We start from the raw sequence: 57,671 nt of genomic DNA on the forward strand, positions 1-57,671 counted from the left end.
AGAGGGGCGGCAGGTCTATATCGACACGCTCAATCAGTTCTTCGATGCTCTGGCGGCTCCGTTCAACCGCAATGGCGGCGAGATCCTCAGTTTCATCGGCGACGGCTTTCTGGCCGTTTATCCGTGTGGCCGCCACCGTGAACCTTCGGTTGTTGCCTGTCAGGCGGCGCTGTCGGCACTGGCTCAGGCGCAAGCCAATGTGGCCAGTCTGAACCGGGAGCGCCGAAAGAACGGCAAGTCTGCCATCCGATACGGCGTCGGGCTGCATGTGGGCAATGTGATGTTCGGAAATGTCGGCCTGCGAGACCGGTTGACCTTCTCGGCATTCGGTTCCGCCGTCAATGAGGCGCAGCGCCTGCAAGCCTTGACGAAGCGATTTTCGTCGGAAATTATCGCCAGCGGAAATTTCGTGAATTATAGCGGCGGGGACTGGGTAAAGCTTGGGGACGAAAAGTTGCGCGGTGTGGGACAGAAAGTGACGGTCTATCGTCCAAACTCGCTGACATGTTGTAATGCGGACGAACTGGCGGACGGCTTCAACGCAGGCGGGTTGTCCGAAGCGGAACAGATCATGCTGCTCTATCGCGACGCGGATTCAAAGGTCTCCCAAACGGGGGAGAAAGCCACAAAATGAAGCGTGTCGTCCTCTCTCTGGCTGCGCTCCTGTTCATCTCGATTCCGGCGGCGGTAGCAATGGAGGCCTGGAATACACCTCGCGGCGATGATTTCGAGGGCACCGATTTTTCTCCGTCAGGCGGTCTTTATTATCGTCGCAATTTCGAGCAAAGCGCAGGCACTGTCGAGTTTCAGTCAGACGTCACCTTCAAGGGCAACAAGGCGCTGAAACTGAGCGTCAAACCCCTTTGCCCTCAAACCAAGAAAAATTGCAGCGAACGCGCGGAAATATGGGAGAAGACCGATCAACGCGTGCCTTACGATCAGGGTATCTGGTACGGATTTGCCGTCCGGTTCGCCGACCCCATTCCCAGTGGCGACCACCGCTATCTGATAGCGCAGTGGAAACGTGAGATCGTACCGGGCGCGGAGGGTGATTTCAGCCCGTTTCTGGCGCTTCGGCTGAACAACGGCAAACTTTTCGCGACGGTCGAGACCAATTATATCACGCCCGCCGAAGTAAACGCCAAACCTTCCGAGCCTGAAGGCACGCCGGTCTGGTTTCGCCCGGATGTCAACCAGATGCGTGCTCTGGTCGCCAGTCAGGAGGGCTGGACCACGCAGGACGATCCGCGTTTCGATAGCCGGACGAGCGCGATGACCGTCATCGATCGCGGCAATAAACTGCCGTCGCCGCACTCCGGCTGGATCGACTTTGCGATCTATACGAAACCCGGTCCTGACGGGTCCGGGCACATCGAGATATTCGCCAACAACAAATGGGTTGTCACGGTGAAGGGCCGCATCGGTCACAATGATCCGGGACTGGGCGCCAACCAGTATTTCAAGTTCGGGCCTTACCGGGCTGCCGACAAGACGGACTGGACGCTTTACTACGATCATTTTCGTCGTTCCTCCCGCTGCGAGGACGTGATGGAGGCAAAATTCTGCCCGGTTTTTTGATCGGGCCGCAGGGGACGGTGGACTGCTCTGGACACGTCGTTGACGCTGCGCTAGGCTCAATTCGTGGCCGCGAAAGACGCTTTGGGGATCGGTAATTTCGCATGAAGTCGAGTACGGATCTGTTACGCGTCGAGGGTCTGGATATTTCCTTTTCCACGCTGGGCAACAAGTGGAGCGTCGTCAACGATGCCAATCTGCGCATTCTGCCCGGCAAGGTGACAGCGCTCGTTGGCGAATCCGGCTCCGGTAAATCCGTTATCAGCCAGTCGATCATGGGAATTCTGCCTCGCAACGGCCAGGCCGAAGGGAAGATTCTGTTCACCGATCCGGTGAATGGCGAGACGACAGATATTCTCAAGCTGGTGAATGACGGGCCTGAAATTCGCGCCCTGCGCGGCAGCCGTATCGCCAAGATATTCCAGGAACCGATGACGTCGCTGTCACCGCTCCATACGGTTGGCAACCAGATCAGCGAAGTGCTGACGATCCATGCCGAGATGACGAAGGCCGAGCGGCGCGCCCGCACGGAGGAAATGCTGGGGCTGGTTGGCTTCTCCAACCCGTCGCGGACGTTCGACATGTATCCCTTCGAGCTTTCCGGCGGAATGCGCCAGCGCGCCATGATCGCCATGGCGTTGATCTGCCGCCCGGCGCTTCTGATCGCCGATGAGCCGACGACGGCGCTGGACGTGACGATTCAGGCGCAGATTCTCGAATTGCTTCGCGATTTGCAGCATAAGCTCAACATGGCGATGCTGTTGATCACACATGATCTTGGCGTGGTGGCCAATCTGGCCAATGAAGTGGTGGTCATCTATCACGGACGAATTCTGGAAGCCGGGCCGGTGGAGGAAATTTTCCGCAATCCGCAGCATCCCTATCTGAAAGGTCTGATGGCTGCTGTTCCGCATTTCAACATGCGCCCCGGCGAGCGCCTGAAGGCCCTGCGCGAAGTTCCGGTTCAGGCCGAAACGCTATGGAAGAAGAAGCCGCCTAAGGGCGACGCGCCGGAAATCTTGCTGTCCGTGCGCAATCTCACCAAGGAATACACCATTCGCAAGGCGGGCCTGTTCGGCGATGACAAGGCAGCTTCGGTGCGCGCCGTCGATGGTGTCAGTTTCGATATAAAGCGCGGCGAATGTCTGGGCCTCGTCGGCGAAAGCGGCTCGGGAAAAACGACAGTCAGCAAAATTTTGATGCGGGCCGTCACGCCCGATCAGGGTTCGGTTACCTTCGATGATGGCGACGGACCGGTGGATGTGCTTGCCGCTGAGGGCGCGCAGCTGATGGATCTGCGCACAAAAATCCAGATGATATTTCAGGATCCGGTCTCGTCGCTTTCGCCGCGCATGACTGTCGGCAGCATCCTGAGCGAGCCGCTTGAAATCCACAAGCGTGGCGACAAAGCCTATTGTCAGCAGAAAGTGCGGGCGCTGATACAGGCGATCGGCCTCGATGAGCGCTATCTCAGCCGTTATCCGCACAGCTTTTCCGGCGGTCAGCGCCAGCGGATCGGCATTGCGCGCGCGCTGGCGCTTGGACCGCAGCTTGTGGTCTGCGATGAGCCGGTGTCGGCGCTCGACGTTTCGGTGCAGGCCCAGATTCTCAATCTTCTGAAGGACCTTCAGAAGGAACTCGGCCTGACCTATCTTTTCATCTCGCACAATCTGGCGGTGGTCGATTACATGGCCGACCGGATCGCCGTCATGTGCGGCGGACGGATTGTCGAACTGGCGCCAAGCGAAATCATTCTGCGCAGGCCGGTTCATCCCTATACGCAGGCCCTGCTTGCCGCCATACCTTTCCCGGACCTCGACAGGCCGCTGGATTTCGATACCCTGCGTGGCAGCGGGGCGTCGGATCGGCGTGGCTGGGGGCCGCTTTTTTCCGGGGAGACGGGCGATCTGGCGTCGGTCGATCTTGGCAACGGCCATCTGGTTCTGGCGAGCAGCTCAGCGACGATCGGGGAGTTGAGAAATTGATCACCCGCAGAACATTGCTGGGCGGCGCAGCCGCCTCTCTTCTCCCGCTTCCAGCTCTTGCCGACTGGGACCTTGAGCCGGATTTTTTTGACGCGCATCTGCTCGCCCGCAGCCTGCCGCCGATTGGCGAACGGATTCCCGCGCAGCCGCGTGTCGTTCGCATGAAAGACATGGGGCGCCAGCCGGGCCGTTATGGCGGAGAGCTGCGCACGATCATCGGCAGCCAGAAAGATATCCGCTACATGACCATCAACGGTTATGCGCGTCTGGTGGGCTATAATGAGCGGCTTGAATTGCAGGCCGACATTCTGGATTCCTGGGAGGCGCAGGACGACCGGATTTTCACCTTTCATCTGCGCGCAGGGCATCGATGGTCGGATGGCCAACCGTTTACAGCCCTGGATTTTGCCTATTGGTGGAATGATGTCATTCTCAACCCGGATCTGACGCCGGATGGCGGTGCGCTCGAACTGCGCATCGATGGCAAGCTGCCGCAATTTGAGCTGATTGATGAGCGGACTGTCCGTTATAGCTGGCAATCGCCGAACCCGGATTTTTTACCCAGTCTGGCGGCCACACAGCCCATAGTCCTTGCCGGGCCGTTTCATTATCTGCGCCAGTTCCATCCGAAATATCAGGATCCGTTCCGCCTCTCGTCGCTCATGAATCTGTATCGCGTCAAGAAATGGACCGAGCTTCACACGAAGGTTTCACGCCAGTATCGACCGGAAAATCCTGAACTGCCGGTTCTCGATCCATGGCGCAACATGACCGCGCCGCCAGCCGAACAATTCGTGTTCGAGCGCAATCCCTATTTCCATCGCATTGATGAGAACGGGCGGCAGTTGCCCTATATCGACCGGGTTATCCTCAATGTCAGTTCATCCTCCATCATTCCGGCCAAGGCCGGTGCCGGAGAGAGTGATCTTCAGGCAACGAATATCGATTTTACGGACTATGCCTTTCTGAAGGATGCCGAAAAACGCTATCCCGTGAAAGTCCATTTATGGAAGCTGATACGCGGATCACGTCTCGCGATCCTGCCCAATCTCAACTGCGCGGACGATGTGTGGCGCGGTCTTTTCAGGGATGTTCGCGTCAGGCGGGCTCTTTCGCTTGGCATTGACCGGCATGAGATCAACATGGCGGTGTTTTATGGACTGGGTACGCCCAGCGCCGACACCTTGCTGCCGGAAAGCCCACTCTATAAGCCTGAATATGCCAATGCGTGGATTCAACACGATCCCGATCAGGCCAATGCGCTGCTCGATGAAGCCGGTCTGCAAAGGCGCGATGCGAACGGCATCCGCCTGTTGCCGGACGGACGGCTCGCGCAGATCACGATTGAATCGGCAGGTGAAAGCACGCTGGATACGGACGTGCTGGAACTGGTCACGGATCATTGGCGCAAGATCGGCATAGCGCTGTTCACCCGCACCAGCCAGCGTGATATTTTCCGGTCCCGCGCCATGGGCGGGCGGATCATGATGTCCATATGGTTCGGGCTTGAGAACGCCGTTGCCACCGCAGATATGAATCCTGCCCAACTGGCGCCAAGCTCCGACGATCAGCTGCAATGGCCGCTCTGGGGCATGTATCAGCTGTCGCTCGGCGCAAAGGGCAAGGCACCTGATCTGCCCGAAGCGGTCGAGCTTTGTACGCTACAGAAGCAATGGCGCTCCTCCGCGCATATGAGCGAGCGCTCCGAAATCTGGCACAAGATGCTTTCGATCTTCACCGATCAGGTGTTCTCGATCGGTCTGGTCAATGGCACGCCGCAGCCGATCCTGCATACATCCTATCTGCGCAATGTCCCGGAAAAAGGATTATGGGGCTTCAATCCGACTTCGTTTCTGGGCGTTTATATGCCGGATACGTTCTGGTTGGCCGACACGCCCGAGGGCCCGAAGCAAAAACTGGCGGGAGAGGGCTGAGATGCTGCGCTATATTCTCTGGCGCATCGCCGCCATGGTCCCGACCTTGCTGATTATCTCGGCGCTTATCTTCACGATCATCGAGCTGCCGCCGGGAAATTTCTTCGAAAGCCAGATTGCCGAGCTTCAGGCACAGGGCGAAACGGTCAATCTTCAGGAAATCGAGGCGATGCGCCGCCAGTACGGTTTCGACAAGCCACCGGTCGTGCGCTATTTTTATTGGCTGGGCGGAATGCTCCAGGGGGACTTCGGCTATTCGTTCGAATATCAGCTGCCGGTCAGCGAGGTGGTCGGCGACAGGCTGTGGCTTACGATCCTCGTCTCATTCTGTACCATTGTCCTGACCTGGCTGATCGCCTTTCCCATCGGCATGTATTCGGCGACGCATCAATATAGCTGGGGCGATTACGGGTTTTCGCTGTTCGGGCTGCTCGGCATCGCCATTCCGAACTTCATGCTGGCGCTGATCCTGATGTATTTCGCCAATATCTGGTTCGGGACGTCCATCGGTCACCTGATGGATCAGAAATATATTGCCGAACCCATGAGCTGGGCGAAGGCGAAATCCATTCTGGAGCATCTGTGGATTCCGGTGATCATCGTCGGAACCGCCGGAACTGCGGGCATGATCCGGCGGTTGCGCGCCAATCTTCTGGACGAGTTGCAGAAGCAATATGTCATGACGGCGCGGGCCAAGGGCCTGCATCCGTTCCGCGCTCTGGTTAAATATCCGCTGCGCATGGCGCTCAATTTCTTTGTGGCCGACATCGGCTCCATCTTGCCGACGATCATATCGGGCGCCGAAATCACGGCAATCGTGCTGTCGCTGGAAACCACGGGGCCGATGCTGATCAAGGCGCTGCAAAGCCAGGACATGTATCTGGCCGGGTCTTTCCTGATGTTCCTTGCGTTTCTGACGGTTATCGGAATGCTCATATCCGACATCGCCCTGGCGATCCTGGATCCACGCATCCGGCTGCAAGGGGGGCACAGAAAATGAGCACCATGCTTCCGCCGCCGGGCGCGCCGCTTCCGCATTTCGTGTCAGACGCGCCGTTCGATCCATATTCCGTCGAGAAGATGACGGATGCGCAGGCGAAAATCCATCTCGCGTCCAACCGCCAGTTGATGTGGTGGAAGTTCAGGCGTCACAAGCTTGCGCTTGTATCCGGCATTTTCCTGATCCTGCTCTATGGCGCCATCGTCATCGCGGAATTTCTGGCGCCGTATAATCTGCATACGCGCAACGTCGATTTCATCCATGCCCCTCCGCAAAGGGTGCATCTGTTTCACGAAGGAAAATTCGTCGGGCCATTCGTTTATGGTCGCCAGATGACCCTCAATATCGATACGCTGCGGCGCGTCTACACTGAAAACAGAGCGGATGTGCAGCGGCTGCGTTTCTTCTGCCGGGGCGACAATTACCGGTTCTGGGGGCTGTTGAGCAGCAATTTTCATCTGGTCTGTCCGGCACCGGATGGGCAGATGTTTCTTTTTGGCACTGATCGCCTTGGCCGCGACGTGCTGTCCCGTATCATTTATGGCGCGAGGATTTCGCTGACCATCGGCCTTTTGGGCGTCACTATCAGCTTCGTGCTCGGCATTATCATCGGCGGCATTGCGGGTTATCGCGGCGGCTGGTTCGATCTGATCGTCCAGCGGATCATCGAGGTCTTGCAGGCCTTGCCGAGCCTGCCATTGTGGATGGCGCTTTCAGCGGTGATGCCGATTTCATGGAGCCCGATCCTGATCTATTTCGGCATTACCATCATTCTGGGCATGCTGGACTGGACCGGACTTGCGCGCGCCGTTCGCTCGAAAATCCTTGCGCTGCGCGAGGAGGACTACGTTCTGGCTGCCCAACTGATGGGGGCAAGCAGCCCGCGCATCATCGGTCGGCATCTCGTGCCCGGCTTCATGTCGCATCTGATTGCGGCGGCCACCATATCGATCCCCGGAATGATTCTTGGGGAAACAGCGTTGAGTTTTCTAGGACTTGGGCTTAGACCTCCTATAACGAGCTGGGGAATCCTTTTAACCGAGGCCCGCAACGTCAGTGTCATCGCGTTCTATCCTTGGCTGCTTCTGCCCATGGTTCCCGTCATTCTAGTCATTCTCGCGTTCAATTTTTTGGGAGATGGCTTGCGCGATGCAGCTGATCCTTACAGATAAACGCAATCATGAGGCCACACCGCGTGCATTTTCCCAGCATCGCCGTCTTTACCGGTTCTGAATATTTCACCTTGAATGAGCTGCAAGCATGTCCTGCACCGGAAAGGTTTTGAACATGATGCGCCGTTTTGAGGATGCGCGTATTCTCATGTACAGTCACGATACGTTCGGGCTGGGGCATTTAAGACGTTGCAGAACCATCGCGCATGCGTTGGTCGAGGATTATCGTGGACTGAACGTTCTGATCATGTCGGGCGCCACGATCGCGGGCGCTTTCGATTATCGCGCCCGTGTCGATTTCGTGAAAGTGCCGAGCGTCATCAAGCTGCGCAATGGCGAATATACGTCGATGGCCCGCCATATCGACCTCCATGAAACGCTCAAGATGCGCCAGTCGATCATTCGCCATACGGCGGAGACCTTCCAGCCCGATATCTTCATCGTCGACAAGGAGCCGATGGGGCTGAAGGGCGAAGTGGAGGAAACGCTGGCCTATCTCAAGGCCCGCGGCACCAAGCTTGTTCTGGGTCTGCGCGAGGTGATGGATGCGCCGCATCTTCTGGAAGCGGAGTGGAAGAAGAACGACGTTATCGAGAAGATCGACCGGTATTACGACAATATCTGGGTTTACGGGCCGCCGGATTTCTACGATCCGCTGGTCGACATGGACGTGCCGGAGAGCGTTCGCCGCAAGATGAATTTCGTTGGTTTTCTCCAGCGCAGCCTCGCACAGGACAAGACATCGTCGCCACATGTCCCGGAGGGAGACTATATTCTTGTCACGACCGGGGGTGGCGGCGATGGCGCAGATCTGGTGCGCAATGTCATCAATGCCTATCGACAAGTGCCGGAACTCAACCATCGCGCCTTCATCGTTCTCGGCCCCTATATGCCTGCAAAGGAACGGACGAGGCTGCGTAAAAGCGCCCAGAATATTCCCCATCTCGAAGTGATCGAGTTCGATAACCGCATGGAAGACCTGATCGCCGGTGCAAAAGCCGTGGTCGCCATGGGCGGCTACAACACCTATTGCGAGATCTTGTCGTTCGACAAGCCGGCGCTGATCGTTCCGCGCACTGAGCCGCGGGAGGAACAATTGATCCGCGCCAGCCGGGCGGCCGAGCTCAATCTGATCGAAATGCTGCTTCCGGAGGAGGCCGCCAATCCGCAACGTCTGGCAGATGTTCTGCAACGTCTGCCCGACCGGGTGCCGCCATCGGAGGGCAATAGTGATATGCGTCTGGAAGGGCTATCGCATATTTCCCAAATTGTCGGGAAATGGCTGGATGAGAGCGAGCAGAAGGCGGCTGCGGAGATACTCATTGCTGCAAAATAATCCGGCATCCATGCCTGTTCGTCGAAAATTGCTTGTGGTGTTGAAGGGCTATCCGCGCCTTTCGGAAACTTTTATCGCGCAGGAACTTCTGGGGCTGGAGCGTGCCGGCTTCGACCTGACGCTCATTTCGATGCGCCGTCCGACCGACAAGAAACGGCACCCGATCCATGACGAGATCAAGGCCCGCGTCGTCTATCTGCCGGAATATCTTTATGAGGAGCCGTTGCGGGTCTGGCGTGGATTTCTGGCGGCTTGGCGTCGCCCCGGCTTTCGTCCGCTTTTGCGCCAGTTCTGGAAGGATTTGCGGCGGGATTTAACGCCCAACCGCGTGCGGCGGCTGGGACAGGCGATGGTGCTTGCCCATGAATGGCCGGACGGGGGCGAATGGTTGCATGCGCATTTCATCCACACACCGGCCTCGGTGACGGCCTATGCAAGCCTTCTGACCGGCGTGCCATGGACATGTTCTGCGCACGCCAAGGATATCTGGACTTCGCCGGACTGGGAGCTGGCGGAAAAGCTCGGGCGCGCCCGCTGGAGCGTCACCTGCACGCGTACCGGCTATGAGCATATGCGTGGCCTCACCCCGCGCAAGGAAGCGGTCCATCTGAGCTATCACGGGCTTGATCTCGACCGCTTTGGCCTCTTCGAGAGGCCGCGCTCGTCGCGAGACGGAACCGACGCCCGCGATCCGCTGCGTATCCTCAGCGTCGGGCGGGCGGTGCCCAAGAAGGGCTATGACGTGCTTTTGCATGCTCTGTCGTTGTTGCCGCCCGGTCTACACTGGCGCTTCACGCATATTGGCGGCGGCGATGAACTGGCTCGTTTGAAGCCACTGGCTGAAACCCTTGGCCTCGCCGACCGGATCGAATGGAAAGGCGCGCTGGCGCAGGAAGAAGTGCTGCAGCATTACCGTCAATCGGACATCTTCGCGCTCGCATGCCGGATCACGGCCGATGGCGACCGCGACGGGCTGCCGAATGTGATTGTCGAAGCCTCAAGCCAGAATCTTGTCTGTGTCTCGACCAACATATCTGGTGTCCCGGAACTGTTGAGCGACGGCGAAAACGGCCTTCTGGTGCCTTCCGAAGACGCGCAAGCTTTTGCTGCCGCGCTGGCCCGGCTTGCGGCAGACCCACAATTGCGCCATCGGCTGGGGGCGGCGGCAGAGCATCGTGTTCGCCACCATTTCGATCACCACGCCAGCATCCGGCAGCTAACGGATCTGTTTGAGCGGGAATGGATGAAAGCATGAGCGGCAGCCCTGAAACGCCCGGTCCGAAAGTCCTGTTTTATGTGCAGCACCTTCTGGGGATCGGGCACATTGCGCGGGCAAGCCGCATTGCGTCGGCAATGAAGGATGACGGTTTCGACGTGACCGTGGTGACAGGCGGCCTTCCCGTTCCGGGGTTTCCGGCGGATGGTATTGCGGCAATTGCGCTGCCTCCGGTCGTTGCCAGCAATGCCGGTTTTTCCGGTCTTGCCGATGAAAATGGCCAGCATGCGGACGAAGCTTTTCTGGCGCGGCGGCGGGATGAGCTGCTGGAGATATTTCACCGGTTGAAGCCGGATATAGTCATTATCGAGGCCTTTCCGTTCGGACGGCGGCAGATGCGGTTTGAGCTTATTCCGCTGATCGAGGCCATCGAAAATTCCACGCCGCGCCCGAAGCTCATCACGTCCGTGCGCGACATTGTTCAGCAGCGGACAAAACCGGGCCGCAACGAGGAAACGGTTGCTCTCATCAAGGCCCACTTTGACCGTGTTCTGGTGCATGGCGATGAGAATTTCGTGCCTTTGTCCTATAGTTTTCCGCTGGCGGAAGAGATTGCCGACCGCATCGTTCATACGGGTCTGGTTGCGGCTCCACCCGCGCCTGCCAGCGCAGAAAAATTCGATATTGTCGTCTCCGCGGGCGGCGGCGCGGTGGGGGCCGCATTGGTGAACGCCGCGATTGGCGCTGCCCGACAGCACACGCAGCGCAGCTGGTGTGTCATCGCTGGCCCCAACCTGCCGGAAGCCGATTTCCAGAAGCTCCTGCAAGACAGCCCGTCCAATGTGCAGGTCGTGCGCTTCCGCAAGGATTTTCCATCGCTATTGCAGGGAGCCGAGGTTTCGGTATCGCAAGCCGGATATAACACGGTCTGCGATCTGTTGCAGGCGGGATGCCGGGCCATTCTGGTGCCGTTCACGCAAGGCGGGGAAACGGAGCAGGCGGTAAGGGCTGAGCGCCTTGAGGAAATGGGGCTTGCCATTGCCATTTCCGAAGATCGTCTCGATGTTCAGGTTTTAAGCGATGCCATTACTGAAGCGCTTGAAAATCCGCCGCCGCCCGCCGCCGCGCTGGATCTCGACGGAGCCCGAAAAACGGCCCGCTACCTTCGTTCTCTCCAATAAGATATACGCGAATGCGGATTCCCCGTTGGTCAGACATGCTATAAGATGACTGCCAATATGCGCGGCCTACCAGAAACCGGTTCAAAGCCTGAATGACAGCACCGACAAAAGCCCGTTTTCCATCCGAGCGTCTGTTGCGAAAAGCTCGGCTGGCATCCGGCCTTGTCATGGTAACGTTCCTCGCGCTGCACATGAGCAATCACGCGCTGAATCTGATTTCGCTGAATGCGGCGGAAAAAGGCAGGCTGCTCTTTCTGCTTGTTTGGCGCAATCCGGTTGGAACAACGCTGCTCTACGGCGCTATTTTCATCCATCTGAGCCTTGTGCTTCGCTCGCTCTACAAGCGGCGCTCGCTGAAATTGCCATTCGGCGAAACCATGCAGATTCTCTTGGGCCTGCTGATCCCGCTTCTGATCATGGAACATGTGATCGGCACCCGCATCCGGCATGAGCTGGTGGGCTATAGCGATACCTATCGAAGTGTCATTCATACGCTGTGGGTGGCGTCGCCTTTCAACGGTATGAAGCAGAGCGTCGCTCTTCTCGTCGCGTGGACGCACGGATGTATCGGCATCTATTTCTGGCTTCGCCCGCGCCGCTGGTTTCAACGCACCGCGCCGCTTTTGTTGAGCATGGCCATTCTGTTGCCTGTCCTTGCTTTGCTCGGATTTGCAAATTCCGGGCGGTTGCTGGCCAGTATTCCGGTGGAAGCGGCCTCCTTGTCCGGCGGCGAGACCACACGGCTTTCGCGCGCCATTGACGCGGCAAGCCAGTTTCAAATCAGGCTGGCGCTTTACGGCCTGTTCGGCGCGGCTTTGGCGCTGCTGTTTATGTGCCGCGCCATGCGCAGCCGGCGGGAATGGGCAAACCAGATCAGGGTCACTTATCCCAGCGGCGAAATCGTAGCTGTTCCACGCGGCTTCAGCATTCTTGAAGCCAGCCGGTCTGCGGGGATTCCGCATTACTCGATATGCGGCGGCAAAGGCCGTTGCTCCACCTGCCGCGTCAGGGTGGTCAAGGGCGGCGACGAATTGCCGGAACCCGGTTCCATCGAACAGGAAACGCTGCATCGTATCGGTGCCGACGGCGATGTTCGCCTCGGTTGCCAATTGCGCCCGGAAAAAGATGTCAGCGTCGTGCCCCTGCTCATGCCGGACCCCGACATCGCTTCGGAGGGCGCGGCGCAATTGACCGTCGCCGGGCAGGAGCGGGACATTACGGTTCTGTTTTGCGACTTGCGCAGCTTCACACAGCTGGCAGAAACCAAGCTGCCTTACGATGTCGTTTTCCTTCTGAACCGATATTTTGCAATTGTCGGGCAGGCGGTTCAGCAAGTCGATGGCAGGCTGGATAAATTCATCGGGGATGGCGCCATGGCGCTGTTCGGGTTGCGCGGATCAAGCGAGGATGGTTGCCGGAATGCCCTTGCCGCCGCAGCGCAGATCGTGCGGGATATAGAGCGCCTCAACGAGGAAATGGCGGATGAACTTTCGCTGCCATTGCGGGTCGCCATCGGCATCCATACCGGCCCTGCCATTGTCGGAACCATGGGCTACGACAAGGTGAAGGGGCTGACGGCGGTGGGCGATACCGTCAACGTTGCCAGCAGGCTGGAAAGCGTCGCCAAGGAACAACAGGCGGCAATCGTCCTGTCGGAACCCGTCGCAACCCGCGCCGGCATGACGGTCGAAGATCTGGAGGCGGAAGATATTGCAATTCGCGGGCGATCAAATCCACTTCGGGTCTATGTGGTTTCAGCCGAACAGGCGGCCTTGCTGGCTTGACGCCAGCTGGTGTTTAACCCGGTGAAAATCGCGTGCTTGTTTGCCGTATACTGTGCCAAGCGAACGATTTTACCGGTATAAACAAAAAGATAGAGTAGTTTTCATTAATCGCATATAGGAAGAAAAAGCATCCTGTTGATCTGACGTCTGGTGCCCCATGGAAAAAAGCCTCGCCCGCTATATCTGGTCCTCGACACGTCTTCAGCAGGCATGGATTCTTTTGGTCGTCGCACTGTCGATGATCCCCTATTTCCTGTCGTTCGACCTGCCCAAGCAGATTATTAACGGGCCCATTCAGGGCAGCGGGTTCGAGACGCCGGGTGCGACGCAGACCTTCATGCGCATCGCCTATAACATCCCCTATTTCGGAGAGGTGGTGTTCTTCGGCGGCTTGCAGCTCAACCGCATCGAGATGCTGGTGGGCCTCAGCCTGGTCTTCCTGCTTCTTGTCGTCGTCAATGGCCTCTTCAAGCTCTATATCAACACCTATAAAGGTCGCCTTGGCGAGCGCATGCTGCGACGCATTCGCTTCGAGTTGATCGACCGAGTTCTGCGTTTTCCGCCCCATCATTTCAAGCGGGTCCGCTCGGCGGAAATCGCGACGATGATCAAGGACGAAGTGGAGCCGATGGGCGGTTTCACCGGCGATGCGTTCGTGCAGCCCGCTCTTCTGGGCGGGCAGGCGCTGACGGCGCTGATCTTCATCGTGATGCAGAATTTCTGGCTCGGTATGATCGCAGCCGCCATCGTCGCGGTGCAGGGCATCATCATCCCCAGAATGCGCAAGCGCCTGCTGGAGCTGGGACGCCAGCGCCAGCTTACGGCCCGTCAGCTTTCGGGGCGGGTGGGTGAGATTGTCGATGGCATCAGCACCATTCACAGCAATGATACGTCCAATTTCGAGCGCGCCGATATCGCCGAGCGGCTGGGGCGCATCTTCAAGATCCGCTATGATCTTTACCAGTGGAAGTTTCTGGTCAAGTTCATCAATAACTTCCTGGCGCAGGTCACGCCGTTCCTTTTCTACATGCTCGGTGGCATCTTTGCCCTGCAAGGCCGTCTCGATATCGGTCAGCTTGTGGCAGTGATCAATGCCTACAAGGACCTTCCGGGACCTTTGAAGGAACTGATCGACTGGGACCAGTCGCGGCAGGACGTGCAGGTTAAATATGCGCAGGTCGTCGAGCAGTTCAGCGTCGATAATCTGATCGATCCGAAAATCCATGCGGTCGAGTACCAGACAACCCCGCCGCTGAACCATTCAATCGTTGCATCCAATGTAACGGTTCTGGATGATAGTGGCGGACGCCTGCTCGAAAATCTCAATATCGAAATCCGCCCGACCGAGACGGTTGCCGTCATCGGACCGGCTGGCAGCGGCACCGAGGTTTTCGCCGAGCTTCTGGCGCGGCTTGTCTGGCCCGATTCAGGACGGCTGACCATTGACGGGCACGATATTTTTGCCCTGCCGGAATCGGTCACGGGTCGCCGCATCGCCTATGCCTCGTCAGATGCCTATTTCTTCAGCGGGTCGCTGCGCGACAATCTGCTCTACGGCCTCAAGCACGCGCCATTGACCGAAGTCCAGTACGACGGGGCTGCGGCGATGGAGCGACACTGGCAGGTCCAAGAGGCGAAGAGAGCGAAGAATCCCGCCTTCGACCTGAACAGCGATTGGGTCGATTACGGGTCGATGGGCATATCGGACGCATCCGAGCTCTACAAGGTCGTGCGCCCCGTGCTGGAGGCCGTGATGATCAAGCAGGACATCATCGATCTGGCGCTGCGCTCACAGGTCGATACGATTGCGCATCCGGCGCTGGTGGATCGTATCGTGGAATTCCGGCAGGCCTTGCGCGACAGGCTTGAACAGGAAGAGCTTGCCGATCTTGTCGTTCCATTCGAGCCGGATATTTATAATCCGCAGGCAACTGTCGGCGAAAATATGCTTTTCGGCGTGCTCGACCGTTCGTCCATGACGATCCGGCAACTGGCGGCGCATCCTTTCTTCAAAAAGGTCATGAGCGAAAACGATCTCCATGTGGATCTTTATCATATGGGTCGCGAAATTGCGGAGAACGCGATCGAACTTTTCCGGGATCTGCCGCCCGACCACCCGTTTTTTCAACAGCTGACATTCATGCGTCCGGAGGATATTCCGGACTACCAGCTGCTGCTGCAGAAATTGAAAGATGTCGAGGTGGGAGCCGTTTCACCGGAGGACTGGGGCAGCATCGCTCGCCTGAGCTTCGCCTATATCGAACCGCGCCATCGCTTCGGCTTGCTGACCGATGCCCTGAAAGCCAAGATCGTTGCGGCAAGAAAACAGGTGGCGCAGGACATGCCGCCCGACCTGCAAGCCGTGATCGAGACCTATCATCCGGACAGGTTTATTTCGAGCGCTAGCCTGCTCGACAATCTGCTTTTCGGCAAGGTGAGTTACGGGCAGGCGGATGCCATGGGACGCATCCGGGCGATCCTGATCGACCTTTTCGAGGATCTGGGCCAGTCCGAGGCGATCCTTTCGATAGGGCTTGATTTCGACGTCGGCTCAGGCGGAAAACGCCTGACAAGCGTCCAGCGCCAGAAGATCAATGTGGCGCGCGCCCTGCTCAAGCATGCGGATTACGTGATCTTCAGCAGACCCTTGCCGGCGCTGGACCAGCGGATACAAATTCAGATCGCGGAAAATATTATGCAAAATCTCCATAAAGAGGGACATACGCCCGCTATAATATGGGCTTTGAGTAATTTTCCTCTCGCCAGTAATTTTGATCGCGTTATCGTATTCAAAGGCGGTCGTCTGGTTCAGGATGGCACCTACGAGGCGCTGCTCGCGGAGGGTGGCGTGTTCAAGGAACTGGTGGCGCAATAGACCTGTCCGGCGGTTGCCGTGGGATCGATCTGGAGAGCAGGGGGAAGGAAATGGTGGGTTCATGCTTCTAAAAGACGAAGTGGAGATGTTGCGACGCATTCCGCTTTTTGCCGGTGTAGCGCCGGCGAAGCTGAAGCTTCTCGCCTTTACCTCCGACCGGGTCAGCTACAAGGCCAATCAGTCGCTCTTTCAACAGGGTGATGTGGCGGACGCAGCCTATGTCATTCTTTCGGGCAATGCCGATATTCTCGTCGACACGCCGGACGGAGCGATCAAGATCGCGGAAGCGCAGCATGATTCAATCGTGGGCGAGATCGGCATTTTGTGCGACGTATCGCGCACCGCAACGGTGACGGCGTCCACGGCGCTTGAGGCTCTGCGCATCAACAAGGAAAACTTCCTGAAGCTGCTGGCCGATTATCCCGAAATGACGATCGAAATCATGCGGGTTCTGGCCAACAGGCTGAGCCAGACCACAGCAGAACTGACGCAGGAGCGCAGTCGGCATTAGAGCGCCGATCTGATTGGATCAGATCGGCGCTCTAACTATTTATTTTACCGCGCATTTTTTCCGAAAACCGTTTCACACTTTTCGGAATGCGCTCTAGGCAGACTGGATGGAGCCGTCGCTGAGATCGATCCGAAAATTACGTGAAGGCAGGTCGCCCAGATAAGCCGCCATCATGCGCAACAGAATACCGATTTTTTCCTGCAAGCTGCCCGGCTCGTCGGTTCTCAACGCAAAAAGCGCGATGAATGTCTTGTAGATGCGCAGCCGGTGCGGACATATCCACCCAAGCGCCAGTTCGCTTGCCTTGCGCAGGCGGTACCAGTCGCCCAGCAAATCCACAAACGATAAGCTTTGAAGTGTCTCGTCATGCAGGGCATGTTCGGCACAGAAAGCCCTGATTTCGTCCTCTGAAACACGATCTTTCCATATAGCGATGAATATGCCGGTCGCCTCGTCCATGCCCATGGATGAAGTCTGCCCTACCAGAGGCAGCAGATCGGTCAGCATCAGAAATTTGGCGACCATAGCCAGATCTTTCGGCCATTCCTTGCGCAGATAGCGGTGAATGACGAGCTGCTGCACATGTTCGGATAAAAACGAACCATAGTCCGGCGTATCGAGAATGGCGCCGACGTCCTTGCGGGTAACCGCCAGTTCCGTTCGGTATTGTTTGTCGAGATTAACGTCCCGGGCAAGCCCGTCGAGCATGACCGTTTCGATATGGATGTCGCTGCCGATTGCCTTGACGATCTTGAAGGCGGGCGGAAAGGCCACAAGCGACGGCACGCCGACATTGATCAGCCAATCCTGGCCGACTTTTGCCTTTGCCGTATCGTTGATATGCAGGTGGCCGCTGAAATGGACGCCAATTCCGGTCTTCGCAACAGCTTCCACCGTTGCCGGTGCGGGCGTTCTTTTGACAGCTCCGGTCGGGCCAAGGAGCGAAAACTCATCCGCACTCGTGCCGTTCAGCATGTCGATGGCCGGATAGTGCGAAAAGGCAAGCAGGCATTTGCCGCTTTCGCGCGCGCGTCGGGCCACGTCCTGCATCCATTGAAAGAGAAACTGCTTATGTTCCATCATGGCGTTCCAGCCAGCATTGGTGCTGTCCACGAAGGCTCGCGCTTCTCCGTCCGCAAAGTCTCCATCGCGTGGCGCAAAGACATTGGCATCAAGCATAAGCAGCCAGAGACCGGGCACCGGTTCCACCAGATAGGACGCATCCATAAGGGTGTAGCGGTTACGACCGTCCGGCGAGGTTACACGATAAAGTCGGCTATCAGGCGCATCGTCTGTTCCAAAAGGCGTTTCCCAATGCAGGTCGCTTTCCCTGCGAAAAAAGCCGAGACCGCTTATCGTCTGCAAGCCTTCAGGATAGCCCTTGCAGTACATTTTGGGCGTAAGAACAAAGCCATTTGCCTCGTTATCGATGAACTCTGTGCTGCTTGCCACGAAAGTGTAGCTGCCGTCAGCGTTTAGCAGGCGCTTGCCGTGATGGCGTCCGGCGGGGCCGAAAATATCGTGATTGCCGGGAACCGCGGTGAAAACCATCCCATGGGCATGCCGATAGGAATCGAGCACGCGCTGAAGCGCGGCAAGCGTCGAGACCTGGCCATCGTCGGAATAATCACCCAGAAGGACAACCTGCTTGATCTGGCGTCTGGCAACCTCATCGAGTGCTGCGCTGAGCGCATGATAGCTTTCGTTGAAAACGCGTGTCGAGCGAACCGTATCGGTCAGCCCCCGCGCAGTCATGAGGCCGTTTTCGGTTTCAATTCCCTTGAAATCATAATCGCCATAGAGATCGTGGAAATGTGCGTCGGCGATGACGGCAATGGTCGGCAACATGGCAAGGGACATGAAGGAGGAATTCCTGTTCCGGTGGGCAGTGGATAATAGATGTCATAAAGTTTAAAAAACAGATTGCTATCGCCTGCCAGTGGATTGAATGTGGCATTTGCACCCGGCCGAACGCAGGCGGGGCTATATTGAGTGGCGAGTACGATGACGGATAGTGAAATAACGGTCCGATTCTGGGGAACGCGTGGGAGCCTTCCTGTTTCGGGCCCTGATTTCGAGCGCTATGGTGGAAATACGTCCTGCATAGAGTTGCAGTGTGGTTCGCGCAGGCTGATCTTCGATGCCGGTTCGGGTATCCGGGAAGCCGGAGAGGCGATGACTGCGGAAGGCATATTGCAGTACGACCTGTTTTTCACGCATTCGCACTACGACCACATCATGGGTCTGCCATACTTCCACCCGGTGTTTAATCCTGCGGCGCGGGTGAAATTCTGGTCCGGCCATCTGCATGGCCAAATGACAACCCGCGAGCTGCTCAATCAGTTCATGCGCCCGCCATTCTTTCCCATCGCGCCGGATATCTGGAAAGCCACAGCCGAATTTCAGGATTTTCAAACAGGCGACACCTTGTCCCCATGCGATGGCGTGACGATACGCACGGGCAAGCTTAATCACCCCGACGGCGGCGTCGGTTATCGCATTGAATGGGCGGGAAAGTCGGTGGCGCTCATTTACGATACGGAGCATGTCGGGGATCAGCTCGACCCCAATGTGCTGGCGCTGATCGAAAATGCCGATCTGATGGTCTATGACTGCACCTATACCGACGACGAAATGAAACGCTGCTTCGGCTATGGTCATTCGACCTGGCGTCACGGAGCGCGGCTTGCAAAGGTCGCGGGCGTGAAGCGCTTTGCGCTGTTTCACCACGCGCCCACCCGCACGGACGACGCGCTGGATGAATGCGAGCGGGCAACGCAGGAACTGTTTCCCATGGCCTTCGCAGCCCGTGACCGTCAGCTTGTGATTGTCTGAACCTCGTCGGGCAAACGCTTCCAGACGATCCCCGGCTTTTGTGTGGTGATGCCGAACAGCGCGTCCAGAAAATCCCAGGCCGCTTCATCGTGCACGAGATGATGCGCCAGAATGCCGATTGGTTCATCATCTCCGTCGAAGCGCTGTTTCATCTGGGTGACTATATCGGCCACCAGATCGCCATGCGGACGGCAACCGCGTGTTCCATGCCAGTCCATAAGATCGACATGGGTATTGATGCACGGGATTTCGCCCGGCTCGGTTGTGGCCGGGCCAAAAACCGAAAGCGCGGCGAAGCCTGATTTTTCCAGCTCAATGCGAATGCTCTGATCGATCCGGTTCCATGGCGGAACCAGAACCGGCGAGAGTTGCCCGCGATAGAGCATTTCCAGTTTGGAAAGCCCTGCTTCCAACTGCCCGAGAACCGTCGCAAGTGGCCGTTCCGGCCCAAGCTCCTGCTTTTTCCGACCAGCGGCGGCATGGCTTTCATGCGACCATCCGTGGACGGTGACCGTGACAAGATTTTTGCCGGAAAGATGCTCTGCCAGCGCCTGACCCGTTGGCGCCGGTATGACCGCAAGGGCAAGCGGTACATGGTAGCGGTCAGAAAGCGCGATCAATCGATCCAGTGCCGGTGTCGGCTCCACCGCATCGTCATCGCGCAGCCAGAACCGGGCAAGACGTCCGGCATCCGACCATCGCTGCATCTCGGACAGCAAGGGTTCCCAAGTGGATTGATCCATCATCCCTTCGCCTTCTCGTGTTCGCGCATAAGACCCTGCAGAAGCCCGTTTATCCTGATTGCCGCCTGCTCAAGCGACCGTTCGTCATGTACAAAACGCCGGGCTGCTTGTCCAAGCGCCAAGGCGTCCTGTGGATTGTCGAGAAGCAATCGGATGGCGTTGGCATAGGCTTCAATGTTGCCCTCTTCGACCAGAAGACCGGTCGTGCCGGACATGACGACTGCGGGGACGCCGGCTGTCGCCTGCGCAATAACAGGCAAACCGGCAGCCTGGGCTTCCAGATAGGCTATGCCATAGGCTTCTCCGACGCCGGGCCAGACATAGATGCCGCCCGCTTGCAACAGGGCGGGGATTTCCGTTTCACTTTTCTGCCCGACCCATTCGATCCGATCCCCGAACGGGGAAAAAAGCGCTTGGACAGCCGCTTTTTCGGGGCCGTCGCCGATAATGCTCAAGGTCCAGTCCCGGTCATCCAATTGCGCCAGTGCCGATGCAAGCCTGTCAAAACTTGCTAATTTATCGCCGTTTCGCATCATGGCGATGGTTACAAGCCCGGCGGGATCGCGGTTGGCGGGCTGTCGATAGGGTGCAACATCAATAAATGGCGGCAGAAGCGCAAGCGAAGCCTCGGGCATCAGGGTTGCAAGACCATCCCGGTCGCGCGCGGTAAAGCAGAGGTTGAGGGCGGCTGTTGCGACCGCGTCCCGGACACTTTCCTGCTCGGCCTGCCATCCATCGGCATCACGCTTTCCGGCATAGGAGGCTTCAGCCGTCACATAGGGTATGTCCAGTTCCTTGCAGATCGTTGGCCCAAGCAGATCGGGCGACTTGTAATAGACGTGATATGAAAACCAGAGGTCCGGCTTGGGCGTATTTTTCCAGCGTTGGCGAAGCCGCTGCAACTCATCCTCGGCTTCATTGCGCAATGCCGCGTAGGCATCAGGCGTTCTGTGAAAGCTTCTCAGATGCGAGACGACCTCCACTTCATGCCCGGCCATTTCCAGCGCCCGGACCAGCAAACGCGCCATCATCCGATCTCCTGAAGGCACGGGATGATCAGGGGACTTCAGCGGTGCATAAAAACATATCTTCATAGTTACCAATCGTAGCCAGAATCACGAGGGCACCTTGCAACCATTTGCCGGAGGCCGCCAGACACAATAGGCGGCAAAAGCGGATCGCCGATACTTGGCCTTGCTTCGGAAAAGCGGAGAAGTTTTCGATGGCGCGAGGCGCATCAACAAGGGGCTGCGTCGTCAATGCTTTCCTCAAGTCGCTGAACTGGATTCACAAGGCTTCCCCCGGCGAAGTGGCCGATGCCGTGCCGGAGGAATATCTGCTAGGCGACCGCGCGCTTTACAAAACCGGCTTCGAGGAATCCCGCGCCATGTCTTCCGAAAAGGGTCTTATTGCGGAAAACGGGTTCAAAAGCCTGCATGAACGGCTGAAAGCCCTCAATCCGCATCCGAAGAGAGCCATCGAGCATTTGTCGAAGCAGGACCGGTGGCGGCAGCTACCGTCCACCGTCCAGTTTTTGCAAGAACCACATACCCATCGCCAGACCGAGATTGCCGAGCTTGCGGCCTACAGGAAATCGCCAATGCCGGACGTTAGCAAAAACGTCCAGCTCGGCGTCATCGCCGCAGATTGCTTTGGCCATGATCTCGGCTACTATGTGAGAGGTGGCAATCCCGTGTCCCGAATAACCCTGTGCGTAGTACACATTAGGCTTAATCCGCCCGAGTTGCGGGATGCGATTGATCGAAACACCGTCCATCCCGTGCCAAGCAAACTCGATTTCGACATCGCGAAGCTGCGGCAAGGTTCTCTCGATGGCTGGGCGGATCGCTTCGACCAGATTTGCGGTATCACGACCGCTATAGTTTGTGCCGCTGCCGAAGATCATCCGATTGTCCGCGGTCACCCGATAGTAATCAAGCACAAAGCGGGTGTCATAGATTCCGTAGCCCTTTGGGCTGATACTGCGCGCCAAGGCATCCGTCAGTGGAGCGGTGGCGATGATGTCAAGCGAGATTGGGAAGAGCATTCCAGACAACTTGCGCTGACCGAGTTTGTGATAGCTGTTTCCGGCAATCAACACGCTGTCGGCAGTAACGCGCCCTAGGGCAGTCTCCAGCACGGGACGCCGACCGTAGATCAATTTCTCAACGCGAGTCTCGCTGAAGATATGTGCGCCGAGATTACGGGCGGCGTCGGCCTCGCCCAGGCAAAGGTTCAAGGAATGGACATGCATGTTGCGGCGGTTCACCAGTCCAGCGGGATAGATCTGGCTTCCGACATACTCCCGGAGCGCATCACCCCGCACAAGCTCGACCTGATCGCCCATGCCGTGCTGCTGGGCAGCACGCTCCATTTCCTCCAGCTCAGGAATGTGAGACATATTCCATGCCGCGTGGACGTGGCCATGTCTCAGGCTGCATTGGATTGCGTATTTTTCCACACGTTTCTGGATGATATCATGACCACGCCAGCGCAGGTTCCAGATATATTCCGCCGCTTCTTTACCAAGGGTCCGACGAAATTCCCGCTCCATGGCTCGATCGCCAGATAGCGAGCCGGTGATTTGCCCACCATTGCGCCCGGACGCGCCCCAACCAACGTGATTGGCTTCGAGCAGGGCCACACGCACACCACGCTCGGCCAGCTCCACAGCGCTGGCGACGCCTGTGAAGCCGCCGCCCACGATGGCGACATCAACGTCCAAGTCACCATCCAGGATTAGGAAAGGGTCAATTTCGTTGGCTGTCGCGGCGTAATAGCTGCGGGGATAGTTTTCCGTCATATTTTTTGATCCCGGCTCGAGATAGACGTTATGGCGACTGTCGATAGGTCTGGACTTCAAAATCGGTCACCCGATCAGCGAATACCCCCTGTTCCTGTCGCTTGCATGCGACGAACGCTTCGACGAATTCGGGATGCAGAATGGATTTGACCCTTGCGGAAGCCTCGAAAATATCGAGGGATTCTTTCCAGTCCCGCGCCAGGTTCGATAGATTGATATTGTGAGAATTTCCGGTGACCGGCCCAGGCGGCTGGACCTTACGCTGAAGCCCATCCAATGCCCCGCCCAGGATAGCGGCAAGGACGATATAGGGGTTGGCGTCTGCTCCCGCGACGCGATGTTCGATACGTCTTGCCGAGGGAGGACCCGCAGGGATGCGAAGAGCACTGGTGCGGTTCTCATAGCCCCAGGCGATCTTTGTGGGCGCCAGTCCTCCGGGACATAACCGCCTGTAGGAGTTCAGATGCGGCGCGAAAGCCAGAGTCATTTCGGCCATGCTGTCGAGCAGACCGCCAACTGCATGGCGCAACGCGTCACCTCCCCGCGAACTCTGATCGTCAAAGATGTTATGTCCGTCTTGGTCCAGAATGGAGAAATGCACGTGCATGCCGCTTCCGGCATGTCCCCGGAGTGGTTTGGCCATGAAGCTGGTGACATAGCCATGAGAACGGCCGACGTTTCGAATAATCTGCTTGAAAAGCACCGCATCGTCGGCGGCTTTCAGAGCATCAGCCTGATGCAGAAGGTTGAACTCGAATTGCCTTGGCGCGCCCTCAGACGTGGCGGCTTCGACCTGTATGTTACACGCGGCCGCGTGAGCGTATATTTTCTCTAGAACTGCCGAGGCCTGGACGAGCTCAGCCACCGAATAGATATTGTCAAACGCCGGAGGCACAGCGTCATATATGACTTCCATTGCCCCTTTCGGTTGGTCATCGAAAAAGTAGAATTCGATTTCGGTTGCTACAACGGGACGCAAACCAAGCACATCATAGCGCTTCAGTACTTCGGCCAACAAATGTCGCGCGTCCGCGAAGTAAGGACTGCCATCCTCCTTACTCATCCACAAATGGAGCAGTGGCTGATCGCCGTTCTCTGCCCATCCCAGATCACACAGACCGCGACCTGTCGGATGGCATATACCGTCCAGGTCCCCTTTCTCCAACGTGAGATGCGTACCAACAACGTCTGTGCCCCAGATGTCTACCCCCACAGATGACATCGGCATTCGCGTGCCGCTGCGAAGTGTGACCTCAAGCTTGCGCCAAGGGAGACGCTTGCCGCGAAGAATGCCGTTCATATCAACTATCGCCGCATAGAAAGCACGTGGCGGCTCGGTGGTCACGGCAACCGTCGCACCACTCATGATCGCGGGCTGATTCATACTTCTCTCCGACATGGAATTCCAAATTCAAGTCTCTCCAACGAGAGACGCTTCCGTTTCTCCGCTCACACTTCTGCTCAAAATCGCTTCTGGCAATCCCTGCCCGAACTGATCTGGGATCGGACTGGTGGCGAGGCATGGATTTTTGATCCCGGTATTACGCGGATCAGAGATCATGTAGTCGTAGCTGTGGGACAGAGCGTTTGAATACGCGAGTTAGATAGAGCAGGTAAAGGAAGCCCGTTCCCAACCAAATCAAGCCCACATCAAATGTGTTGGCCGACAGATTGGCCCACAGCCATAGTGTTAGCAGAAAGCCGATACCTGGTAGCACCCCATAGCGAATTGCATCCCACCCTTGGCGTCTGTTCCCATCCAGAAAGCCGGTCTTGATTACCGCAAGATTGACGAACGAAAACCCTGCCAAAGCACCAAAGCTGATCATGCTGGCAGCCTGTTCGAGTTCGATGGTCAGGGCCAAGAGCGATGTGGTCGCTACGACCAGTATCGCGCAGACAGGCGTACCAAACTTGCGACTAATGGCACCAAACACGTTTTGCGGGAGTACTCGATCACGCCCCATCGCATAAAGAATACGGGACACGCTGGCTTGTGCAGCCATGGCCGAAGCGAATGTGCCCGACATATAGGCGGCTGTGAAGAAACTGACCAGGAAAGCCCCGCCAGCTTTGCTCATTACGTCCCGCGAGGCCGAGTCCGGATCGGGGAACGAGCGCCAGTCGGGATAAATCATGTGCCCGGTCCAGGATGCTATAATAAACAATAGCCCGCCTATGAGCGTGCATAGCATGATGGCGCGAGGAATGGTGCGGCGTGGCTCGCGGGCCTCCTCCGAGAGCGTAGAGACCGCGTCAAAGCCTAGAAACGAAAGGCACAGGATCGCCGAACCTGCCACGATCGTCCCAAGCTTCATGTCCGAGCTATAGAATGGCGCAAGGATCGAAGTCGTGCCATATCGTCCGAAAGATGTCAGGAAAAGTGTAAGGAATACGGTCAGGAAGATAAGCTGAAAGGCAATGATGAGGAAATTCATTCCCGACACGATCTTGATACCGAGAATATTCAGACTGGTCACGAGCAGGATCGCGCCAATAACCCACAAATGTGGAGATATGGCAGGAAAATATTGCGACATATATATGCCGATTAAAATAAAGTTGAGCATCGGCAGAAAGATGTAATCCAGCAGTAAGGCCCACCCAACCATGAAGCCTATGTGGCCACCAAACGCTTTTCTTGCATAACTATAGGCCGATCCGGCTACAGGGTACGCCTCCACCATTCGGCCATAACTGTAGGCCGTGAAGAACATGGTCATCAGGGTGAGCGCATAGGCAGTTGGCAGATGTCCCTCCGTGACGGTAGTTACAATGCCGTACGTGTCGAAAACGGCAAGCGGCACCATGTATGCCAAGCCAAACGCGATAAGGGCCGGCATTCCCAGGACCCGCCGCAATGCTGGCCGATTGCCAGTGTTTCCGATACCGGAACCGATCTCCTCGGGGGTATATGGGGCATCCTGTAATGGATTGTCGCCATTTATTTCGCGATTCATAGTTTCCTCCCTATTTCGCGATGCGTTATGTTTTCAACGATGGCCCGTTGGAAATGCCCCCTTCTCCGATCCAGATTGATTTCGAATGCAACTATGCTGCGAAGCAACAAATGGTTATTGATAAAATGTACTTAGGATTACCAAAAAATAATTTGCTGATTAACTACCTTCTCAAAATATTATATAGTTAATATTAAAGCATAGGCCGATTATTTTTAATTGAAATCAAAAATAAGCTTTGACATTTAGTATACCCGCGTTCCGCAGTGGATCGAGAGGTGCTACTGTGGCACGACAATTTTTGCGCGAAGCGGCAACCATGTGCAATTCGCAAAAAATTGCCGACGCTTTGTTTGATACTGGAAGGATTGGCGCAACAATCTTGGTGGATGGCAGATCACGATTGTAGATCCCCATAAAGTGCGAGGCTTGTCCTGTCCGCGCAGCCAGTCAAGATAGGTCGACACTAAGGATGGAATCTGGATGCGGGTGGCCGGCATCCCCCAGCTGTTCTCGCGAAGGCATCTCGACGCCAGATTGCTGGTCCTTCTGGCAGCTGGAGTTGGACATTGGTTCTACAGATTAGAGCCGCTAGGAAAATGTGCAGCGCCCAGTCGGATCGGCGCACCTGCTTCACATTTTTGACATGGCAAGCGGCCCCGGCTCAGGCCGGACCGCCTTTTATTTAGGCTTCAAAAAGTTCACATCAGCCTTATGTCGCAAGTCAAAACTTGACGACATTTCCCGCACCCACAACCGGAGCTTGCGGCGGGCAGCAATAAATTCCGAGGCTACTTTTATTGTCGAGCGGGATCAGTCCCTCATCCATATCAGTTTCAATATCCGTCTTTGCAGCAATGGCATCCCGCCGGCGGTAAATCCGAAAAACTTGCAATGGGCAAAAGCGTCGGCAAGCCGAGGCGCGTGCACTGGTGACAAGAGCGGGCTTGCAAAACCATATGCATGATCCTGCTTGGGGGCAACTCAGCGCACCTTTCGCGAGCCCGTAAATCGGCCCTCGTTGCCTGAGGCCCGGCAATAGGCTCCCGCCTCGGCGAATTCTGAGAGCTGATGACCAAGGTCGCACTTGGCCTTGACCAGAAAGGTTGCGGCAGCAAGATTGCAACATCTTGCTGCCATTCATCCAGCTCAGGCTCCTGGCGAGTAACCGAAGGTCACAGCCGGGTTTTCGGCTGTTTCCACCCAGATACTCTTTGCCTGCGTATAGGCCATCAAAGCATCCTTACCGCTCGAGCGACCGTAGCCGCTGCGTCCGAAACCGCCGAACGGTGACATAACCGAAATGGTCTTATACCCATTGATCCAGAAGGTTCCGGCCCGCACGCTGGCCGCAACACGGTGAGCCCGCGCGACATTCTCGGTCCAGACAGCACCGGCCAGCCCGTAGGCATTGTCGTTGGCAAGTGCAATTGCTTCCGCTTCGTCATCGAAAGGCATGACAGCCACGACCGGGCCAAACACTTCCTCCCTGGCAATCGTCATTGCGGGATCGACACGATCGAGGATTGTCGGAGCGTAATAGTAGCCTCCAGTTTCGCGCAAAGCTTCCGGCTTTCCGCCTCCCACCGCGAGCACCGCACCATCCGTCACGCCGTCGCGCACCATCTGGTCGATCTTCGACCATTGCCGTGCATTGTTGATCGGTCCGATATGCGAATTGTCGTCATAGGGATCGCCCACAACGATACGGCTTGCAGCATCGGCGTAACGCTCCACGAACTCCTGATGAATGGAGCGGTGAACCAGTAAACGCGAACCTGAGACGCAGCTCTGCCCCGCTCCGCTGAAGATGGCCGACTGCGCGCCGATCAATGCACGGTCCATATTGGCGTCAGGGAAGACAATATTGCCGGATTTTCCGCCCAATTCGAGAATGCACGGAACAACGTTCTTCGCGGCTGTCGCCGCGATCGCAGAACCGGCCTGCGCCGAACCGACGAAAACGACGAGACCGGTGCGCGGATGGGAAACCGCAGCCTGCCCGGCAGTCGGCCCCCGCCCGGCGATTACATTCACCAGACCACGCGGCGCACCGCCCAGTTCACACATCAAGCCGAGGATAAGCGTGGAGAGCGGTGTCAGCTCGGATGGCTTGATGACAACGCCATTGCCTGCGCAGATTGCCGGTGCGATCTGCCATCCGCCGGTAAACAGAGGCGCATTCCACGGCGTGATCTGCGTGACGACGCCAATGGGCTCATGGCGCGTATAATTGAGATGGCTGCTCGGCACCGGAATCACATCGCCATAGAGCTTGTCGCACCAGCCCGCGTAATATTCGAACATCTCGGCAACGCGCACGGCTTCGCCACGAATGTCGCGGATAGGACGCCCGGCAGAACGGCTTTCGATCTCGGCGATCAAAGGAGCATGTTCGCGAATGCACCGGGCGATCTCATTCATCACGCGACCGCGTGCCGACGCCGTCAGGGCCATCCATTCCTTTTGCGCGCGGGCAGCGCTATCCATCGCGGCATCGATAATCGACTGGTCGGCATCCTTGAAGGAAGCGAATATCTTGCCGGTTGCCGGATCGGTCAGCTTCTGTTCGTCACCGCTTCCGACGACGATTTCACCATTCACGAAACTGCCGATCTCACTCTTCGGAAAGAAGCTCTGAAAAATTTCGGCAATGCGCGCGGCCTGTGCTTGGGGGTCAATTGGGTGCATCATTATTCTGGCCTTTACTTCGATGAGACGGGTTGGAAAGCGCCCATGCGGGTGAAGTCGTCGCGGTCCTCAAGATGGCCCGAGCCAGCCCAGAGCTTCGCCACAACGGATGTCAGAGGGATGTCTGCGCCGGTGCGTTCGGCCAGTTCCTGCGCCAAGCGCACATCCTTGCGCATCAAGCCCATCGTGAAACCACTGTCGAAACGGTCGTTCATTATCCAGGTCGGAAAGTGAATCTCGCTGATCATGGATTTTCCTGAAGCCGCATTCAGAACACGAAGGGCGGATTCAGGGCTTATTCCAGCGGCAAGCGCCAGTTTCAGGCCCTCGCTGGTTGTCACCATATGAGCTGCGGCAAGCAGATTGTTGACGAGCTTTGCAACATTGCCTGCACCGCTCGGTCCCACATGCAACGCCTTGGCCGCCATGGCTTCGATAACGGGTTGGGCGAGCGACAGATCCGCATCGCTGCCACCGATCATCATTGTCAGTTGGCCCGACGCAGCACCGGCCGGGCCGCCGCTCACGGGAGCGTCGAGGAAGCCATGACCAAGCACATCGAGCTTCTGCGCGAGCGCCCGGCTGACATCCGGTTCGGATGTGGATGTATCGATAATGACGACGCGGCTGCGCCAGGCACCCAACTGGTGGATATGCGCATTGACGACGTTCTCGACATCACGCGCGGTCGGAAGTGAAAAAACCAGAAAATCGGACTTTTCGAACAGCAGGTCGAGCGTGTCTGCGGGCGTCACATTCACCTTCTGAGCTAATGCCTTACGCTCTTCGGACAAATCGAATCCGAACGTAGCAAACCCCTTTGCCGCCAGGGTCTGCGCCATGCCGAGCCCCATGCTGCCGAGGCCGGCCACACCGATCACCGGCGGTTCCTGTTGCGCCATTCCAAATCTCCATTGTTCCTTGATCGCCTGTTCGGCAGATCGCGTTTCGAATGGAGAAAAGCTCGCACCAAAGCGCCCGGTCGCATAGCCGGTTTGCAGACAACGCTGCGTCCCGTCATGCGCAACAGCAATTCGCAAAACCTATTGAAACGCTGTCATGTTGTTGGCGAGAAACCCGCTCAACCGTTCCACCGATAGCGGCAATCGGCGGCGCGCCCGCACCATGAGATGTGCGCTTGCTTCCGCCAGAAGCGGGTCGGACAGTTCGCGTATGGCGACGGCCTCGCGCGCCAGTTCGGTGGATACGGCGAAGCGGGGCAGAAACGATATGCCAAGTCCCGCAATCACGAACCGCCTCAAGACATCGATCGACGTCGTTTCGACCAGAGGCGAAATCGCAAAACCGCGATCGGCTGCAACCCGCGTGACAAGCTGGGTAATGCCATGGCCCGGCCCCAGCAGCGCGTTGGGCAAGCCCGCGCAATCGGCCAGCTCCAGCCGTTCCTTTGCCAATACCGGATGGCCCGGCGGCGCAACCACGCAGAGCGGCTGTTTGGAAATGGCAAGCGACCGAACCCGGGCATCCGTCAGCGGATTATAGGCGATGCCAATATCAGCGTCTCCGTTGGCAATCCCATCCAGAACGCTCTGCGTGCCGCCAAGCTGCAGATCGTACTGCACGTCTGGATAGATTCCGACGAAGGAACCGAGACCATGTTGCAGAATATCAGCGAGAAACCCTTCGCCGCACAAAATGCGGACACGTCTTTGCTGCACGCCCTTAAGGAAGCCCAGTTGCTCTCTCAGGAGACCATGCTCTTCCAGAACCCGCCTGCTATGCTCCAAAACCAGTTCGCCAGCTTCGGTCAAAGCCATGCCGCGTGCGTTTCGTTCAAACAGGGGCAAACCAATCTTGCGCTCTGTTTCTGCAATCTGACGGCTCACCACTGAAGGCGCAACATTCACGTGCTCGGCGGCACCTCGGATCGACCCGATCCGGACCACCGCCATGAACATGCGCAATTCTTTCGCATCAAGTGTTTCCATGGCGCTATGTTGCCTGGTTGGTATCCGGGATCAAGGGAAGGTGCGAACAAGGCCGGGCAGCCGTCAGCTCGACGCCAGTTCACTCGCGACCAGCTTGATCCAGAAATTGGCGCCTATCGGCAGAAGGGCGTCATTGAAATCGTAATATGGCGAATGCAGACCCGGATTGAGTCCCTCACGACGGCTGCCGAGCCAGAAGTAACAACCCGGCTTCTCTTGCAGCATGAAAGCGAAATCTTCAGCGGCCATGCTTGGCGCCACATCAAGAACCTTGAGACCAAGATCGGGTGAACCGGCGAGTTCACGGATTTTGCAGGCATTGCCTGCCGTATTGATCGTTGAAGGATAACGTTTTTCGTAATCGACACGTGCCGTACAGCCAAAACCTTCGGCGATAGAAGTGGCAAGCTCGTGCATCCGGCGGGCAATCATTTCCCCGACATCGGGCAAGAACCAGCGAGTGGTTCCACGGATAACCATGCTTTCCGGGATGACGTTCCAGGCGTCCCCGCCATGCATCTGCGTCACGGAAACAACGGCGGATTCGAGCGGCGAAACATTGCGGCTGGCAATCGTCTGCAACGCCGTGACCAACTGCGCGGCGGCGACCACCGGGTCGGCGCCTTCATGCGGCATCGCGCCGTGCGCTCCCTTGCCAGTCAGTTCGATCTCGAATGTTCCGAAAGCTGCCATCATCGCATCGTCGCGGGCCACGCAGGTCCCGACGTCGAGTGCCGGCCAGTTGTGCAAACCGTAAACCGCGTCGACTGGAAAGTCCGTGAACAGCCCCTCCCGCACCATCTCGCGGCCACCGCCTTCGTTTTCCTCCGCCGGTTGGAAAATAAAGCGTACGGTACCGTCAAATTCAAGCTTGCTGACAGCTTTTGCTGCAGCCAGAGCCATGGTTACGTGTCCGTCATGACCGCAGGCGTGCATTTTGCCGGGCTTCTCCGACGCGTAGGCAACACCGCTCTTTTCCGCGATCGGCAAAGCATCCATATCCGCCCGGATGCCGATAGCGCGTTTCGATGTTCCGCGCGTCAGGCTGCCGATCACGCCCGTTCCCGCATAGCCCGGGCGAACATCGAAACCCCAGAGTTGAAGCTTTTCCGCAATAAAGGCAGCAGTGCGATTTTCCTCGAAAGCTAGCTCGGGGTGCCGATGCAGATCATGCCGCCAGGCCGTTGCTTCCGCAATGTCGGCTTCGCTGAGAAAAACAGCCATAGAACAATTCCCTATATATTAGAGCGGCTCCGGAAATGCTCCAGGCAGGCCCGCTGATCGGGCCTGCCATGAAGCAGTTTAGCCCGTAATACGCAATGTCAGATCGGCGACGACCACCGAGCCGAGATAGGTGCCGATCATCACGCAGATAGCGACAACGACAATCTTCCAGCCGGAACGGCGGGCAATCTCGAATTCGTTGCGTGTCAATGCCAGGCCACCATAGGCCAGCGCCGGTGTTGCCAGGGCCAGAAAGTTCAGTTCTCCCACCTTCGCCAGAACAAACTCCGATCCGGGAACGCCAGGAATGGTGATGACAATGGCAATGAGGGAAACCCAGGCTACACTCGGCAGATAGAAAGGCATATAGCGCGCAAGGATCAAGCCGCCGATAGATGCAGCATAAAGCACCGCCATGCCTGGCAGGGCCTGAGCGGGTGTCACTCCCGTTCCGACCCAGTTCGCGACCAGTCCGAGAAAGCAGGCAATCACAAGAAGCAAGGCATTTTCGACAATATCGATCTTGCGCTCGTCAGTCGTCTCGACAGACAGGGTCAGATTGTCGATCGTGTTCTTCACTGATTTCGAAGTCATCAGTCTCTCCCTTACGCCGCGTCGCGATATTCTTCGGGGCGGCATTTTTTATAGAGCCATTCCGTCAGCGGCAACGCCACAAACAGGCCGACATAGAGTCCCGTCGCATAGGTGAGGATGTTGCTGGCGGCAGCCAGGGCCAGAATGAGATCCTTCTGTTCCGGCAAGACACTGACCAGACCGCCCGTGCAGGCCGCGAGCATGCTGCCCGAACCGACACCGCATGACATGGCCAAGGCGCGAAAATCAAAAAGCCCCAGACTGTTGACGAGCGGCGGCATCAAGGCAAAAACGAACGTGCCAATCAGCGTTCCGGTAGCGTAGACGCCCATCACGCCCGCACCTTCCGGACTGTCCAGGCCATATTTATCGGCAATCAGCGCCAGATTGGGCTCCCGGTCAATCGAATAGGTCGCGCCGATGGTTTCGCGGCCCATGCGCAGCAGGAAAACGGCGATAGGAAAGGCGACGGCAATGGTTCCGAGATTGCCGATTTCCTGCAGAATGAGAGCCGGTCCGGCAGCAATGATGTTCTCGATCTGAGGGCCGACAGTCGTGCCGAACTTGGCAATGAACGGCATGATGGCAATGGTGATCATAGTGCCTGACAGCTTAACGGAGTCAGATTTCAGAACTTTCCCCGTCGCCTTGAGAATATTCGGATTGAGGATGACGCCAAGAGCAAAGGCGTAGAGCATCGGCAGGAAGATTACGGAACCGATGCCGATGGATATTTTCCGAATGCCGATCAGTTCCGAAATACAGATGATTGCCAGTACGAACGCGTGCAACCAGATATGGCGCATCGCAAATATATTGTTCCCCTTCACGCGGGCCTCCTTGTTTTTCTTCATACGCGCTATGCTTCAGTATGATGAGTTTGGATCGAAGTACCAGCCTCAGGGGTAGGAACACAGCGTTGCTCTTGCAACAACGGCGGCGAACTGCCGAGCGCTCGCGGCTCCAAAGCCGCCCTTTACGAGACGGATTCGCAGACGATATATCTTCCCCATGCAACGCAATCGGTATCACCATTTGGGCTGGCTCCATGGTATCGAGCTTTTCGAAGCCGCTCTCAGCAGCCAGACCTTTGCCCGCCACGCCCATGAGGGTTTTGCCATCGGCGCGATCGCCGAGGGGACTGGCGGCTATTATTGTCGGGGCGAAAGCATGGTGCTGCCCGCCGGCTCGCTGTCCCTCATGAACCCCGGGGAACCGCACACCGGCTACGCGCCAGCCGGCAGGGTGCGATACAATATGCTTTATGCGTCCGAAGAGGCGGTGCGCGCTGTACTGGGGCTGCGTGACCTGCGCGGTTTTGCAGAGATTGCGCCCCGGGATCGTGGACTTAAGTTGACGAAGGCATTGACGCGGCTCGCTCTCTACCTGAATGGCGCGCTGCCGTCCGACGCCCGTCTGGGAGCCGAAGAGTCCGTCCACGCGGTGCTGGCGGAGGCCTTCGCCCGTTACGGCTGGGCGGAATTGCGCAAACCGGGTGACGAGCCTGCTGCTATTCGGGTTCTGCTGGAGCGGATCGAGGCCGGTGTCACTGCGGGCGAAGAACTCAGCCTGTCCCGCCTGGCGGATCAGGTTGGGCTCAATTCATCTTACCTGATCCGCAGCACCAGCCGCGCCACTGGACTGACGCCGCATGGTCACGTGTTGCGCGCCCGCGTGGATCACGCCCGCCGCCTGTTGTTGAACGGCTTTTCCGCTGCCGAGGCAGCCGTCGCTGCCGGGTTCTGCGATCAGGCCCACCTGATCCGGCAGTTCCGCCGCTACTATGGGGTGACGCCCGGGGCACTGATCCGGCATTAGAGCCGCATCCCCAAGGTCAATTTTGTCCAAGACGGCCCGCCATGCGACATGGCATGGCATGGCCCGAAAGGACCCATGCAATGCCCCTGAAACCTGTCATTATTCTGGATGAAACCCTGCCTACCGGCCTAAAGGCCAACTTCGCCGCTGTACTGGGCATGAGCTTGGGGCGGCTTTGTCCTGACCTCATCGGCGCCGACACGCCCACGCAAAGCGGCGATACGTTGGCCGGGATCACGACAGTCGCGCTACCAATCCTCGGTGCCCGGGCGACCGACCTGCCGACGCTGTTTGCAGCTGCTGCCGAACTGCCGGTGAAGCTCGCTTACATGCGCGCGGCCTTCGAAGCCCGCGATTATACTGACTATACCAACCGCATCGCCGCCGCGCCGCTGACCGGCCACGCTCCGCAGGCGATCCTTCTGGCGGGGCCGCGAAAGGCTGTGGACCGGATTTGCGGCAGCCTGCCGCTCCTGCGCTGATGCGCGACGTGAAATGCCTCACGCCATACGGTCAGAAGGGATTTTTGAAGGTCATCAAACGCGAGGCGGTAGGACGTGCTGTTCGTCAACATTCGACCGCATGACCTTCGCCAAATCCGCGAAGGCCAGCAGTCCTGGCGCTTTCAACTCTTTCAGACGAGCGCTTGCGCCTGGCTATCGACGCGTAGCGCTCGCTGCTTCATGTCGGTCCCAGCAATCGCCAAGTTCCCTTGACAGTTTGTGCTTCATGATACGCTGGCTGGGCGTGCGTTCAAACTCGTCGATCACCGCGATGTAACGTGGATTCTGATAGGCCGCGAGACGGGTCGCCAGCCATGACGAAAGCGCGGCCGGGTCGACTTCGCAACCGGATTTCGGCTTGACGAATAGCTTTATATCCTGCTCGCCGATTTCGGCGGCAACGCCGACAATCGCGCAGTCTTCTACTGTTGGATAAGCTCCGGCGATGTGTTCGACTTCCCAAGCGGAAACGTTCTCGCCCTTGCAGCGTACGCTGTCGGTCAGGCGACCATGGAACCAGAGATTGCCGTCCGCATCGAAGGACCCGGAATCGCCCGTATGAAGTGCACCGTTGCGCAGCGTCTTCCCTGTCGCTTCCGGGTTTCGCAGATATCCCTGGAACAGAGCGCCTTCAATGGAAGACCGCACAACGATCTCACCTTTTTCACCGTCAGGAACCGGTTTTCCGGTTTCGTCGAGAAGATCGACCGTGAACCACGGCATTGGCTTGCCGACGGCGCCGACGGTTCCGTTATCGTTGCAGGTGGTGATGCTTGAAGCTTCGGTCATGCCATAGCATTCGCGCATTTCCACCCCGAAGCGATCGCGGAAAAGCGGCCAGACTTCCTTGGGACAGCCGCCGCCCCAAGCTATGCGCACCGGGTGATCCCGATCGGAAGCGCTTTCCGGCTGCTTCAGCAGTATTTGCAGGATACCGCCCAGATAGTGGATATGGGTTGCACCATATTCGCGGACCTGTGCCCAAAAACGGCTGGCGGTCCCGGCTGATCCGCATCGCGCTTGAGAATGAAAACCCCTTCGCAGTATCCCAAAAAGTAACGATTTCCGGCTGCGCTTTCGGATATTGCTGGGCCAAATAGCGGTTACAATCTGCCGCTTTCCATAGCAACTGTGCCGACGCAACGGGTTCGTTCGCCCAGGCACGGTTGCTAGGAGATACTGTTGGACAGCTTGACTTGATCGTTTCTGCGCAATCAGGAACCTGCTTGCCTCTATTAAGAAAAGTTATTATTTCAGATCGTCCCAGAGCGGTTCTTTTAACAGAATCGACAGAACCGCTCTAACTATTTGTTTTGTCGCATTTTCCAACGCAAAACCGTTTCACACTTTTGCTGGAAATGCTCTCGTTTCAATGAAAGCCGCGTGAACTTTGCCGGAACAGAATTCGAGAATGGAGACGCAGCCGGCGGTCATTCAGGTCAACGATTTATCCGTCGACTATGACGGTTCGCCTGCGCTGACATCCGTTGACGTTTCAGTCAGCGCCGGTCGGATAACCGCGATATGCGGCGCCAACGGTTCGGGCAAAAGCACATTGTTGCGCTGCATGGCGCGCCTGCAAAAGCCTTCGCGCGGCGTAGTGCTTTTTGAGGGGCACGACATAAGCCGCATGCGCCGCAACGAACTCGCCAGAAAGGTCGCGGTGCTGGGGCAGATGCCCGAAGTTCCTGCAGGCCTTACGGTCGAGGAGCTCGTTGAAAATGGCCGCCATCCCCACCGGGGATTGCTCTCGCGTCTGGGGCAGGCGGATCGGGCCATAATCGCGCAGTCGATTGCACAGGTCGGTCTGGAGAAACTTCGGCACCGGCAGGTCGCTTCACTGTCGGGCGGTGAGCGGCAGCGAGCCTGGGTGGCTCTTGCGCTCGCGCAGAACCCTTCAGTGCTCTTCCTTGATGAGCCGACGAACTTTCTCGATATCCGCCATCAGTCCGAGCTGCTCACACTTCTGAAAAAGCTGAACAAAGAGCGCAACCTCACCATCATTGCCGTGCTCCACGATCTCAATCAGGTAATGGAACTGGCGGACGATGTCATTTTGATGCGCAAGGGACAGCTTATGGCCTCGGGCACCCCGCAAAACGTTCTGACGAAACAGCATCTCAAGCAAGCCTTCGAGTTCGACATGGACGTTATCGCTCATCCGGTCCTGCCGATCTCCTTCTGTCTGCCGCGCTGGATTGTCGATGATCACGATCAGGCCGCGCGATGACGCCACGGCATGCCGTCGCGGAAGCCGCGAAGCCAAGGATCCATGTTTTCAGCCTGTTCATACTGGCGACAGTGCTCCTGCTGGGGCTGATTATCGCCGAACTCGTCGTCGGCAGCGGCAACGTCGCGCTCTCCGATGTTTTGCAGGCGCCATCGCGGCCGCAATCGCTGGCGCAGATCATCATCGAAACCATCCGCCTGCCGAGGGCTCTTGCCGCCGTTCTGGTCGGCGCCGCACTCGCGGCAGCAGGTACGGTCATGCAGACGGTGTTGCGGAATCCCCTTGCCGCACCTGATATCCTGGCTGTGACCAGCGGTGCGCAACTGGCTCTCATCATTGCAAGCCTGTTGCTTCCATTCGCTTTTCCGGGTTTTCTCGCGACCATCCTCGGTGGGGCCATCGGCGGCGGTCTCTGTCTTCTGGTGGGTGGCGGATTGCGTGCGCAGCCGGTCCGGCTTGCGCTCGCTGGGGTAGCTATCTCCCTCGCCTTCTCAGCGCTGTCATCCGCGATTGTTCTTATGGCCGACGATCGGGCATCGGGCGTTCTTCTGTGGTCGTCAGGTCTTCTGGAGCAATCCGGCTGGACCAAGGTTGCTTCACTGGCGCCCGCAATATTGGGCGGAATATTGCTGCTTGCCCTTTTGGGACGGCAGTTCGACGTGATGGCGCTCGGCAATGATATGGCCTCGGGCCTCGGAATGGGGAAAGCACCCGCCATCATCGGTTTGCTGGCTACGGTTGTTCTTTCCGGCGCTGCGGTTTCCATTGCGGGGCCGATTGGCTTCATTGGCCTTGCGGTCCCGAATTTCCTGCGGGCCGTGGGTTTCCACAAACATGGTATCCTGCTGCCCGCTGCTGGCCTTTTGGGGGCAATCGCACTTCTCGCAGCCGATGTTTCAGCGCAGATGTTGAGCAATAATGGCACGATCATTCCAACCGGCGTTCTTGCCGCTTGTTTCGCGGCGCCTGTCCTCATTCTGGTTCTGCGCAGGATCAAGGGGGAGATGCGCACGCGCGCAAACGTCGTTTCGGAAAAGGTTCTGTTTCAGCGGAAAACTGTGCTCTATTCCGCTCTCGTCGGAATGATGCTGGCGGCTTTCCTGCTCGGCCTGCTCTTCGGCGATGGAGTTGCCGGTTGGCAAACCGATTGGAACACCGTCTCCGCACTGCGCATGCCCCGCGTGTTGATTGCCATGGGAGCGGGAGCGTTGCTGGCATGCGCTGGCCTGCTGCTTCAGCTCGTCACACGCAATCCGCTTTCAGGTCCGGAAACTCTGGGCTTGTCGCAAGGGGCAGCGCTTGCCGGACTTGCCGGCCTTTTGATCGGTGTCGTGCCCGGCAGCCCGCTATTCGCGCTTCTCGCGGTGCTCGGGGCAGGTCTGGTCGTCTTGTGCATTTCCCTCCTTTCGGCCCGCATGTCGCCGGAGCGCACGGCGCTGACCGGCATCGCGATTGCCGCCAGCCTCTCCGCCATCAGCACCATCATTGTCATTGAAGCCAAATTACAGGTCGCGGAAGCGCTTTCCTGGCTGGCAGGGTCCACGCATGGGCGAAACTGGCAGGATGTGGCGGCGCTCGCACCCTGGCTCGTCCTCATTCCGTTGATGATGGTGCTGGCAAGGCGGTTCGATATTCTGGCGATGGGGCGGGACGAGGCGGAATCCATCGGTCTCAATACAATGTCCGCCCGCCTCTGGACGATGCTTTTGGCCTCGCTGGCGGTGGCCGGTGCCGTGGCGACGGTCGGTGCAATAGGCTTCGTGGGGTTGATAGCGCCGCATGCTGCCCGTTTGTGCGCTGGCGCGCGCTATCGCCAGCTCGTGCCGGTTGCAGCCCTTATGGGAGCCATTCTCACCGCCTTCGCGGATATGTTCGGAAGGACGCTTATCGCACCGCAGGAAATTCCGGCAGGGATCGTTACCGCCTTCATCGGCGCGCCCTTGTTCATTCTATTGATGCGCCGTCAATCGCGTTGACCGCCCCCTTCAGATCGGCAACGCGCTTTCCAGCCGGTCAAGCAGACGCAACATCGACCGTGTGGAGCCGAAGGGCCAGATATCGGGACCGACAGCGTGCACCTGATTGCTCGCGACCATCGGCAGGACCGGCCAAAGGGCACTTTCCGTCAACTCGCGCGGCGGCTCATCGCCAAGTAGGCAGAGATGCGTATCGGCGCCCAGCGTGGCGAGATCTTCCAGCCCCAATGTCGTAAAGCCGAAGGATTGGCTGCCCAGATCGACAGCCGGTGAAAATCCGGCTTTCACCAGTGTCATCATCACAGCGGAATTGGTTGTGAAGACGCGCAGACGGGCAACGCCCGGCAATGGCTGCGCGATGACGATCCTCGTTTCCTGCGGCGAGCGCTTCGCCCTCGCAGCAGAAAGACGGCCTTCAAAAGAGACCCATTCCTTACGCGCTTCCGCTTCCCGCCCGACCGCCTTGCCAGCGGTCGATAACCCGGCTTCCATGTTGCTGTAGAAATCGGACTTCTCGGAACCCGTATCGATCAGCAAGGTTGGCGAAATTTCGTTCAGGCGAGCCGCAATGGCGCCGTGGCGCAGCGCGGACGTGATAATAAGATCGGGCTTCAGCCGCATCAGGGCTTCAAGGCTTGGCTGCTGACGTCCGCCGACATCGACCGCTTCGGAAAGCTTACCGTTCTCGATGTTCACCCATTGGCGATATCCCGCCAGATCGGCAACACCGACCGGGACAATATCGAGCGAGAGAAGAATCTCGGTCGCAGCCCATTCGAGCGTTACAATTTTCAACGGCTCTGCACGGGCGACAGAAGTGAGGGCAGCCATGGCGGCCCCCACAAGAACATCACGCCGCGAAAAAACTGTTACCATCGAACGCTCGTCGTCGCCACGATGGAACGACCCTGGCCATAATAGCACTGGCTTGTGGAATTGCAGCCAGCCACATATTTCTTGTCGCCGAGATTATAGGCGTTGACCTGCAGGCGATAGTTGCCGAAGTCGTAGCGCAGAAACGCATCGACCAGCGTATAGGACGGCACATAGAAGGTGTTGAGCGTGTCGCCCGCCGTCTTTCCGATGCGGCGCACGCCGCCTCCAACGACAAGGTTGCCTTCGATATTGCCCGGCAGCGGCATGTCGTAGCTCAGGAACAGGGATTGCTGGTTCTTCGGCACGGTATAAGGCAATTTGCCAATCTGGGCAGGATTCTGGCTTTCGCTGACTTCCGGGTCCTGGAAGCTCAATGCGCCGGTGACGTTGAGCCTGTTCCAAAGACGTGCGGTTCCCTCGAGCTCGACCCCGCGAACCCGCACCTCGTCGGTCTGGTAATAAACGCCGGAGATGCGGTTCACGACATTTTGCTGCTCCGCTTCGAAAGCCGAAAGCGTGACAGTGTAATCCTCTCCCTCCGGTGCATATTTCAAACCCACTTCCTTCAGGGTGCCGGTCGTGGGTTTGAGCGGCGTATCGGCGAGCGTCAATGTCGGCAGGAAGGAAGTCGAGTACAGCGCATATGGCACGAAGCCTGAATCGAACAGATATGCCACGCCGACGCGGCCGGTGAACTTGTCGGGGTCCTGTTCGTAATCCGTGGTCTTCCCCGATGAAAGTGCGGTCTGCTCGGAACGGATGCTGACGAAATCCTTGCGGCCGCCCAGCGTGACGCGAAGCTTGCCCGCTTCGATCTGGTCCTGGACATAAAGGCCGGTCTGGTACTGTTTCTGCAAAAGCCGTGTCGTCGGAGACAGCTCGGCGAGAGGCTGGTCGTAGGTCGGATTGAAAAGATCCTGCGACGGGCCGCTTGCCGAAGCGGTATAATTATCGAGGCGTTGCCATTGCTGGTCGACGCCCACAAGCAGGGTGTGCGCCAACGGCCCCGTATCGAAACGCGACTCCAGTTGCGTATCGAAGGCTATCGCATCAAGTTCGGGCTGGGCCAGATAGTTGGTGCGCGGGATCGTATGACCATCCCAGCCCTTGGTCGGAATGACACCGGTGAACAGATTGCGGTAATCCGTCTTCATATGCGAATAGCGAAAATTCTGGCGCACGGTGAACGTGTCGTTGAAGCGGTGTTCGAAATCATAGCCCACATAACCGATCTCTTTCTTGTAGATCGCATTGCGCGGGTCGCCATCGGAAAAGTCGCGTGAGATCGTCTGTCCAGTCGGATTTGGCAATACGCTGCCATAGGCCGGGATGATGACGCCGGCCTGCCCCATATTGTCCTTCAGGTAGCCGCCGGAAACCACAAGGCTGGTATCCGCATCGGGCCGCCAGGCAAAACTGGGATTGATCGCAATGCGATCGTTCTTGCCCAGATCGTAAGACGTGTTGCTATCGCGGAAAATTCCGTTCAGGCGATAGGTGAAGCGGGGATCGTTGTTGATCGGCCCTGTAATATCGACGCCGAATTCCTTGCGTTCAAAGCTTCCGCCGCGCAGATAAATTTCCCGCGAAGCTTCGGCCTGCGGCTGCTTGCTGACCATATTGACGATGCCGCCGACATTGCTCTGGCCAAACAGGGCAGAACTCGGGCCGCGCAGGATTTCCACGCTTTCCAGAGAATAGGGTTCGACAACAAAGCCCGAATAGCCGCCGGATTGGCTGGCAATCTGGGGAATGCGCAGGCCATCCAGATAAAGATCAGCCGGAAAGCCGCGCACGGTAAAATAGTCCGAACGAACATCGGCACCATAACGCTGTGCGTTCACATTGGCGCTATACAGCATCGCTTCGCTGACCGACTGCACCGCGCGGTCATTCATATTGTCACGCGTGACGACCGAAATAGACTGCGGCGTTTCGCGGATTGGCACGTCACTTTTGGTTGCCGCACGGCTGTACTCGGCAATGTAACCTTCCACAGGCGCACGCGGGCCTTTCCCACCGGACGTCTGTATCTCAATCGTGTCGAGCTTGAGGATTCCAGCCTCTTGCGCTGCTGATGGCGCCGCGATTGCGATGGAAGCCGCGCCACCAAGAATTGCGGTTTCCAGCAGACATTTGACGCTCGTCCGTCGCGACTTCTTTGTGCCCTGTTTGCGCGCAGCACCACTCGTATTCAATTCGGCTCTCCTTGCCGACCGGCAGGCGGGCGGCACGTTACCCCGCTGGCTGATCATGGCTGCGGGCTATGCAATGATTTTGGCGTTGCGCAAATTTGAATTTCAGAATAATTCTAATTTGTGCGTATCAATGAACGCGTTACGCGGCTGAATATATTTCAGCAACCTTGATGGAGTCAGGCCAAACTCCGTTGCAATCGGGTCAAAATTCTGCAATTTCCGTCAAATATGACAATTTCAGTCAAATTGGGCCAAACGGAAATTTGCATGCGACCGAAACACGCCATCGACTATCAGAATTTACCGCGGCCTTTAGCGGTCATGCGGCGTGAATACAAAACCGGCATGAATTTTGGCTGGCATAGTCATCGGCGCGGACAATTACTCTACGGGAATTCCGGTTACATGACGGCGCTGACCGAAGAGGGCGCTTTCATGCTCCCCACAGGCTACGCCGTGTTATTGGGACCGGATCTGCCCCATGCGGTGGAAACGTTCGGTGAAACGGAAATGTACTCGGTCTATGTGGAAGAGAACATTTCGCGGGATTTGTGGGAAGAAACGCGCGTCCTCAAAGTCTCCGCATTGCTCGACGCCAGCATTCAGGCGCTTGCGAATGAGCCCGTGCTTTATGACGAAAACGGACGCGGTCGGCATCTTTCCGCTCTCATTCTGGACGAAATCCGCTGTGCGAACAGACAACCGCTGACAGTACCGCTTCCAGCAGAAAAACAGCTGCGAAAACTGTGCCGGAATCTACTGGATGATCCGGGCCTGGACCTTACCATCGATGATTGGGCCGAACAGGTGGGTATGAGTCGGCGGACGATGACACGCAAATTTCGCCAGGAAACGGGCATGAGCTTTATTGAATGGCGTCAGCGCCTGCGCGCTTCCCACGCCATGCGCCGGCAGGCTGAAGGGGTCCCATTGGCCGTCGCGAGCGTGGAAGCGGGCTATCAAAGCGTTTCAACGCTGCGCAAAGTCATGAAAAACCTCAGTCTGGCATGACAACTCCACGTTCATCGAATACCCAAAAAGGCTGGCTCATTTTCTGGGTAAGATCATTCTCTTGTCTCTGCGGTAGTATTGCCGCCAGGGACCAGCTACCGCGACCTTGAGCAAATGAGGGGCGAGCGGGGTGTCCCTGTTGATCGACTTAACCGGCGACATTCGCGGTAAGGCAAATTACGAAGTTGCGAGGCGCGGCTTTGATGAAAACTGAAGCAATTTCCTTCGGAGCATCGGATTAAGTCTCTTTTCGACAATTCCATGGAATACGACCGAAAAAGAAATCAAAGCGACCATTGTCAATGCAAGCGCACTTAACGGTGAAACGTAATCGAGTAGTTTTGCAATCGCGATATAACCGACGTTCTGGTGCAGCAGATAAAGTGAGTAGGTTGCACCACCTAAAATACTAATAATGTTAAAGTATCGCTCGTTAATTTTTAAATAGAGCATCAATAAGAACATAGCTATCGAACAAAGAATGATTGCAGCGATTACCACAGAAGAAAACGTGGTCGAGTAAGCGGCTTCAGCCCATTCTATACCTGCAGTTGCTGTATATATCGAGTAACAAGCAGCGCTAATGAATAGAACGCACGCATAGTATGAAAACTGTTTATGGAGGCGATTCAGGACGATTCCCATCGCAAAGAAGCCGCTGTGTTCTGTAATAAAGAGGTTCTGGAGATGTTCGGAGCCGATATAAAACTCATTTGTCAATGAAAAGGCCAGCCAGATCGGAATAATCCTAAGGATATTCTGAAATTGACCGAGGGCTAAAATTATAAATATCCAACCATAAAAGATGACCTCGAGGACAATTGACCAGTATGCGCCATCAACGAATGGCTCGCCAAGCAATTTGGAAAAGATGATTGTGTTGGCCAGATACTGGCGCATGCTGACATGAAATAATGGATTTGATGAAAGCCATATTGTAGCGGCGGTCAAGGTCATCATCATTAAGAAAGTAGGGTAGATGCGCGTAAATCTCGCGATCATAAACGACCAGGGCCTTTGGCCTTCGGCAGAGTAAGCAATTACATACCCACTGATAATGAAGAAAACGCTGACCCCCAATGACCCATAACTCGCTATGGCTTTCATTGTTTCGGGGATATTGATCGCTGGCAATTCACCAGCGGCTTCACCGCGAAACGCGAAATGGTAGCACATGACGGCAAGCGCAGAAATGATGCGCAATATGTCGAGACCGTAGATGTGGCTGTGATGCGCGGAGCTCTTCATGGAATTAACCCGAAAGGTATGCGTTGAACTTTGCAGCGGGATGTCGCGCCTGTCAGGTTGAGTTCGCCCTAACCATGCTGCTGTCTGAAGCTGCACATCAGCAAAACCAAATGTTTTCAGATAATTGCATTTGGTGATCGCTGAAATAACCAGTTTTTGTTGGCGTCCTGTAAAAACGAAAGTTTTCTGCCTGGAGCTATCCCACTGGCAAACCCAATCAAGGTCAAACAGCCTACAGTGGACGCAATTATCCTTCGAGCGCGTTTCGATCCGATCGGATCAGATCGGCGCTCTAACTGTTTATTTTACCGCGCATTTTTTCCGAAAACCGTTTCACACTTTTCGGAATGCGCTCTAAATTTTTAGTAAAAGCCATTTGCCACCCCAGATTACATAGCATTGTTGAATAACCGTTTTTGGATATGTGGCAAGCGAATAATTATAAGATGCGTTGGGCCAATTGGCCCGGTTGCAAAAATTCCAATTGGCTGTGGAGAAGCCTTCCCACGCCTGGGTCACGCGGCTCTGGCGCCGAGATTCTGCTCGAGCATTGCCACGACCTCGGTGAGCGGGGTGTGCCTGTTGATCCTTCGACGATCTGTCGCTGGGTCAAAGATTCGCGCCGGAGACTGAAAAGCGGTTGCGTTGGCACTGGCGCCGATCCGCCAATATTTCCAGAACAGGGCGCATCAGGCCGATAGGGCCTGATGTATGTGGTTTCAACAAAGATAAGGAAGCTTCACTCGAAATCCATCGGCAGCACATCGGCCGGGATATTCTGATAGCTGACGGGGCGCAGAAAGCGGCGGATGGACATGGTTCCAACGCTGGTTGCGCCGAAATTGGTGCTAGCCGGATAAGGCCCGCCATGCACCATCGAATCGACAACTTCCACGCCGGTCGGGAAACCGTTGGCCAGAACGCGTCCGGCCTTGCGTTCCAGAACCGGCAGGAGCTTGCGGGCTGAAGCGGCATCGTCCTTGTCCATATGCAAGGTTGCCGTCAGCTGGCCTTCAAATCCCTTGGCCAGATGCACCATGTCGTCGACCGACTTGACGCGAACGACAACCCCGAGCGGGCCGAACACTTCTTCGCCGATCGTGTGATCGCCAAGAAAGGCTTCGCCGGTTGTCTCATAGAGGTTGGGCGAAGCTTCGCGACCCTTGCTTTCGGTCGCCAGCACGGGCTTGATGGAGTTGCGGCTGTCGAAATGCGCCTTGCCGTCCCGATAGGCCTTGGCAATGCCGTCGGTCAGCATGACCTGCGGAGCGACCTTTTCCAATGCGCTGCGGGTAGACTGCACAAAGCTGTCGGCGTCCGATCCGTCGATAACCACGGCAATTCCCGGATTGGTGCAGAACTGACCGGCACCCATGGTCAAGGACGCGGCCCAGCCTTCGCCGAGCGACGAGGCGCGTGTTTTCAAGGCTTCCGGCAGCAGGAACATCGGATTGACGGAGCCAAGTTCTCCGAAGAACGGGATCGGTTCCGGGCGCTGTGCGCACAGGTTGAACAGGGCGCGACCGCCTGCCAGCGAACCCGTGAAGCCGACGGCCTTGATCAGCGGATGCGTGACCAGCGCTTCGCCGACTTTGCGGTCGCCACCCTGGATGAGGCTGAACACGCCCTTCGGCATCCCGGTCCGGGCAATAGCGGCATGAATGGCGTCAGCGACGATTTCGCCGGTGCCGGGATGGGCGGAGTGACCTTTCACGACAACCGGGCAGCCTGCAGCAAGGGCAGCTGCCGTGTCGCCGCCAGCGGTCGAGAAAGCGAGTGGAAAATTGGAGGCCCCGAAAACGGCAACCGGGCCAATCGGACGCTGCATCAGCCGGATTTCCGGACGCGGCGCTGGCTTCCGATCCGGCAGGGCCTCGTCAATGCGACGATCCAAATAGTCACCCTTGCGGATATGGCTGGCAAAAAGCGGAGCTGGCCGGTGGTGCGTCCACGCTCGCCTTCAAGTCGGCCTGCCGGCAGGCCGGTTTCCTGCGTGCCGATTTCCGTGATGGCGGCAGCGCGTGCTTCGATTTCGTCGGCGATGGCTTCAAGGAATTGAGCGCGTTCTTCGCGGCTCGTATAACCATAAGTCCAGAAAGCATCTTCCGCCGCTTCGCAGGCGCGCGCTACCAGAGCGGGCGTCCCGACAGCAAATGCATAGGATGGACCACTCGCAGGTGTCGAGGCAAATGTCGCCTCCCCTGCCACCCATTCACCAGCGATCAGATGGCATCCGTGGGGCTTAAAAATCATTGTCATTTCCATTTCTGGTCTATTCACAAATGCATAATATGTATTTGGTGATAGACGTCAATACATCATATGACTCTCACATGCGGTCTTGTTCTACGCAATCAGAATTGCTACACGATTGAAGCACAACCAAGGAAAGCTTGCGGTGACGAACAAAGACAAGGACACATCCCGCTCAACTGGCAATCTTGTCGCCAAGGTGAGTGAACAGCTGCGGCGATCCATACAGTCAGGCGAAATAACGCCCGGAACGAAGTTGCCGAGCGAAGCACGACTTACTGAATCTTTTGGCGTCAGCCGCACCGTCATTCGCGAAGCAATCGCCGCGTTGCGGGCTGACCGGCTGGTGGAAGCAAGACAAGGCGCGGGCGTCTTTGTACTCGAACCCCAGCCTCCAGAAACAGCTCCCTTCCAAAACCTTGATTATGAGCGCATTTCTTCCGTCATAGAACTGCTGGAACTGCGAACCGGCGTGGAAGTTGAAGCTGCGGGACTTGCCGCCTTGCGTCGTTCGCCGCAACAGGAAGAAGCCATCATCAATTGTCACAAGCAGGTTCTGGCCTGCCTCGAATCCGGTAAACCCACGAGCGAGGCGGATTTTGCCCTGCATCTTGCCATTGCCGACGCCGCCAACAATCCGCGCTTCCGCGAGTTCCTGGCAATGATCGGCAGCGGCGTCATTCCCCGCGCCGCGCTTCAGACCGGTACAGATACCAGTCCCGGTGATTATATCGCCCATCTGCACAGGGAACACGCGCAGATCATAGAAGCGATATTCAACGGCGACGAAAACGGTGCGCGCGAGGCGATGCGCCGCCATTTGAAGGGGAGCCAGACCCGCTATCGCGCCATCCTGCAGAGAACACATGACAACTTATAATATAAGTTATTGACACTTATCATCTGACTAGGCTAGGTCCTATGTGTAATTTTCCAGAAGGGATCGACACATGGAACCGCAACTCATCAAACAGAAACTGGGCGCTGGCCTGCTTTCGTTTCCGGTCACGCATTTTGATGCGGAGGGGAATTTTGCGCCTGAAAGCTATAAGGCGCATGTCGAATGGCTTTCGGGTTTCGACGCCCCTGTGCTGTTCGCAGCAGGAGGCACGGGTGAATTTTTCTCTTTAAAACCCGACGAAATTCCAGCAATCGTTTCGGCCGCCAAAGAGGCCGCAGGCGGCAGTGATACGGCCATCGTCTCTGGTTGCGGCTATGGCACCGAGGTTGCCATCGAGATCGCGAAATCGGCAGAAAAAGCTGGGGCGGATGGAATTTTGCTTCTGCCCCATTACCTGATCGATGCCCCGCAGGAAGGGCTCTATGAGCATGTCAGGCGCGTCTGTCAGTCCATCGGTATCGGCGTCATGGTCTATAACCGCGATAATTCGGTTCTTCAGGCCGACACGCTGGCCCGCCTTTGCGATGCCTGCCCCAATCTAGTCGGTTTCAAGGATGGCGTTGGCGACATTGGTCTGGTTCGCCAGATTACCGCAAAAATGGGCGACCGCCTGACCTATCTCGGCGGTATGCCAACGGCAGAACTCTTCGCCGAAGCGTATCTCGGCGCGGGCTTCACCACATATTCCTCGGCGGTTTTCAACTTTGTTCCGGGCCTGGCGGTGGAATTCTACAAGGCATTGCGAGCAGGCGACCGCACAAGCTGCGAGCGTATCCTCAATGAGTTCTTCTATCCGTTTATGGCGGTCCGCAGCCGCCGCAAGGGCTATGCCGTTGCCGCGGTCAAGGCTGGCGTACGCCTGCAGGGCTTTGCTGCCGGTCCGGTTCGTGCTCCTCTTTCCGACCTGACCAGGGAAGAAGAAGGCATGCTTGAAGCTCTGATTGGCAAATATGCCCGCAAGCAGGCGGCCTGACACCGTACTTAAAAGCAGAAGCCGCAGTTTATAGCTGCGGCTTCTTGATGCCTTCACGTCAGGGAAGCGACCATTTCCTCGAGACGCGCACAGGCTTTGACCAGTTCTTCTTCCGAAGCCGCAATTGACAGGCGGATAAAGCCTGGGGCTCCAAAGGCAATGCCCGGGACACTGGAAACGCCGAAATCATTCAGCAGATATCCTGCTACGTCAGTATCGGTTCGAAGGACGCTGTCTGCACCGGTTTTGCGGCCGAAAAGCTTTTCAACACCGATGAAAGCGTAAAAAGCGCCATCGGGTTTGAGGAAATCAATATCCGCAATCTGCGCCAGATGGGCGGCCACCAGATCAGCGCGGCGGCTGAAGGTTTTTGCCGCCTGCGCCACATAGGCTTGATTACCGTCAAGGGCTGCCTGCGCCGCCGCCTGCGCGATAGAGCATACGGAAGTCACGCTTTGCGATTGCATCTTGTTGATCGCGGCAACAAGGGCTTTGGGACCTGCGGCATAGCCGACGCGCCAGCCCGTCATGGCATAGGTTTTGGAGACACCGTTGACAATGAGCGTGCGTTCGCGAAGCTGAGGACACGCAGTCCCGAAAGATATGAACGGCACCTCGCCTAGCAGGACATGCTCATAGATCTCATCGGAGAGAATAAGAATGCGCTCGTGCTTTCCAAGGATATTGGCGAGTTGCTCATATTCATCTTCGCTATAAATGGCGCCCGTCGGATTGGACGGGGAATTGAGCATCAGCCAGCGCGATTTGGGCGTAATAGCCGCCGCAAGCTGGCTCGCCGTCAGTTTGAAACCGGTGTCCGGTCCGCAAGGCACGAAGACCGGCTTGCCGCCATGCAATGCGACAATATCGGCATAGGATACCCAGCATGGCGTGGGGATAATCACTTCATCCCCTTCTTCCAGCGTTGCCAGAAATGTGTCGAACAGTATCTGTTTGGCGCCGTTGGCTACGGTCAGCTCATCAATGCTGAATTCAAGCTGGTTGTCGCGGCTGAACTTGGCAATGATGGCCTTGCGAAGCGATTCCGTGCCAGCGGCGGCACCATAACGCACGCCACCGGCTTTCACAGCCGCATAGACAGCATCCAGAACGGGGGTGGGCGGTTCAAAATCAGGTTCACCCAGAGAAAGATCAACAATGTCTCGGCCCTCGGCGCGCAGTTTCCGGGCGGCCATGGCGACGGCCATGCTGGGGGATGCCTGAATGCCCGATGATCGACGATTTTCGTACTGCATGGGAATACTCTTTATTCGTGAGATAAAAGAAGCCGCCCGCGTGGGACGGCTCACGTGGGGCGGCTTGCGGGGATGTTCAGGATTATCCATTCACGACATAATCAAAATCCCGGTCGCGTTTGACGGCTTCCGCGTCTCGCTTGTCGAGTGGGCCGTAACCGCCGCCGCCGGGCAACTGCAGGATGAGCCTGCGACCGGCAGGAACATGCTGGCGTCCCTTGGCGTTCAACACCGTACCGTCGTCGAGAAGGACTGCGCCAGCGGCTCCGTCTTCTCCCCCTTCGCGCCCACGCGGCGGGTGCTTGATGCGGTCGAACATTGCGTTGAAATAAATCTCGTGCCCTTCGGTTGGAGCGATTTCCACCACCTGACCGAGACCGCCGCGGAACTGACCGGCACCACCTGAACCATCGCGCAGTTCCTTGCGCCAGAAAATGACCGGCCCGACATGCTCGGTTGCCTCAATCGACATTGAATGCACACCGCTCGGGAAAGCCGTGGCGCTCAATCCGTCCAGGTGCGAGCGCGCGCCGGTGCCGCCGCTGTTGAACAGCAGCACTTCCGCACGCTGGCCGCCATCCCTCGGGGCATCCTTGCCGGTGAGCGGACGTGCGCTGACATGCAGGTTCCAAAGCGCACCAGAACCTTCGGCAGGCACTTTTCCCGGCAGCATCTTGTGGACTGCACCGAGCACCGCATCGGGCACAAGATGGCCGAGCACGTGGCGCACTGAAACGGGAGCCGGACGCTGCGCATTGAGGATGCAGTCTTTCGGCGCTGTCACCTTGAACGGCAGCAAGGAGGCATGATTATTGGGAATTTCCGGTGCGAGCGAGCATTTCAGGCCATAGCAGGCATAGGCGGCAGAGTAGATCAACGGACAGTTGATGCCCTTCGGGCTTGGTGATGATGTACCGGCGAAATCCGCCAGAATATGATCGGCATGCACGTCTATCCGCACGGCAATGTCGATTGGATCGCCGTAGCCATCGACGCGCATCACGTTGGAATAGGTGCCGTGCGGCAGGCTGGCCAGACGTTCCAGCGTCGCATCATAGCTGCGCTTGAAGATGAAATCGGCCAGGCCTTCCAGATCATCGAGCTGGAATTCATCCATCATGTCCATCAGGCGGCGATGACCGATTTCATTGCAGGCTGCGAGCGAATAGACATCGCCGACGACCTGATGGCTTTCGCGCACATTGTTTCGCAGTATATTGACCAGGTCCTTGTTGACCACACCGCGCTCGGCAAATTTCATGATCGGCACGAAAATGCCTTCTTCATAAACCTCGTTCGCGTCTGGGCCGAAGCCGCGCCCGCCAACATCAACCACATGGGCCGTGCAGGCAAAGAAGCCAGTCAGTTTGCCCTTGCGAAAGCTGGGTGACACCACCGTGAAGTCATGCAGGTGCCCCGTGCCTTTCCATGGGTCGTTGGTGATATAGACATCGCCCTCGTAGATGTTTTCGCGACCTATGTCGTTGATGAAGTGGCCGACCGCTTCCGCCATGGCATTGACGTGGCCGGGGGTGCCGGTCACGGCCTGCGCGATCATGAGGCCTGCGCGGTTGAAGACACCTGCGGAAAGGTCGCCGGATTCACGCACGCTGGTGCTGAAAGCGGTACGGATGAGGGTGACGGCCTGTTCCTCAACAACTGAAATCAGGCGATTCCACATGATCTGCATATGAACGTCGGAAATGGGTTTCTTTGTCATGTGAGACGGCTCCTTGGAGCATTTCCAGCAAAAGTGTGAAACGGTTTTGCGTTGGATAATGCGATAAAACAAATAGTTAGAGCGGTTCCGGGGATTCTGTCAGAACAGGAACCGCCCTAGGCGGCCTTGGCGCGCAGCAGCAGGCATCCATCGGCCTGCATGATCGCTTCGCGGCTGGAGGTGACAACGGTCGAGGTTTCGCGTTCGGTGATGATGGCGGGGCCAGCAATCCACTCGCCTGGTTTCATGGTCTCGCGCTCGACGATCGAGGCTTCGAGGAAGCGTTCTTCGAGAACGTCGAACACCTGACGCGTCGCGGATATGGCGGCTTGCGCCTGTTTCTGAATCGGCTTTGCAGGCGTTGGGGCAGCGGCGTCTGCACTTGCGCGCAACGACCAGCTGACAATCTCGACATCGAGATCATCGATCACGCGGCCGAAGAAACGCTCATAGCATTCGTCAAAAAGCGTGCGGAACAGCGTCGCATCCGCATCGCTATAGTCGCGGACGTCAATCGTAACCGGCACTTCCCAGCCCTGTCCGGCATAGCGCATGTAAGCGGTGCATTCGAGCGTCGGGCTGGCATCAGGCGCGCCTGATCGAACGAAGGAAGTTGCTTCCTCGACCAGTTCCCTGATGACCGCATTGATGGCCCTGCCTTCAAAGCGGCTCAGGCGGCTATAGGCACTGCGTACCGATTCAAAGCCGAAGGGCGCACGCAGAAAACCGATGGCCGAACCGACGCCGGCTCCGGGCGGAATGAGAAGATCGGTCACGCCGAGTTTTTCACACAGGCGCGCGGCATGAACCGGAGCGGCACCGCCAAAGGCGATCATGGTGAATTCCGACAGTTCCTTGCCGTTCTCAACCGCATGCATGCGTGCGGCATTGCTCATGTTCTCATCCACCACTTCGCTCAGACCATAGGCGGAAGTGGCAATGTCGGAACCGAGCTTGGAGCCGATATCGGCGTCCATCGCTTTTTCCGATGCGGAGCGCGAGAGTTGCATCGTGCCGCCCGCAAATGTATCGGGGTCGAGGCGGCCCAAAATGACATCGGCGTCCGTAACGGTTGGATGGATGCCCCCCCGATCATAGCAGGCAGGGCCGGGTTCCGATCCCGCGCTATGGGGTCCGACGCGTATCTGACGCATGGAATCGACGGTTGCAATTGAGCCGCCGCCCGCACCGATCTCGACCATTTCGATCACCGGAATGGAGATCGGCATGCCGCTTCCCTTCTTGAAGCGATAGGTACGCGCCACTTCAAAGGTTTTGGAGGTTTTGGGCATCTGCTGCTCAATAAGGCAGATTTTTGCGGTCGTGCCGCCCATATCGTAAGAGACAACCTGATCAAGCTTGTGATTGGCGGCAATGTGGGCCGCGAAGATCGCGCCGCCGGCGGGACCGGATTCAAGCAAGCGAACGGGAAATTCGATGGCGCTTTCAATGCTGATGATACCGCCGCCCGAATGGATCATGAAGACGGGCGCGACAAGGCCCTCTTCGCGCAGTCGCCCGACAAGACGATTGAGGTAAGACGCCATCAGCGGCTTGACATAGGCATTGGCGCAGACGGTGTTAAACCGCTGGAATTCGCGCATCTGCGGCGAGACTTCAGAGGAAATCGATACGGACAGACCGGGCTTTTTGGCGAGAATACGCTCGCGGAAGCGACGCTCATGCTCGCCATTGAGATAGGAATGGATGAAGCCGACGGCGACACTTTCGTAGCCTTCCGCAATGATGCGGTCGCAAAGCGCATCGACTTCTTCTTCATCGAGCGGCTTCAAAACCTCGCCACGCGCGCCGATGCGTTCGTTAACAACCAGCCGGTCGTTACGCGCAACAAGCGGCGCGGGCAGCACGATGTCGAGATCATATTGCTCGAAACGGCTTTCCGTGCGCATTTCGATCACATCGCGAAAACCTTTGGTTGTCACCAGTGCGGTTTTCGCGCCGCGTCGCTCAATTAGCGCATTGGTGGCAAGCGTCGTTCCGTGAATGACAGTGTCGATCTGATCAAGCTTGACCCCGGCTTTTTCAGCCACTTCCCGAATGCCCTTGACGATGGCATTTTCGGGAAATGCATAATCCGTCAGCACCTTGGTTGAATGAAGGGTGGAACCCACTTCCATTGCCACGTCGGTGAAGGTTCCGCCGATATCGACACCCACCCTGATCAGTTTGCCATCTATCGTCATTTTCTGCTTAACTCCCAGAAAGATATCCCCGAAAGGGACGAATACGTTGTGTTCTGTCACGGCTCAGGTTCGGGCACGTGTTTATCGGTTCCCGCAAAAGGCCTTGCGGGTTCATGTCTTTGGATACTGGAGACTTTGGATGTGCCGGTGCGTTTCACACGCACCGGGAAAGCTTATGTGTTGGCGTTATTGCTTGCCGGTGAAATCCACCCCTTCAAGCGTGGCTGGCAACTTTGGACGGTCGACGCCGATCCACTTCTTATAGAGCGTATCCAGCGAACCATCTGCGTTGTGGCGCGTCACGAAATCATTGAGAAAATCGAGCATGGCCTGATCGCCCTTGCGCACCGCCATGGCCTGGATATTGTCCGCAGCCTTGTATTTGCGAACATATTTGTCGCCATTCCCGGTATTCTGGATCACAAGGCCATAGGTGAGGCTGCCCAGGATCGCATCAACCTGGCCCGACAGAAGCGCCTGCACGGTGGTGGCGTCGTCGTCAAAACCCTTGATTTTTGTGCCCGCGGGGGCGGCCTTTTTGAGGATCGGCTCGAAAGCGCTGCCGCGATTGACACCGATCGTGTAATTGACGAGATCCTCGTTGCTGTTGATCTCAGCGTCCTTTTTGCCCCAGACCGTGATGTCATTGGCCGAATAGGGAAGCACGAACTGGATGACCTTTGCGCGTTCGGGGGTGATCGTCATCGAGGGCACCAGAAAATCGACCATGCCATTGGTCAGCAGCGGAATGCGGTTTTGCCCTGTCACACGTTCGAACTTGACCTCGACGCCCAGCTCCTTAGCAATGAGATTGGCCACATCGATGTCAAAACCACCATTCTTGCCGTTCTCATCGATGAAACCCCATGGAAACTGATCCATCTGTACGCCGATGACGGCCACGCCCTTGGCCTTGATTTCCTCCGGGCTTGCGGCTTGCGACGCACCGACAGACAAGGCCGATGCGACGAGGCTGGTTGCAAGGCTGAGGGCAATCGCGGAACTCTTGAAAACTGCGTTGATCATGTTCTTACCTCTGGTTTGTTTTATCGTTGATTAGCGTGAAGCGTTCAGCCGCTTCTCGATCCGGGCGCTGTAATAAGTGAGCGGCACGCAGATGATGAAATAGATGAGCCCCACGGTGCCGTAGACCTTCATCGGCTCAAACGTGATATTGGCCATCAACTGTCCTGAACGGGTGAGTTCAGTCAGTCCGAGCAGCGCGGCCAGCGCCGTTCCCTTTATCAAATTGACCAGAAAGCCGATTGTCGCCGGAAGGCCAATACGAAAGGCTTGCGGCAGCACGACATCCTTCATGCGATGGAAATAACCGATACCGAGCGCGCGGGCGGCCTCATCCTGCCCGGTGGGCACAGCCTGAATGCTGCCGCGCCAGATCTCTCCCAGAAAAGCACTGGCATGCAGCGACAGGCCGATGATCAGCGCCACCCAGATGTCAACCCGAATACCCAGAATGGGCAGGCCGAAATAGACGAAGAACAGCTGGATCAGCAGCGGTGTACCCTGAAAAATCTGGATATAGGCCGCCATCAGATAGCGCAGCCACCTTTTCGTGGCGGTGCGTCCCAGCGCTACGACCAGACCGCCCAGCCCCCCGAAAGTGAAGGCAAGGATGGAAAGAATGACGGTCCATTTTGCACCATCGAGAATGAAGAGAAATTCGGAGAAACCAAAACTGCGGATCATCTTGGGACCTCACTTCGACGGATAGGAAAAATAGGTCCTGCCGATGATTTGCAGAACGATCGAGAAGAATTGCGATAAGGCCAGGTAGATGACGCCGAGCACGAAATAGATTTCAAAGCTGCGGAACGTTTCCGAATCTATCATCTGTCCGACATAGGTCAGTTCTTCCGCGGAGATCGACGCGACAAGGCTTGAATTGAGCATCATCAGGATGAACTGGCTGCAAAGCGCGGGATATACAGCGCGTATGGCGGGACGAAAGATGATGAAACGATAGATATCGAAGGTATGAAGCCCAAGCGCCCTACCAGCTTCGATTTGACCTGCCTTGATCGATTCCACACCGCCGCGCACGATTTCCGCCGCATAAGCCGCGCAATTGAGCGTCATGGCGAGAATGGCCGCCTGTTCGGCGGAAAGCGTCACGCCCAGCGAAGGCATGCCGAAGAAGATGAAGAACAATTGCACCAGAAACGGTGTGTTGCGGATCAGCTCGATATAGCCGAAGGCTGTGAGCGCGATCACCCGCACCGAACTCATCCGCATCAGCATGAAGACGACGCCCAGCGCCAGGCCCAGGACCATGGAAATGGATGAAATCTTGAGCGTCTGGATCGCACCGTTGAGGAGCGCGGGCCAGGCTGCCAGAACCGGCCCCATGTCGAATGTGTATTGCATCAAATTATTCTCCCATTCGCGGCCATTTCCCCTTTGTTTCTTAGTGGTTCAGTATTTGGCCCAAAAATGCCTTGGCGCGCTCATGCCTTGGATTGCCGAAGAATTCAGCCGGTGGCGCGCTTTCGATGATTTCGCCGCGGTCCATGAAGATGACGCGATGAGCGACCGCGCGCGCAAAGCCCATTTCATGGGTCACACAGATCATGGTGATGCCGTCGTCAGCGAGACTGACCATTGTGTCCAGCACTTCCTTGACCATTTCCGGGTCAAGTGCCGAAGTCGGTTCGTCGAACAGCATGATCTTTGGCCCCATGCAAAGCGCCCGCGCAATGGCAACGCGTTGCTGCTGACCGCCGGAGAGTTGTGCCGGATATTTTTCGGCCTGCTCGGCAATATGAACACGCTTGAGGAAATGCATCGCCTTTTCCCGAGCTTCGGCGAGCGAGTTCTTGTGCACACGGCGCGGCGCCAGCATGCAATTTTCCAGCACTGTCATGTGCGGAAACAAGTTGAACTGCTGAAATACCATGCCGACATCGCGGCGAATATGATCGACATTGGCGCCGGTATGCCCCAGGCGAGTGCCATTTACATCGATAATGCCGTCCTGAATTTCTTCCAGGTAATTGATGCAGCGGATCAGTGTCGACTTGCCCGAGCCGGATGGACCGCACAGCACGATATGCTCACCGCGGTCGACCTCCAAATGGATATCCTTGAGAACATGGAGCTGGCCATACCATTTGTTGACCGCATTCATCGTGATGGCTTTATCAGACATCTCATTCTCGCTTCGTCTATATTTGCAGAAGGAAGCCAGCGCTCAAGGCTGGACTTCAAAAATGGCGTCGACTTCAACGGCAAAACCGCGCGGCAGGGAACCTGCGCCCAGGGCCGTGCGGGCATGATGCCCCTTCTCCCCCAGCACTTCGATGAGAAGATCGGATGCGCCATCGATCACTGCCGGATGATCCTTGAAATCAGGTACGGCATTCACGAACCCCCGCACCTGCAAACAAGCTGAAATTCGATCGAGATCGCCATCAAGGGCGGAGGCCGCCCGCGCCAGCAAATTGAGCGCACAAACGCGCGCTGCCTGATAGGCTTCTTCGACATTCATGGTGCTGCCAACCAATCCGAGATAGCAGTCAACCCCATCGACACGCGGCACCTGACCGGAGATATACAACGTATGACCACTCAGCCTGTATGGTACATAGGCGCCACTGGGCGCCGTTAGCTCGGGCAGGATAAGACCCAATTCCTTCAGTCTGGCTGAAACCAGTCCCATTATATTTCCCCTTATTCTATCCGGAACACACGTATGACCAGAAGGCGCGTACGTCCGCTCAAGACCACTTTGAGAGCACGCATCCCACCACTCAGTCCATGACGCCGGCGGATTGGGTCGAGCAGCCGAAACCAACTTGCTTCCCCATCGACAACCCAGAGATTTGATAAGTGATATTATGACTATGCCATTTGTTATGATGATAGGTTTGCTAAAATATTATCACTTGTCAAGACGGATATTTTGGAGGCGACATAAGGCGAAGCCGGTCACAGAAGAACCATTTAATGAAATAATTTCCGTCATTTAAGAACAAAAAAACCAAGCCATGCAGCGAATTATTGACCAAAAAATTTTCATCGTAGCCACCCCATATGATGAGTCTCTTTCGGACAAAAACCATTCCCTTTCCGTGAAAGAGAGGGAAAATTCATGGTGAAATCTGAGTCGAGACCTATAA

General features: G+C 57.0%; 45 protein-coding genes and 3 pseudogenes (1 of these 48 only partly in view). 22 read left to right on the top strand and 26 right to left on the bottom strand.

The features are described 5' to 3' along the window. The 12 genes from AC0TNJ_RS10830 to AC0TNJ_RS10885 form a co-directional block, all read left to right on the top strand. A protein-coding gene (locus AC0TNJ_RS10830) for an adenylate/guanylate cyclase domain-containing protein (RefSeq protein WP_473771104.1) crosses the window boundary here: on the top strand, window positions 1-634 show its 3' end. The gene continues 704 nt to the left of window position 1, outside the view; the window shows 634 of its 1,338 coding nt (coding positions 705-1,338); its start codon lies off the left edge, out of view; the stop codon is at window positions 632-634. Continuing rightward, the gene (locus AC0TNJ_RS10835; protein WP_473771105.1) at window positions 631-1,578 is read left to right on the top strand and encodes a polysaccharide lyase family 20 protein; all 948 of its coding nucleotides are present in this window, start codon (window positions 631-633) and stop codon (window positions 1,576-1,578) included. Before AC0TNJ_RS10830 ends, AC0TNJ_RS10835 begins: the two co-directional genes overlap by 4 nt. A gap of 101 nt (window positions 1,579-1,679) precedes the next feature. Next, window positions 1,680-3,560: an ABC transporter ATP-binding protein gene (locus AC0TNJ_RS10840; RefSeq protein ID WP_473771106.1), complete on the top strand. Its 1,881-nt coding sequence runs from the start codon at window positions 1,680-1,682 to the stop codon at window positions 3,558-3,560. Beyond that, window positions 3,557-5,494, top strand: coding sequence for an ABC transporter substrate-binding protein (locus AC0TNJ_RS10845; protein ID WP_473771107.1), 1,938 nt, complete (start codon window positions 3,557-3,559; stop codon window positions 5,492-5,494). Before AC0TNJ_RS10840 ends, AC0TNJ_RS10845 begins: the two co-directional genes overlap by 4 nt. Before the next feature lies 1 nt (window position 5,495). Then, window positions 5,496-6,494, top strand: a complete 999-nt coding sequence (locus AC0TNJ_RS10850) for an ABC transporter permease (RefSeq protein ID WP_122000858.1) — start codon at window positions 5,496-5,498, stop codon at window positions 6,492-6,494. After that, on the top strand, window positions 6,491-7,666 hold the full coding sequence (locus tag AC0TNJ_RS10855; RefSeq protein ID WP_473771108.1) for an ABC transporter permease: 1,176 nt from the start codon (window positions 6,491-6,493) through the stop codon (window positions 7,664-7,666). The genes AC0TNJ_RS10850 and AC0TNJ_RS10855 overlap by 4 nt, the downstream gene beginning before the upstream one ends. A 115-nt stretch (window positions 7,667-7,781) precedes the next feature. Next, window positions 7,782-9,002, top strand: coding sequence for a glycosyltransferase family protein (locus AC0TNJ_RS10860; RefSeq protein WP_473771109.1), 1,221 nt, complete (start codon window positions 7,782-7,784; stop codon window positions 9,000-9,002). A 10-nt stretch (window positions 9,003-9,012) separates the two neighbouring features. Then, complete coding sequence (locus tag AC0TNJ_RS10865) at window positions 9,013-10,257, top strand: glycosyltransferase (RefSeq protein WP_473771232.1); 1,245 nt, start codon at window positions 9,013-9,015, stop codon at window positions 10,255-10,257. Beyond that, window positions 10,254-11,399 (top strand): glycosyltransferase family protein, encoded by a 1,146-nt coding sequence (locus AC0TNJ_RS10870; protein WP_473771110.1) that lies wholly within the window; start codon window positions 10,254-10,256, stop codon window positions 11,397-11,399. The genes AC0TNJ_RS10865 and AC0TNJ_RS10870 overlap by 4 nt, the downstream gene beginning before the upstream one ends. A 92-nt stretch (window positions 11,400-11,491) precedes the next feature. Then, entirely contained in the window at window positions 11,492-13,183 is a 1,692-nt protein-coding gene (locus AC0TNJ_RS10875) for an adenylate/guanylate cyclase domain-containing protein (protein WP_473771111.1), read from the top strand. A gap of 157 nt (window positions 13,184-13,340) precedes the next feature. Continuing rightward, window positions 13,341-16,058 carry an ABC transporter ATP-binding protein gene (locus tag AC0TNJ_RS10880; protein WP_122000861.1) on the top strand — a complete coding sequence of 906 codons (2,718 nt, stop codon included), beginning with the start codon at window positions 13,341-13,343 and terminating at the stop codon, window positions 16,056-16,058. Between the two features lie 61 nt (window positions 16,059-16,119). Continuing rightward, a complete protein-coding gene (locus tag AC0TNJ_RS10885) occupies window positions 16,120-16,569 on the top strand; it encodes a Crp/Fnr family transcriptional regulator (protein WP_122000862.1) in 450 nt (149 codons plus the stop codon). A 93-nt stretch (window positions 16,570-16,662) separates the two neighbouring features. On the opposite strand, the gene AC0TNJ_RS10890 is transcribed toward AC0TNJ_RS10885, so the two are convergent. Further along, window positions 16,663-18,429 carry a metallophosphoesterase family protein gene (locus AC0TNJ_RS10890; protein WP_473771112.1) on the bottom strand — a complete coding sequence of 589 codons (1,767 nt, stop codon included), beginning with the start codon at window positions 18,427-18,429 and terminating at the stop codon, window positions 16,663-16,665. A gap of 144 nt (window positions 18,430-18,573) precedes the next feature. Between AC0TNJ_RS10890 and AC0TNJ_RS10895 the strand changes: the two genes are divergently transcribed. After that, a complete protein-coding gene (locus tag AC0TNJ_RS10895) occupies window positions 18,574-19,404 on the top strand; it encodes an MBL fold metallo-hydrolase (protein ID WP_473771113.1) in 831 nt (276 codons plus the stop codon). On the opposite strand, the gene AC0TNJ_RS10900 is transcribed toward AC0TNJ_RS10895, so the two are convergent. From AC0TNJ_RS10900 to AC0TNJ_RS10910, 3 genes are read right to left on the bottom strand one after another with little or no spacing between them, the layout of a single operon-like run. Next, window positions 19,386-20,150 (bottom strand): polysaccharide deacetylase family protein, encoded by a 765-nt coding sequence (locus AC0TNJ_RS10900; RefSeq protein WP_473771114.1) that lies wholly within the window; start codon window positions 20,148-20,150, stop codon window positions 19,386-19,388. The two genes, AC0TNJ_RS10895 and AC0TNJ_RS10900, sit on opposite strands and share 19 nt — an antisense overlap. Then, window positions 20,147-21,241 carry a glycosyltransferase family 4 protein gene (locus AC0TNJ_RS10905; protein ID WP_473771115.1) on the bottom strand — a complete coding sequence of 365 codons (1,095 nt, stop codon included), beginning with the start codon at window positions 21,239-21,241 and terminating at the stop codon, window positions 20,147-20,149. The genes AC0TNJ_RS10900 and AC0TNJ_RS10905 overlap by 4 nt, the downstream gene beginning before the upstream one ends. Then, window positions 21,204-21,407 (bottom strand): hypothetical protein, encoded by a 204-nt coding sequence (locus AC0TNJ_RS10910; RefSeq protein ID WP_473771235.1) that lies wholly within the window; start codon window positions 21,405-21,407, stop codon window positions 21,204-21,206. Before AC0TNJ_RS10910 ends, AC0TNJ_RS10905 begins: the two co-directional genes overlap by 38 nt. On the opposite strand from AC0TNJ_RS10910, the pseudogene AC0TNJ_RS10915 reads away from it, so the two are divergent. Next, a pseudogene (locus AC0TNJ_RS10915) lies at window positions 21,400-21,609 on the top strand (ABC transporter substrate-binding protein); the annotation flags it as partial. The gene AC0TNJ_RS10910 and the pseudogene AC0TNJ_RS10915 sit on opposite strands and share 8 nt — an antisense overlap. A gap of 51 nt (window positions 21,610-21,660) precedes the next feature. Here AC0TNJ_RS10915 and AC0TNJ_RS10920 read toward each other — a convergent pair. The 9 genes from AC0TNJ_RS10920 to AC0TNJ_RS10960 form a co-directional block, all read right to left on the bottom strand. Then, a complete protein-coding gene (locus AC0TNJ_RS10920) occupies window positions 21,661-22,950 on the bottom strand; it encodes an NAD(P)/FAD-dependent oxidoreductase (protein ID WP_473771116.1) in 1,290 nt (429 codons plus the stop codon). 28 nt (window positions 22,951-22,978) lie between these two features. Beyond that, on the bottom strand, window positions 22,979-24,334 hold the full coding sequence (locus AC0TNJ_RS10925) for a glutamine synthetase family protein (RefSeq protein WP_473771117.1): 1,356 nt from the start codon (window positions 24,332-24,334) through the stop codon (window positions 22,979-22,981). A 166-nt stretch (window positions 24,335-24,500) separates the two neighbouring features. Continuing rightward, a complete protein-coding gene (locus AC0TNJ_RS10930) occupies window positions 24,501-25,910 on the bottom strand; it encodes an APC family permease (RefSeq protein WP_473771118.1) in 1,410 nt (469 codons plus the stop codon). 1,149 nt (window positions 25,911-27,059) lie between these two features. Beyond that, the gene (locus AC0TNJ_RS10935) at window positions 27,060-28,604 is read right to left on the bottom strand and encodes an aldehyde dehydrogenase family protein (RefSeq protein ID WP_473771119.1); all 1,545 of its coding nucleotides are present in this window, start codon (window positions 28,602-28,604) and stop codon (window positions 27,060-27,062) included. Window positions 28,605-28,615: 11 nt separating this feature from the next. Beyond that, complete coding sequence (locus tag AC0TNJ_RS10940; RefSeq protein ID WP_473771120.1) at window positions 28,616-29,503, bottom strand: NAD(P)-dependent oxidoreductase; 888 nt, start codon at window positions 29,501-29,503, stop codon at window positions 28,616-28,618. 141 nt (window positions 29,504-29,644) lie between these two features. Continuing rightward, on the bottom strand, window positions 29,645-30,550 hold the full coding sequence (locus AC0TNJ_RS10945) for a LysR family transcriptional regulator (protein WP_473771121.1): 906 nt from the start codon (window positions 30,548-30,550) through the stop codon (window positions 29,645-29,647). Between the two features lie 63 nt (window positions 30,551-30,613). Next, a complete protein-coding gene (locus tag AC0TNJ_RS10950; protein ID WP_473771122.1) occupies window positions 30,614-31,774 on the bottom strand; it encodes a M20 aminoacylase family protein in 1,161 nt (386 codons plus the stop codon). A gap of 78 nt (window positions 31,775-31,852) precedes the next feature. Beyond that, window positions 31,853-32,368: a hypothetical protein gene (locus AC0TNJ_RS10955; protein WP_473771123.1), complete on the bottom strand. Its 516-nt coding sequence runs from the start codon at window positions 32,366-32,368 to the stop codon at window positions 31,853-31,855. Window positions 32,369-32,379: 11 nt separating this feature from the next. Beyond that, complete coding sequence (locus AC0TNJ_RS10960) at window positions 32,380-33,222, bottom strand: DUF3100 domain-containing protein (protein WP_473771124.1); 843 nt, start codon at window positions 33,220-33,222, stop codon at window positions 32,380-32,382. Between the two features lie 157 nt (window positions 33,223-33,379). Here AC0TNJ_RS10960 and AC0TNJ_RS10965 point away from each other — a divergent pair, with 157 nt between their 5' ends. Beyond that, window positions 33,380-34,186, top strand: a complete 807-nt coding sequence (locus AC0TNJ_RS10965; RefSeq protein WP_473771125.1) for an AraC family transcriptional regulator — start codon at window positions 33,380-33,382, stop codon at window positions 34,184-34,186. Between the two features lie 80 nt (window positions 34,187-34,266). Next, window positions 34,267-34,668 carry a DUF2000 domain-containing protein gene (locus AC0TNJ_RS10970; protein ID WP_473771126.1) on the top strand — a complete coding sequence of 134 codons (402 nt, stop codon included), beginning with the start codon at window positions 34,267-34,269 and terminating at the stop codon, window positions 34,666-34,668. 174 nt (window positions 34,669-34,842) lie between these two features. On the opposite strand, the gene AC0TNJ_RS10975 is transcribed toward AC0TNJ_RS10970, so the two are convergent. Then, the gene (locus AC0TNJ_RS10975) at window positions 34,843-35,853 is read right to left on the bottom strand and encodes an AMP-binding protein (RefSeq protein WP_473771127.1); all 1,011 of its coding nucleotides are present in this window, start codon (window positions 35,851-35,853) and stop codon (window positions 34,843-34,845) included. A gap of 247 nt (window positions 35,854-36,100) precedes the next feature. Between AC0TNJ_RS10975 and AC0TNJ_RS10980 the strand changes: the two genes are divergently transcribed. Both AC0TNJ_RS10980 and AC0TNJ_RS10985 read left to right on the top strand, forming a co-directional pair. After that, window positions 36,101-36,919 (top strand): ABC transporter ATP-binding protein, encoded by an 819-nt coding sequence (locus tag AC0TNJ_RS10980; protein ID WP_473771128.1) that lies wholly within the window; start codon window positions 36,101-36,103, stop codon window positions 36,917-36,919. Next, a complete protein-coding gene (locus tag AC0TNJ_RS10985; protein WP_473771129.1) occupies window positions 36,916-38,895 on the top strand; it encodes an iron ABC transporter permease in 1,980 nt (659 codons plus the stop codon). Before AC0TNJ_RS10980 ends, AC0TNJ_RS10985 begins: the two co-directional genes overlap by 4 nt. A gap of 9 nt (window positions 38,896-38,904) precedes the next feature. On the opposite strand, the gene AC0TNJ_RS10990 is transcribed toward AC0TNJ_RS10985, so the two are convergent. Together AC0TNJ_RS10990 and AC0TNJ_RS10995 are read right to left on the bottom strand one after the other, a co-directional pair. Continuing rightward, window positions 38,905-39,771, bottom strand: a complete 867-nt coding sequence (locus tag AC0TNJ_RS10990; protein WP_473771130.1) for an iron-siderophore ABC transporter substrate-binding protein — start codon at window positions 39,769-39,771, stop codon at window positions 38,905-38,907. Then, window positions 39,765-42,026, bottom strand: coding sequence for a TonB-dependent siderophore receptor (locus tag AC0TNJ_RS10995; protein WP_473771131.1), 2,262 nt, complete (start codon window positions 42,024-42,026; stop codon window positions 39,765-39,767). Before AC0TNJ_RS10995 ends, AC0TNJ_RS10990 begins: the two co-directional genes overlap by 7 nt. Window positions 42,027-42,236: 210 nt before the next feature. Here AC0TNJ_RS10995 and AC0TNJ_RS11000 point away from each other — a divergent pair, with 210 nt between their 5' ends. Both AC0TNJ_RS11000 and AC0TNJ_RS11005 read left to right on the top strand, forming a co-directional pair. Continuing rightward, window positions 42,237-42,980, top strand: coding sequence for an AraC family ligand binding domain-containing protein (locus tag AC0TNJ_RS11000; protein WP_473771132.1), 744 nt, complete (start codon window positions 42,237-42,239; stop codon window positions 42,978-42,980). A 31-nt stretch (window positions 42,981-43,011) separates the two neighbouring features. Next, a pseudogene (locus AC0TNJ_RS11005) lies at window positions 43,012-43,124 on the top strand (IS6 family transposase); the annotation flags it as partial. Between the two features lie 33 nt (window positions 43,125-43,157). Here the strand turns inward: AC0TNJ_RS11005 and AC0TNJ_RS11010 are convergent. After that, window positions 43,158-44,228: an acyltransferase family protein gene (locus tag AC0TNJ_RS11010; RefSeq protein ID WP_473771133.1), complete on the bottom strand. Its 1,071-nt coding sequence runs from the start codon at window positions 44,226-44,228 to the stop codon at window positions 43,158-43,160. A gap of 739 nt (window positions 44,229-44,967) precedes the next feature. Further along, window positions 44,968-46,481, bottom strand: a pseudogene (locus AC0TNJ_RS11015) (aldehyde dehydrogenase (NADP(+))). Window positions 46,482-46,626: 145 nt separating this feature from the next. On the opposite strand from AC0TNJ_RS11015, the gene AC0TNJ_RS11020 reads away from it, so the two are divergent. Both AC0TNJ_RS11020 and kdgD read left to right on the top strand, forming a co-directional pair. Further along, on the top strand, window positions 46,627-47,361 hold the full coding sequence (locus AC0TNJ_RS11020; RefSeq protein WP_473771134.1) for a FadR/GntR family transcriptional regulator: 735 nt from the start codon (window positions 46,627-46,629) through the stop codon (window positions 47,359-47,361). A 70-nt stretch (window positions 47,362-47,431) separates the two neighbouring features. Further along, the gene (gene kdgD / locus AC0TNJ_RS11025; RefSeq protein WP_473771135.1) at window positions 47,432-48,355 is read left to right on the top strand and encodes a 5-dehydro-4-deoxyglucarate dehydratase; all 924 of its coding nucleotides are present in this window, start codon (window positions 47,432-47,434) and stop codon (window positions 48,353-48,355) included. 53 nt (window positions 48,356-48,408) lie between these two features. Here kdgD and AC0TNJ_RS11030 read toward each other — a convergent pair whose 3' ends face one another. From AC0TNJ_RS11030 to AC0TNJ_RS11065, 8 genes are all read right to left on the bottom strand, one after another. Next, window positions 48,409-49,611, bottom strand: coding sequence for a pyridoxal phosphate-dependent aminotransferase (locus AC0TNJ_RS11030; protein ID WP_473771136.1), 1,203 nt, complete (start codon window positions 49,609-49,611; stop codon window positions 48,409-48,411). Between the two features lie 82 nt (window positions 49,612-49,693). Continuing rightward, window positions 49,694-51,331 (bottom strand): hydantoinase B/oxoprolinase family protein, encoded by a 1,638-nt coding sequence (locus AC0TNJ_RS11035; protein WP_473771137.1) that lies wholly within the window; start codon window positions 51,329-51,331, stop codon window positions 49,694-49,696. Window positions 51,332-51,447: 116 nt separating this feature from the next. Beyond that, complete coding sequence (locus AC0TNJ_RS11040; protein ID WP_473771138.1) at window positions 51,448-53,535, bottom strand: hydantoinase/oxoprolinase family protein; 2,088 nt, start codon at window positions 53,533-53,535, stop codon at window positions 51,448-51,450. Between the two features lie 186 nt (window positions 53,536-53,721). Next, on the bottom strand, window positions 53,722-54,561 hold the full coding sequence (locus AC0TNJ_RS11045; protein WP_473771139.1) for a transporter substrate-binding domain-containing protein: 840 nt from the start codon (window positions 54,559-54,561) through the stop codon (window positions 53,722-53,724). Window positions 54,562-54,591: 30 nt separating this feature from the next. Continuing rightward, window positions 54,592-55,242 carry an amino acid ABC transporter permease gene (locus tag AC0TNJ_RS11050; protein ID WP_473771140.1) on the bottom strand — a complete coding sequence of 217 codons (651 nt, stop codon included), beginning with the start codon at window positions 55,240-55,242 and terminating at the stop codon, window positions 54,592-54,594. A 9-nt stretch (window positions 55,243-55,251) separates the two neighbouring features. Further along, window positions 55,252-55,920, bottom strand: coding sequence for an amino acid ABC transporter permease (locus tag AC0TNJ_RS11055; protein WP_473771141.1), 669 nt, complete (start codon window positions 55,918-55,920; stop codon window positions 55,252-55,254). A 40-nt stretch (window positions 55,921-55,960) separates the two neighbouring features. After that, window positions 55,961-56,701, bottom strand: coding sequence for an amino acid ABC transporter ATP-binding protein (locus AC0TNJ_RS11060; protein WP_473771142.1), 741 nt, complete (start codon window positions 56,699-56,701; stop codon window positions 55,961-55,963). A gap of 42 nt (window positions 56,702-56,743) precedes the next feature. Then, entirely contained in the window at window positions 56,744-57,211 is a 468-nt protein-coding gene (locus AC0TNJ_RS11065; RefSeq protein WP_473771143.1) for a RidA family protein, read from the bottom strand. Between the last annotated feature and the right edge of the window lie 460 nt (window positions 57,212-57,671).

This window comes from Ochrobactrum sp. PL_is483 (assembly GCF_055816855.1).

Bases quoted from the DNA above. Each gene is read 5' to 3' on its own strand.
- AC0TNJ_RS10870 (WP_473771110.1), top strand. From the start codon at position 10,254: ATGAGCGGCAGCCCTGAAACGCCCGGTCCGAAAGTCCTGTTTTATGTG.
- AC0TNJ_RS10945 (WP_473771121.1), bottom strand. From the start codon at position 30,550: ATGGAAACACTTGATGCGAAAGAATTGCGCATGTTCATGGCGGTGGTC.
- AC0TNJ_RS11055 (WP_473771141.1), bottom strand. From the start codon at position 55,920: ATGCAATACACATTCGACATGGGGCCGGTTCTGGCAGCCTGGCCCGCG.
- AC0TNJ_RS11030 (WP_473771136.1), bottom strand. From the start codon at position 49,611: ATGCAGTACGAAAATCGTCGATCATCGGGCATTCAGGCATCCCCCAGC.
- AC0TNJ_RS10935 (WP_473771119.1), bottom strand. From the start codon at position 28,604: ATGATGCACCCAATTGACCCCCAAGCACAGGCCGCGCGCATTGCCGAA.
- AC0TNJ_RS11040 (WP_473771138.1), bottom strand. From the start codon at position 53,535: ATGACGATAGATGGCAAACTGATCAGGGTGGGTGTCGATATCGGCGGA.
- AC0TNJ_RS10950 (WP_473771122.1), bottom strand. From the start codon at position 31,774: ATGGCTGTTTTTCTCAGCGAAGCCGACATTGCGGAAGCAACGGCCTGG.
- AC0TNJ_RS10925 (WP_473771117.1), bottom strand. From the start codon at position 24,334: ATGAATCAGCCCGCGATCATGAGTGGTGCGACGGTTGCCGTGACCACC.
- AC0TNJ_RS10885 (WP_122000862.1), top strand. From the start codon at position 16,120: ATGCTTCTAAAAGACGAAGTGGAGATGTTGCGACGCATTCCGCTTTTT.
- AC0TNJ_RS10980 (WP_473771128.1), top strand. From the start codon at position 36,101: ATGGAGACGCAGCCGGCGGTCATTCAGGTCAACGATTTATCCGTCGAC.
- AC0TNJ_RS10905 (WP_473771115.1), bottom strand. From the start codon at position 21,241: ATGAAGATATGTTTTTATGCACCGCTGAAGTCCCCTGATCATCCCGTG.
- AC0TNJ_RS10875 (WP_473771111.1), top strand. From the start codon at position 11,492: ATGACAGCACCGACAAAAGCCCGTTTTCCATCCGAGCGTCTGTTGCGA.
- AC0TNJ_RS10900 (WP_473771114.1), bottom strand. From the start codon at position 20,150: ATGATGGATCAATCCACTTGGGAACCCTTGCTGTCCGAGATGCAGCGA.
- AC0TNJ_RS11000 (WP_473771132.1), top strand. From the start codon at position 42,237: ATGCGACCGAAACACGCCATCGACTATCAGAATTTACCGCGGCCTTTA.
- AC0TNJ_RS10855 (WP_473771108.1), top strand. From the start codon at position 6,491: ATGAGCACCATGCTTCCGCCGCCGGGCGCGCCGCTTCCGCATTTCGTG.
- AC0TNJ_RS10835 (WP_473771105.1), top strand. From the start codon at position 631: ATGAAGCGTGTCGTCCTCTCTCTGGCTGCGCTCCTGTTCATCTCGATT.
- AC0TNJ_RS10840 (WP_473771106.1), top strand. From the start codon at position 1,680: ATGAAGTCGAGTACGGATCTGTTACGCGTCGAGGGTCTGGATATTTCC.
- AC0TNJ_RS10890 (WP_473771112.1), bottom strand. From the start codon at position 18,429: ATGTCCCTTGCCATGTTGCCGACCATTGCCGTCATCGCCGACGCACAT.
- kdgD (WP_473771135.1), top strand. From the start codon at position 47,432: ATGGAACCGCAACTCATCAAACAGAAACTGGGCGCTGGCCTGCTTTCG.
- AC0TNJ_RS10895 (WP_473771113.1), top strand. From the start codon at position 18,574: ATGACGGATAGTGAAATAACGGTCCGATTCTGGGGAACGCGTGGGAGC.
- AC0TNJ_RS11010 (WP_473771133.1), bottom strand. From the start codon at position 44,228: ATGAAGAGCTCCGCGCATCACAGCCACATCTACGGTCTCGACATATTG.
- AC0TNJ_RS10990 (WP_473771130.1), bottom strand. From the start codon at position 39,771: ATGGTAACAGTTTTTTCGCGGCGTGATGTTCTTGTGGGGGCCGCCATG.
- AC0TNJ_RS10955 (WP_473771123.1), bottom strand. From the start codon at position 32,368: ATGACTTCGAAATCAGTGAAGAACACGATCGACAATCTGACCCTGTCT.
- AC0TNJ_RS11050 (WP_473771140.1), bottom strand. From the start codon at position 55,242: ATGATCCGCAGTTTTGGTTTCTCCGAATTTCTCTTCATTCTCGATGGT.
- AC0TNJ_RS11035 (WP_473771137.1), bottom strand. From the start codon at position 51,331: ATGACAAAGAAACCCATTTCCGACGTTCATATGCAGATCATGTGGAAT.
- AC0TNJ_RS10860 (WP_473771109.1), top strand. From the start codon at position 7,782: ATGATGCGCCGTTTTGAGGATGCGCGTATTCTCATGTACAGTCACGAT.
- AC0TNJ_RS10995 (WP_473771131.1), bottom strand. From the start codon at position 42,026: ATGATCAGCCAGCGGGGTAACGTGCCGCCCGCCTGCCGGTCGGCAAGG.
- AC0TNJ_RS10965 (WP_473771125.1), top strand. From the start codon at position 33,380: ATGCAACGCAATCGGTATCACCATTTGGGCTGGCTCCATGGTATCGAG.
- AC0TNJ_RS10940 (WP_473771120.1), bottom strand. From the start codon at position 29,503: ATGGCGCAACAGGAACCGCCGGTGATCGGTGTGGCCGGCCTCGGCAGC.
- AC0TNJ_RS10880 (WP_122000861.1), top strand. From the start codon at position 13,341: ATGGAAAAAAGCCTCGCCCGCTATATCTGGTCCTCGACACGTCTTCAG.
- AC0TNJ_RS10850 (WP_122000858.1), top strand. From the start codon at position 5,496: ATGCTGCGCTATATTCTCTGGCGCATCGCCGCCATGGTCCCGACCTTG.
- AC0TNJ_RS11045 (WP_473771139.1), bottom strand. From the start codon at position 54,561: ATGATCAACGCAGTTTTCAAGAGTTCCGCGATTGCCCTCAGCCTTGCA.
- AC0TNJ_RS10985 (WP_473771129.1), top strand. From the start codon at position 36,916: ATGACGCCACGGCATGCCGTCGCGGAAGCCGCGAAGCCAAGGATCCAT.
- AC0TNJ_RS10930 (WP_473771118.1), bottom strand. From the start codon at position 25,910: ATGAATCGCGAAATAAATGGCGACAATCCATTACAGGATGCCCCATAT.
- AC0TNJ_RS11065 (WP_473771143.1), bottom strand. From the start codon at position 57,211: ATGGGACTGGTTTCAGCCAGACTGAAGGAATTGGGTCTTATCCTGCCC.
- AC0TNJ_RS10970 (WP_473771126.1), top strand. From the start codon at position 34,267: ATGCCCCTGAAACCTGTCATTATTCTGGATGAAACCCTGCCTACCGGC.
- AC0TNJ_RS10920 (WP_473771116.1), bottom strand. From the start codon at position 22,950: ATGACGGAAAACTATCCCCGCAGCTATTACGCCGCGACAGCCAACGAA.
- AC0TNJ_RS11060 (WP_473771142.1), bottom strand. From the start codon at position 56,701: ATGTCTGATAAAGCCATCACGATGAATGCGGTCAACAAATGGTATGGC.
- AC0TNJ_RS10960 (WP_473771124.1), bottom strand. From the start codon at position 33,222: ATGAAGAAAAACAAGGAGGCCCGCGTGAAGGGGAACAATATATTTGCG.
- AC0TNJ_RS10865 (WP_473771232.1), top strand. From the start codon at position 9,013: ATGCCTGTTCGTCGAAAATTGCTTGTGGTGTTGAAGGGCTATCCGCGC.